At 63.6% G+C, this 56,095-nt stretch carries 57 protein-coding genes and 2 pseudogenes (2 of these 59 only partly in view); 30 read left to right on the top strand and 29 right to left on the bottom strand.

The window, feature by feature from the left end:
* Positions 1 to 457: the start of an RsmB/NOP family class I SAM-dependent RNA methyltransferase gene (locus AC56QP_RS09040; RefSeq protein WP_489860018.1), read on the bottom strand. 833 nt of this gene lie to the left of the window's left edge; 457 of the gene's 1,290 nt are visible here — the first part of the coding sequence; its start codon is at positions 455 to 457; the stop codon falls past the left edge of the window.
* Between the two features lie 316 nt (positions 458 to 773).
* On the opposite strand from AC56QP_RS09040, the gene AC56QP_RS09045 reads away from it, so the two are divergent.
* Entirely contained in the window at positions 774 to 1,451 is a 678-nt protein-coding gene (locus tag AC56QP_RS09045) for an MIP family channel protein (protein WP_489860017.1), read from the top strand.
* Between the two features lie 306 nt (positions 1,452 to 1,757).
* Positions 1,758 to 2,309, top strand: coding sequence for a sulfotransferase family protein (locus AC56QP_RS09050; RefSeq protein ID WP_497103978.1), 552 nt, complete (start codon positions 1,758 to 1,760; stop codon positions 2,307 to 2,309).
* 95 nt (positions 2,310 to 2,404) lie between these two features.
* On the opposite strand, the gene AC56QP_RS09055 is transcribed toward AC56QP_RS09050, so the two are convergent.
* The 4 genes from AC56QP_RS09055 to hisS all read right to left on the bottom strand — a co-directional run bounded on the left by AC56QP_RS09055 (position 2,405) and on the right by hisS (position 7,773).
* Positions 2,405 to 4,177 (bottom strand): AMP-binding protein, encoded by a 1,773-nt coding sequence (locus AC56QP_RS09055; protein ID WP_489860015.1) that lies wholly within the window; start codon positions 4,175 to 4,177, stop codon positions 2,405 to 2,407.
* 96 nt (positions 4,178 to 4,273) lie between these two features.
* Positions 4,274 to 4,972: an ATP phosphoribosyltransferase gene (gene hisG / locus AC56QP_RS09060; RefSeq protein ID WP_489860014.1), complete on the bottom strand. Its 699-nt coding sequence runs from the start codon at positions 4,970 to 4,972 to the stop codon at positions 4,274 to 4,276.
* The gene (locus AC56QP_RS09065; RefSeq protein ID WP_489860013.1) at positions 4,969 to 6,090 is read right to left on the bottom strand and encodes an ATP phosphoribosyltransferase regulatory subunit; all 1,122 of its coding nucleotides are present in this window, start codon (positions 6,088 to 6,090) and stop codon (positions 4,969 to 4,971) included. Before AC56QP_RS09065 ends, hisG begins: the two co-directional genes overlap by 4 nt.
* A gap of 177 nt (positions 6,091 to 6,267) precedes the next feature.
* On the bottom strand, positions 6,268 to 7,773 hold the full coding sequence (gene hisS / locus AC56QP_RS09070) for a histidine--tRNA ligase (protein WP_489860012.1): 1,506 nt from the start codon (positions 7,771 to 7,773) through the stop codon (positions 6,268 to 6,270).
* A gap of 249 nt (positions 7,774 to 8,022) precedes the next feature.
* Here hisS and AC56QP_RS09075 point away from each other — a divergent pair, with 249 nt between their 5' ends.
* Entirely contained in the window at positions 8,023 to 8,277 is a 255-nt protein-coding gene (locus tag AC56QP_RS09075) for a hypothetical protein (protein ID WP_489860011.1), read from the top strand.
* Between the two features lie 3 nt (positions 8,278 to 8,280).
* On the opposite strand, the gene AC56QP_RS09080 is transcribed toward AC56QP_RS09075, so the two are convergent.
* Complete coding sequence (locus AC56QP_RS09080; protein WP_489860010.1) at positions 8,281 to 8,919, bottom strand: DNA-3-methyladenine glycosylase I; 639 nt, start codon at positions 8,917 to 8,919, stop codon at positions 8,281 to 8,283.
* A gap of 215 nt (positions 8,920 to 9,134) precedes the next feature.
* Here AC56QP_RS09080 and AC56QP_RS09085 point away from each other — a divergent pair, with 215 nt between their 5' ends.
* Positions 9,135 to 9,872 carry a L,D-transpeptidase gene (locus AC56QP_RS09085; RefSeq protein ID WP_489860009.1) on the top strand — a complete coding sequence of 246 codons (738 nt, stop codon included), beginning with the start codon at positions 9,135 to 9,137 and terminating at the stop codon, positions 9,870 to 9,872.
* A 272-nt stretch (positions 9,873 to 10,144) separates the two neighbouring features.
* Positions 10,145 to 11,065: a bifunctional 5,10-methylenetetrahydrofolate dehydrogenase/5,10-methenyltetrahydrofolate cyclohydrolase gene (locus AC56QP_RS09090; RefSeq protein ID WP_489860008.1), complete on the top strand. Its 921-nt coding sequence runs from the start codon at positions 10,145 to 10,147 to the stop codon at positions 11,063 to 11,065.
* Positions 11,066 to 11,080: 15 nt separating this feature from the next.
* On the opposite strand, the gene glcF is transcribed toward AC56QP_RS09090, so the two are convergent.
* The 6 genes from glcF to AC56QP_RS09120 all read right to left on the bottom strand — a co-directional run bounded on the left by glcF (position 11,081) and on the right by AC56QP_RS09120 (position 17,904).
* Entirely contained in the window at positions 11,081 to 12,406 is a 1,326-nt protein-coding gene (glcF, locus tag AC56QP_RS09095; RefSeq protein WP_489860007.1) for a glycolate oxidase subunit GlcF, read from the bottom strand.
* 68 nt (positions 12,407 to 12,474) lie between these two features.
* Positions 12,475 to 12,870, bottom strand: coding sequence for a DUF4870 family protein (locus AC56QP_RS09100; protein WP_091585976.1), 396 nt, complete (start codon positions 12,868 to 12,870; stop codon positions 12,475 to 12,477).
* On the bottom strand, positions 12,867 to 14,123 hold the full coding sequence (locus AC56QP_RS09105) for an FAD-binding protein (protein ID WP_489860006.1): 1,257 nt from the start codon (positions 14,121 to 14,123) through the stop codon (positions 12,867 to 12,869). The genes AC56QP_RS09100 and AC56QP_RS09105 overlap by 4 nt, the downstream gene beginning before the upstream one ends.
* A 75-nt stretch (positions 14,124 to 14,198) precedes the next feature.
* Entirely contained in the window at positions 14,199 to 14,666 is a 468-nt protein-coding gene (locus AC56QP_RS09110; protein WP_489860005.1) for an endonuclease domain-containing protein, read from the bottom strand.
* Positions 14,667 to 14,718: 52 nt separating this feature from the next.
* Positions 14,719 to 16,215, bottom strand: a complete 1,497-nt coding sequence (locus tag AC56QP_RS09115; protein ID WP_489860004.1) for an FAD-linked oxidase C-terminal domain-containing protein — start codon at positions 16,213 to 16,215, stop codon at positions 14,719 to 14,721.
* A 366-nt stretch (positions 16,216 to 16,581) separates the two neighbouring features.
* Complete coding sequence (locus AC56QP_RS09120; RefSeq protein WP_489860003.1) at positions 16,582 to 17,904, bottom strand: DUF3422 family protein; 1,323 nt, start codon at positions 17,902 to 17,904, stop codon at positions 16,582 to 16,584.
* A gap of 209 nt (positions 17,905 to 18,113) precedes the next feature.
* Between AC56QP_RS09120 and AC56QP_RS09125 the strand changes: the two genes are divergently transcribed.
* The 3 genes from AC56QP_RS09125 to AC56QP_RS09135 are packed head-to-tail and all read left to right on the top strand — an operon-like array spanning position 18,114 to position 20,881.
* Positions 18,114 to 18,917: an FCD domain-containing protein gene (locus tag AC56QP_RS09125; protein WP_091585982.1), complete on the top strand. Its 804-nt coding sequence runs from the start codon at positions 18,114 to 18,116 to the stop codon at positions 18,915 to 18,917.
* Between the two features lie 18 nt (positions 18,918 to 18,935).
* Complete coding sequence (locus AC56QP_RS09130) at positions 18,936 to 20,072, top strand: alpha-hydroxy acid oxidase (RefSeq protein WP_489860002.1); 1,137 nt, start codon at positions 18,936 to 18,938, stop codon at positions 20,070 to 20,072.
* Between the two features lie 35 nt (positions 20,073 to 20,107).
* A complete protein-coding gene (locus AC56QP_RS09135) occupies positions 20,108 to 20,881 on the top strand; it encodes a metallophosphoesterase family protein (RefSeq protein ID WP_497100601.1) in 774 nt (257 codons plus the stop codon).
* Between the two features lie 34 nt (positions 20,882 to 20,915).
* On the opposite strand, the gene AC56QP_RS09140 is transcribed toward AC56QP_RS09135, so the two are convergent.
* A complete protein-coding gene (locus AC56QP_RS09140) occupies positions 20,916 to 21,047 on the bottom strand; it encodes a hypothetical protein (protein ID WP_256750304.1) in 132 nt (43 codons plus the stop codon).
* A 292-nt stretch (positions 21,048 to 21,339) separates the two neighbouring features.
* A complete protein-coding gene (locus tag AC56QP_RS09145; protein WP_489863646.1) occupies positions 21,340 to 22,038 on the bottom strand; it encodes a type 1 glutamine amidotransferase in 699 nt (232 codons plus the stop codon).
* An 88-nt stretch (positions 22,039 to 22,126) separates the two neighbouring features.
* Here AC56QP_RS09145 and AC56QP_RS09150 point away from each other — a divergent pair, with 88 nt between their 5' ends.
* The 4 genes and pseudogenes from AC56QP_RS09150 (at position 22,127) to AC56QP_RS09165 (ending at position 26,262) form a co-directional block, all read left to right on the top strand.
* A complete protein-coding gene (locus tag AC56QP_RS09150; RefSeq protein ID WP_489860001.1) occupies positions 22,127 to 22,789 on the top strand; it encodes a hypothetical protein in 663 nt (220 codons plus the stop codon).
* A gap of 31 nt (positions 22,790 to 22,820) precedes the next feature.
* Positions 22,821 to 23,548, top strand: a pseudogene (locus tag AC56QP_RS09155) (16S rRNA (uracil(1498)-N(3))-methyltransferase).
* Positions 23,549 to 23,793: 245 nt separating this feature from the next.
* Positions 23,794 to 25,167, top strand: coding sequence for a glutamate--cysteine ligase (locus AC56QP_RS09160; protein ID WP_489860000.1), 1,374 nt, complete (start codon positions 23,794 to 23,796; stop codon positions 25,165 to 25,167).
* A gap of 90 nt (positions 25,168 to 25,257) precedes the next feature.
* On the top strand, positions 25,258 to 26,262 hold the full coding sequence (locus AC56QP_RS09165; protein ID WP_489859999.1) for a DUF937 domain-containing protein: 1,005 nt from the start codon (positions 25,258 to 25,260) through the stop codon (positions 26,260 to 26,262).
* A gap of 172 nt (positions 26,263 to 26,434) precedes the next feature.
* Here AC56QP_RS09165 and AC56QP_RS09170 read toward each other — a convergent pair whose 3' ends face one another.
* A complete protein-coding gene (locus tag AC56QP_RS09170; RefSeq protein ID WP_091585998.1) occupies positions 26,435 to 26,725 on the bottom strand; it encodes a DUF1127 domain-containing protein in 291 nt (96 codons plus the stop codon).
* Positions 26,726 to 26,903: 178 nt separating this feature from the next.
* Here AC56QP_RS09170 and AC56QP_RS09175 point away from each other — a divergent pair, with 178 nt between their 5' ends.
* The 3 genes from AC56QP_RS09175 (at position 26,904) to AC56QP_RS09185 (ending at position 30,627) form a co-directional block, all read left to right on the top strand.
* Positions 26,904 to 27,860 carry a LysR substrate-binding domain-containing protein gene (locus tag AC56QP_RS09175; RefSeq protein WP_497100600.1) on the top strand — a complete coding sequence of 319 codons (957 nt, stop codon included), beginning with the start codon at positions 26,904 to 26,906 and terminating at the stop codon, positions 27,858 to 27,860.
* Between the two features lie 78 nt (positions 27,861 to 27,938).
* Positions 27,939 to 29,504 carry an exodeoxyribonuclease VII large subunit gene (xseA, locus tag AC56QP_RS09180; RefSeq protein ID WP_489859998.1) on the top strand — a complete coding sequence of 522 codons (1,566 nt, stop codon included), beginning with the start codon at positions 27,939 to 27,941 and terminating at the stop codon, positions 29,502 to 29,504.
* Between the two features lie 4 nt (positions 29,505 to 29,508).
* Positions 29,509 to 30,627, top strand: a complete 1,119-nt coding sequence (locus tag AC56QP_RS09185; protein WP_489859997.1) for a DmpA family aminopeptidase — start codon at positions 29,509 to 29,511, stop codon at positions 30,625 to 30,627.
* 157 nt (positions 30,628 to 30,784) lie between these two features.
* Here the strand turns inward: AC56QP_RS09185 and AC56QP_RS09190 are convergent, their stop codons facing one another.
* The 11 genes from AC56QP_RS09190 to ehuR form a co-directional block, all read right to left on the bottom strand.
* Positions 30,785 to 31,039: a DUF768 domain-containing protein gene (locus AC56QP_RS09190; protein ID WP_091586006.1), complete on the bottom strand. Its 255-nt coding sequence runs from the start codon at positions 31,037 to 31,039 to the stop codon at positions 30,785 to 30,787.
* 443 nt (positions 31,040 to 31,482) lie between these two features.
* Positions 31,483 to 32,481, bottom strand: a complete 999-nt coding sequence (doeB, locus tag AC56QP_RS09195) for a N(2)-acetyl-L-2,4-diaminobutanoate deacetylase DoeB (RefSeq protein WP_489859996.1) — start codon at positions 32,479 to 32,481, stop codon at positions 31,483 to 31,485.
* 5 nt (positions 32,482 to 32,486) lie between these two features.
* Positions 32,487 to 33,665, bottom strand: coding sequence for an ectoine hydrolase DoeA (gene doeA / locus AC56QP_RS09200; protein WP_489859995.1), 1,179 nt, complete (start codon positions 33,663 to 33,665; stop codon positions 32,487 to 32,489).
* A 136-nt stretch (positions 33,666 to 33,801) separates the two neighbouring features.
* The gene (eutC, locus tag AC56QP_RS09205; RefSeq protein WP_489859994.1) at positions 33,802 to 34,794 is read right to left on the bottom strand and encodes an ectoine utilization protein EutC; all 993 of its coding nucleotides are present in this window, start codon (positions 34,792 to 34,794) and stop codon (positions 33,802 to 33,804) included.
* On the bottom strand, positions 34,791 to 35,783 hold the full coding sequence (gene eutB, locus AC56QP_RS09210; protein ID WP_489859993.1) for a hydroxyectoine utilization dehydratase EutB: 993 nt from the start codon (positions 35,781 to 35,783) through the stop codon (positions 34,791 to 34,793). Before eutB ends, eutC begins: the two co-directional genes overlap by 4 nt.
* Positions 35,784 to 35,788: 5 nt before the next feature.
* Positions 35,789 to 36,568: an ectoine utilization protein EutA gene (gene eutA / locus AC56QP_RS09215; protein WP_489859992.1), complete on the bottom strand. Its 780-nt coding sequence runs from the start codon at positions 36,566 to 36,568 to the stop codon at positions 35,789 to 35,791.
* Between the two features lie 3 nt (positions 36,569 to 36,571).
* A complete protein-coding gene (gene ehuD / locus AC56QP_RS09220) occupies positions 36,572 to 37,231 on the bottom strand; it encodes an ectoine/hydroxyectoine ABC transporter permease subunit EhuD (protein ID WP_489859991.1) in 660 nt (219 codons plus the stop codon).
* A gap of 16 nt (positions 37,232 to 37,247) precedes the next feature.
* Positions 37,248 to 37,907: an ectoine/hydroxyectoine ABC transporter permease subunit EhuC gene (ehuC, locus tag AC56QP_RS09225; RefSeq protein WP_489859990.1), complete on the bottom strand. Its 660-nt coding sequence runs from the start codon at positions 37,905 to 37,907 to the stop codon at positions 37,248 to 37,250.
* A gap of 164 nt (positions 37,908 to 38,071) precedes the next feature.
* On the bottom strand, positions 38,072 to 38,923 hold the full coding sequence (gene ehuB / locus AC56QP_RS09230; protein WP_489859989.1) for an ectoine/hydroxyectoine ABC transporter substrate-binding protein EhuB: 852 nt from the start codon (positions 38,921 to 38,923) through the stop codon (positions 38,072 to 38,074).
* 89 nt (positions 38,924 to 39,012) lie between these two features.
* On the bottom strand, positions 39,013 to 39,804 hold the full coding sequence (ehuA, locus tag AC56QP_RS09235; RefSeq protein ID WP_489859988.1) for an ectoine/hydroxyectoine ABC transporter ATP-binding protein EhuA: 792 nt from the start codon (positions 39,802 to 39,804) through the stop codon (positions 39,013 to 39,015).
* A gap of 125 nt (positions 39,805 to 39,929) precedes the next feature.
* On the bottom strand, positions 39,930 to 41,315 hold the full coding sequence (gene ehuR / locus AC56QP_RS09240; protein WP_489859987.1) for a MocR-like ectoine utilization transcription factor EhuR: 1,386 nt from the start codon (positions 41,313 to 41,315) through the stop codon (positions 39,930 to 39,932).
* Positions 41,316 to 41,398: 83 nt separating this feature from the next.
* Here ehuR and AC56QP_RS09245 point away from each other — a divergent pair, with 83 nt between their 5' ends.
* From AC56QP_RS09245 to AC56QP_RS09300, 12 genes and pseudogenes are all read left to right on the top strand, one after another.
* On the top strand, positions 41,399 to 41,890 hold the full coding sequence (locus tag AC56QP_RS09245; RefSeq protein ID WP_091586046.1) for an Lrp/AsnC family transcriptional regulator: 492 nt from the start codon (positions 41,399 to 41,401) through the stop codon (positions 41,888 to 41,890).
* A 135-nt stretch (positions 41,891 to 42,025) separates the two neighbouring features.
* Complete coding sequence (locus tag AC56QP_RS09250) at positions 42,026 to 43,519, top strand: NAD-dependent succinate-semialdehyde dehydrogenase (RefSeq protein ID WP_489863645.1); 1,494 nt, start codon at positions 42,026 to 42,028, stop codon at positions 43,517 to 43,519.
* Positions 43,520 to 43,551: 32 nt separating this feature from the next.
* Positions 43,552 to 44,931, top strand: coding sequence for an aspartate aminotransferase family protein (locus AC56QP_RS09255; RefSeq protein WP_489859986.1), 1,380 nt, complete (start codon positions 43,552 to 43,554; stop codon positions 44,929 to 44,931).
* Between the two features lie 18 nt (positions 44,932 to 44,949).
* A complete protein-coding gene (locus AC56QP_RS09260; RefSeq protein WP_497100599.1) occupies positions 44,950 to 46,050 on the top strand; it encodes an alcohol dehydrogenase family protein in 1,101 nt (366 codons plus the stop codon).
* Between the two features lie 23 nt (positions 46,051 to 46,073).
* On the top strand, positions 46,074 to 46,256 hold the full coding sequence (locus tag AC56QP_RS09265) for a hypothetical protein (protein WP_489859985.1): 183 nt from the start codon (positions 46,074 to 46,076) through the stop codon (positions 46,254 to 46,256).
* A gap of 58 nt (positions 46,257 to 46,314) precedes the next feature.
* A pseudogene (gene tcuB, locus AC56QP_RS09270) lies at positions 46,315 to 46,433 on the top strand (tricarballylate utilization protein TcuB); the annotation flags it as partial.
* A gap of 29 nt (positions 46,434 to 46,462) precedes the next feature.
* Positions 46,463 to 46,615 carry a hypothetical protein gene (locus AC56QP_RS09275; protein ID WP_489859984.1) on the top strand — a complete coding sequence of 51 codons (153 nt, stop codon included), beginning with the start codon at positions 46,463 to 46,465 and terminating at the stop codon, positions 46,613 to 46,615.
* Positions 46,605 to 47,282, top strand: a complete 678-nt coding sequence (locus AC56QP_RS09280) for a YjbE family putative metal transport protein (RefSeq protein WP_489859983.1) — start codon at positions 46,605 to 46,607, stop codon at positions 47,280 to 47,282. Before AC56QP_RS09275 ends, AC56QP_RS09280 begins: the two co-directional genes overlap by 11 nt.
* Before the next feature lie 85 nt (positions 47,283 to 47,367).
* On the top strand, positions 47,368 to 47,589 hold the full coding sequence (locus AC56QP_RS09285) for a hypothetical protein (protein WP_489859982.1): 222 nt from the start codon (positions 47,368 to 47,370) through the stop codon (positions 47,587 to 47,589).
* 474 nt (positions 47,590 to 48,063) lie between these two features.
* Positions 48,064 to 48,621, top strand: a complete 558-nt coding sequence (locus AC56QP_RS09290) for a transglutaminase-like cysteine peptidase (protein ID WP_489859981.1) — start codon at positions 48,064 to 48,066, stop codon at positions 48,619 to 48,621.
* A gap of 767 nt (positions 48,622 to 49,388) precedes the next feature.
* Positions 49,389 to 50,414, top strand: a complete 1,026-nt coding sequence (locus tag AC56QP_RS09295) for a sulfate ABC transporter substrate-binding protein (protein ID WP_489859980.1) — start codon at positions 49,389 to 49,391, stop codon at positions 50,412 to 50,414.
* A gap of 184 nt (positions 50,415 to 50,598) precedes the next feature.
* Entirely contained in the window at positions 50,599 to 50,832 is a 234-nt protein-coding gene (locus AC56QP_RS09300; protein WP_489859979.1) for a hypothetical protein, read from the top strand.
* 24 nt (positions 50,833 to 50,856) lie between these two features.
* Here the strand turns inward: AC56QP_RS09300 and AC56QP_RS09305 are convergent, their stop codons facing one another.
* From AC56QP_RS09305 to cysT, 3 genes are all read right to left on the bottom strand, one after another.
* Entirely contained in the window at positions 50,857 to 51,996 is a 1,140-nt protein-coding gene (locus tag AC56QP_RS09305) for a sulfate/molybdate ABC transporter ATP-binding protein (protein WP_489859978.1), read from the bottom strand.
* A 69-nt stretch (positions 51,997 to 52,065) separates the two neighbouring features.
* On the bottom strand, positions 52,066 to 52,950 hold the full coding sequence (gene cysW / locus AC56QP_RS09310) for a sulfate ABC transporter permease subunit CysW (protein WP_489859977.1): 885 nt from the start codon (positions 52,948 to 52,950) through the stop codon (positions 52,066 to 52,068).
* Complete coding sequence (cysT, locus tag AC56QP_RS09315; RefSeq protein ID WP_489859976.1) at positions 52,943 to 53,809, bottom strand: sulfate ABC transporter permease subunit CysT; 867 nt, start codon at positions 53,807 to 53,809, stop codon at positions 52,943 to 52,945. The genes cysW and cysT overlap by 8 nt, the downstream gene beginning before the upstream one ends.
* Positions 53,810 to 54,337: 528 nt before the next feature.
* Here cysT and AC56QP_RS09320 point away from each other — a divergent pair.
* The 3 genes from AC56QP_RS09320 to AC56QP_RS09330 form a co-directional block, all read left to right on the top strand.
* Positions 54,338 to 55,015, top strand: a complete 678-nt coding sequence (locus tag AC56QP_RS09320) for a hypothetical protein (RefSeq protein WP_489859975.1) — start codon at positions 54,338 to 54,340, stop codon at positions 55,013 to 55,015.
* A 36-nt stretch (positions 55,016 to 55,051) separates the two neighbouring features.
* Complete coding sequence (locus AC56QP_RS09325) at positions 55,052 to 55,753, top strand: hypothetical protein (RefSeq protein ID WP_489859974.1); 702 nt, start codon at positions 55,052 to 55,054, stop codon at positions 55,751 to 55,753.
* A 258-nt stretch (positions 55,754 to 56,011) separates the two neighbouring features.
* A protein-coding gene (locus AC56QP_RS09330) for a UDP-glucose dehydrogenase family protein (protein WP_489863644.1) crosses the window boundary here: on the top strand, positions 56,012 to 56,095 show its beginning. 1,266 nt of this gene lie beyond the right edge of the window; the window shows 84 of its 1,350 coding nt (coding positions 1-84); the start codon lies at positions 56,012 to 56,014; the stop codon falls past the right edge of the window.

Below are 56,095 nucleotides of genomic sequence, written 5' to 3' on the forward strand. Positions count from 1 at the left end.
GGCGTGTCGCCAGCGCCGCGCCCTCGTCGACCCAGCTGGCGCCGAAGGCTTGCTCGAAAAGCGGCGCGCACCAGTCGGGAACATCCGCGCGCACCGCGTCCGGCGCATCGGCAAGCCGGCGCCCGGCGATTGCCTGAAGTTCAGCCGCGGTCAGAAGCGGCGGCGCGAACTTGTCGCCTTCAAGCGCATCGTTCAGGGACTGCGCCGTCTGGCCCCATTCGAGCAACAGCGCGCCGAAACCGATGGCGCGCGGCGTGTCCTCGCCCAGCAGCCAGCCGGCGGAACGCTTGTGGCGCAACGCGTCATAGACGATGTTGCCGATGGCCGCGCGATCACCGCCGCCGGCGAAGCGATGCGACAGGCCCCAGTCCTTCAGCGCGTCCGCCACCGGCCGGTGGCGCCGGCCAATGTCTTCAAGAACTTCGATGGCCGCAGCCAGCCGTCCGCCCAGTCGCATCCGTCATTCCATCAAATCGAGCACATATCTCTCGGCCTGCTCTTAGAGCCTTTCGCGCCTGGATTGAACCCCGCTTCCGTCCCACGACGGCAATCCTGACTGAGGCCAGCGAATCGACGCGACCAGTAAATATCCGTGGCTGGTAACAGCAGATCGATCAACAGATGACAGTTCTCTAATGTTCGCAACTGGCGACTGCAAGCACGGCTTATGGCGCAACCGCTCTGCTTTCCAAGATTTTCCGTTGGGAATACTCTTGCCGGCATGATTCGCGGCGCGAAAAAGCAGGCCAGCGGATCGATACGAGGAGAGGGCAATGAAGACTTATCTGGCGGAAGTTCTAGGCACATTTCTATTGGTGTTCATCGGTACGGCGTCGGTGGTGACAGGCGGCTTCGGCGGCGCGCTGCCGCTCGGCCAGGAAGGCATCGGTCTTGCGTTCGGCATCGGCCTTATTGCGGCGGCCTATGCGATCGGACCCATCTCGGGTGCACATCTTAATCCGGCGGTGACGCTCGGTGTCTTTCTTGCCGGCCGGCTGCCGGCCAAGGACGTCATTCCCTACTGGATCGCGCAGATCATCGGCGCCATCCTCGCCTCGCTGGCATTGTGGATCATCGTCTCCGGTCAGGCCGGGGGACACACCGGCGGCTTCGGCGCCAATGGCTGGGACGAGACGAAATGGGGTGTCAGCTCGGCGTTCCTGTGGGAACTGATCGGCACCTTCACCTTCGTCACCGTGATCCTCGGCGTCACGGCCGAAAAACACTCGACGGCGTTTGCCGGACTGGTCATCGGCCTGACGCTGGCGGGAATTCACTTCGCCATGATCCCGGTGACCGGCACATCGGTCAATCCGGCACGGTCGATCGGCCCGGCACTGTTTTCCGGAGGTGCCGCGATCGGCCAGCTCTGGCTGTTCATCGTTGCCCCGCTGATCGGCGGCGCCATTGCCGGCGTCGTCGCCAAGGCACGCATCTTCGAGAAGGACTGAGTTTTGGAAGACTGACCATGGAAAGGCGCGGGCCAAACCCGCGCCTTTTTATTTGGTGGATACGAGAATTGCCGGAGGGTCGCGGGTGCGCCCGCAACAGCCGACCGAACTATGCGCAAGACAGGCATATCTTTCGCAGCTAATATTCCAAAGCTTCCGACCCTTGCGGCAACGGCGGCGGTATTTGGCTTATCGCCAGGGACGATGCTCGCAAGCTACTGATGTTACGGCTGTGGGCCTGAATCAGGGGGGAGAATGGCGATAAGGGTAATCGGAACGGGCTTTGGCCGAACAGGAACGGATTCGATGCGCGAGGCGCTGACGATCCTGGGTTTCGGCCCCTGTCACCACATGTTCGAAGTCATGGCCAACGAAGACCAGAAGCGGCTTTGGCGTGCGCTGGCGAAGGGCGCGGCACCAGACTGGAACCAGCTGTTTGCGGGCTACGCGTCCTGCATCGACTGGCCTTCGGCGCATTATTGGCGTGACCTGATTGAGTTCTATCCGGACGCCCGGGTTATCCTGACATACCGATCGCCGGAAAGCTGGTGGGAAAGCTTCGAGAAGACGATCCTGCAGGGCATCAGCCAGAGCACGGATCAGGAATCGCTGGGTCTTGCCTTGATCTCCAGGCAAGTCTTCGACAGCCGGCCGCACGATCGCGCCAATGCCATGGCCGTATACGAAGCCAATGTAAGGGCCGTCATCGCGACAGTGCCGCCGGGCCGGCTGCTGGTCCACAATCTGGGCGACGGGTGGGAGCCGCTGTGCCTGCATCTTGGCGTGCCCGTACCGGACCAGCCGTATCCCAATCGCAACAATACCAAGGACTTTCAGTCGACTCTTGCACAGAACTAGTCTGGCTGTCTGCAGTGGGTCAGGTCACGGCGATATCCGCGACGACGCTCAGAGCCGCTCTTGGCGCAAAGCGAACAATCCGAACAACCTATCCCTCACGCCGTCTTCTGCGTCTCCAACCCCAACTCTTCCACCATCGCATTGCGCATCAAAAACTTCTGCGGCTTGCCGGTCACCGTCATCGGCAATTCGGTGCGGAAGCGGATGTAGCGTGGGACCTTATAGTGAGCGATCTGGCCGGCACAGAAGGCCTTTATCTCCTGCTCGGTGGCGATCTGGCCGGGCTTGAGCACGATCCAGGCGCAAAGCTCCTCGCCATACTTGTCGTCAGGAATGCCGAACACCTGCACTTCCTTGATCTTGGGATGGCGGTAAAGGAATTCCTCGACCTCGCGCGGATAGACGTTTTCGCCGCCGCGGATGACCATGTCCTTGACCCGGCCGACGATGTTGCAATAGCCCTCGGCATCGATGGTGGCGAGGTCACCGGTGTGCATCCAGCCGTCGGCGTCGATCGCCTCGCGCGTCTTGTCGTCGTCGTCCCAATAGCCCTTCATCACCGAATAGCCGCGCGTGCACAGTTCGCCCGGCGCGCCGACGGCGACGGTGGCGCCATCGGCATCGACCGCCTTGACCTCGACATGGGGGTGGATGCGCCCGACCGTCGAGACGCGTTTCTCCAGCGGGTCGTCGACGCTGCTCTGGAACGAGACCGGGCTGGTCTCGGTCATGCCATAGGCGATGGTCACCTCCTGCATGTGCATCAGCGAGATCACTTTCTTCATCACCTCGATCGGGCACGGCGAGCCGGCCATGATGCCGGTGCGCAGGCTGGAGAGATCAAAGGTCGCGAAATCCGGATGATCGAGCAGGGCGACAAACATGGTCGGTACGCCATAGAGCCCGGTACAGTGCTCCGCGGCCACCGCGTTCAGCGTGGCGCCGGGGTCGAACCCCTCGCCCGGGAAAACCATGGTCGCGCCTTTCGACACGCAGCCCATCGTGCCCATCGACATGCCGAAGCAGTGATAGAGCGGCACCGGAATGCAGAGCCGGTCGTCGACGGTGAGCCGGATCGCCGAGGTGACGAAATTGCCGTTGTTGACGATGTTGTGGTGGGTCAGCGTCGCGCCCTTGGGTGCCCCCGTCGTGCCCGACGTGAACTGGATGTTGATGGCGTCGCCGGGTTTCAGCCCCTCGGAAATGCGGTCGAGGCTGTCATGTTCGTCGCGTCCGGCCATGGCCAGCACATCGGCGAAATTGAACATGCCGGGCGAGTTGTCCTCGCCCATGCGGATGACGATCCTGAGCGCCGGCAATTTCGTTGCCTTGAGCTTGCCCGGTGTCGCCGTCGCGATCTCCGGCGCCAGCGTCTCGATCATGCCGAGATAGTCGGAGGTCTTGAATTTGGCTGCGGTGACCAGCGCCTTGCAGCCGACCTTGTTCAGCGCATATTCGAGCTCGGTCAGCCGGTAGGCTGGATTGATGTTGACCAGGATCAGGCCGATGCGGGCGGTGGCGAACTGCGTCACCAGCCATTCCCAACGGTTGGGCGACCAGATGCCGACGCGATCGCCCTTTCCGAGGCCAAGCGCCAGGAAGCCGGCTGCCAGCGCGTCCACGGTGTCCGACAGCTCACCCCAGGTGAAGCGCTTGTCCTGGCCGACGAAAACAGCGGCATCCTGCGTGGCGTATTTGCTGGCGGTATCGGAAAACAGCGCGGGGATAGTCTTGTCGAGCAGCGGCACGCTGCGCTCGCCCGAGACATGCGCCTTGCCGTCGACGGGTGCCAAGAAGGTGCTGCCACCGCGCGGTCCGCGTCCGCGCAGGTTGGTGGCGTTCTTCAGCTCGTCGAGATTGACCGGCATGGCTTTTGTCCTCCCAAGACAGGCCGGAGTCTATCAGCCCGGCGGGGCAGTGGAAATCCGTCGATGGTCGTGGAGGCAGGAAGGCCCCCTCCGCCGCTATCCGGCTACCGCAGCCATTTTCTTGGCGATGTCGCGCAACAGAGCCTCGTCGGCCGCCGCACGCGTCTTCTTCGACGCCACCAGGCAAGCCTGCGACTTCAACACCACACCATCGCCCAGCACCTTGAGATGATTGGCGCGCAAGGTCGAGCCGGTGGTGGTGATGTCGACGATGACATCGGCGAGCCCGGCTGCCGGTGCCCCTTCGGTGGCGCCGAGGCTTTCGACGATGCGGTAGACCTGGATGCCATGTTTCTGCGAGAAGAATTGCTGGGTCAGCCGCCAGTATTTGGTGGCGATGCGCAGCCGCCTGCCATGGCGCTGGCGGAAATCCGCGGCGACGTCGTCGAGATCGGCCATGGTGTCGACGTCAAGCCAGATGTCGGGCACCGCCACCACGACATCGGCGGTGCCGAAGCCGAGACGGGCGACGATTTCGGCGCGGGTCTCCCAGTCGGCGAGATTTTCGCGCACCAGATCCTCGCCGGTGATGCCGAGATCGACCGCCCCCTGGCCGATCTCGCCGGCAATCTCGGAAGCCGAGAGGAACGCCACCTCGATACTTTCCGCGCCCTCGATGCGGGCGCGATACTTGCGCTCGTCGCCGGGCAGGCTGACGGCGAGGCCGGCCTTGGCCAGCACGTCCAGCGCCTGCTCCTTGAGACGGCCTTTCGACGGAATCGCCAGCGTGATCATTGCCCCGCCTCCCGTAGCGCGTCGATGCGGTCGAGCCAGACGGAAAAGCCGACACCGGGGATCGGCGTCTTCGCGCCAAGCAAGGTCAGCAACCGGTCATAGCGACCGCCGCCGGCCAACGGCCGGTCGCCGCTTTGCGCCGCGATTTCGAAGACCAGGCCGGTGTAGTAATCGAGCGGACGGCCGAAGGCGGCATCATAGCGGATTTTCTGCGCCGGCAGGCCATGCGCTTCAATCGCCGTGGCGCGGGCCGCGAATTTCTCCAGTGCAGGGGCCAGCGAAAGCCCGGCACCCGTGGCGAAGAAATCCAATGCCTGGGGGGCGGCGTCAAGCGGCACGTCGATCGCCAGAAAACCCTTCAGCGCCGCGAATGCCTCGTCGGACAGCCGCACGCTGCGCAGTTCGGCTTTCTCGATCAACCGCCGCGCGATGTCGGCCGGCGAGCGTCCGGCGGATGCCGACAGGCCCGCCTCTTCCATGCCGCTGGCGATGTGCGCGGACAGACCTTCCAGATCGCCGTCGAGGACAAGGGCAGCGACCGGACCCGAGAGCTGGCCGTTGCGCGGCGGATTGGCGAGATCGGCGAGCGCGGCCTCCAGCATCGGCGCCGAGCCGAAGGCGCGGGCAAGACGCATGCGCCAACCGCGCGGTAGCCCAAGGGCGGCCAGCACGGCCTCGAAAATGGTCTGGTCACCGAGCGTTATCGCCAATGCCTTGCCCGGCAGCACCAGGGCAAGCAGCGCGTGCGCGTCGGCGATGGAGCGAGCATCGGCTTCAGCGGTATCGCGGTCGCCGAGATCCTCGATGCCGGCCTGGAAAAACTCGTTGCCGCCTTCGCGGCGCTGGCGAAACACCTCGCCGAGATAGGAATAGCGGCGCGGCGTGCCGGCCTGCGAACTTATGTGGTCAAGGCAGACCGGAATGGTGAATTCGGGGCGCAGGCACAACGTCTGCCCGGTCTCGCTTTCGGTGAGGAAAATACGGCGGCGCAGATCCTCGCCGGCCATGTCGAGGAACGGGTCGGCCGGCTGCAGCACGGCGACCTCGACCGCATGTGTGTCGCGCGCCGCGAAGAGGTTGGTGATGTCGGCTGATATGGCGGGATAGCGCGAGGTCATGGATCGGACGGGCGCGAGGCACCCCCTCTGGCCTGCCGGCCATCTCCCCCGCAAGGGGGGAGATCGGCAGCTTGAGGCTCAGCGCCTCTTCTTCAACGCTGGAGATTGGCGAAAGCCCACGCGACATCCAATCTCCCCCCTTGCGGGGGAGATGGCCGGCAGGCCAGAGGGGGGTGTTCAAGCGCCACCTTTCGCGCGATCAGCGGCCTGCGCCGCCAGGATCTTCTTCACCTCGGCGACCAGTTCGCTTTCCGCCACCGTCACCTGCGCCGGGCGCGCGGCGCGCCATTCGGCGTTGCCGGTGATCTCGGCCGACATGCGCGCGCCTTCGATCAGGTCCTTGATCTGCAGTTCGCCCTTGGCGCGCTCGTCACCGCCCTGGATGACGGCGACGGGGCAGCCGCGCCGGTCGGCATATTTGAGCTGCGCCTTCATGCCGGCGCCGCCAAGATACATTTCGGAGCGGATGCCGGCGGCACGCAGCTCCGCCACCATCTTCTGGTAACGGCCGAGGCTGTCGGTGTCCTTGTCCATCACCAGCACGACGACCGGTGCGATGACATCAGAGGTGTCGAGCTTGCCGAGGTTCTTCAGCGCGGTCATCAGCCGGGAAACGCCAATGGAGAAACCTGTCGCCGGGACAGGCTCGCCACGGAAGCGCGAGACGAGACCATCATAGCGGCCACCGCCGCCGACCGAGCCGAAGCGGACGATCTGGCCGTCCTCATTGGGGATTTCGGCCAGCAGCTCGGCCTCGAAGACGGGCCCGGTGTAGTATTCGAGGCCGCGCACGACAGAACGATCCATGGCAATACGGTCTTCGCCGTATCCCGCCGCCCTGACCAGGGCTCCGATCGTCGAGAGTTCGCCAACGCCTTCCTGGAAGACCGCGTTCGCAGTGACATTGGAATCCTGGCCGGCCTGTTCATTCCTTGCCGTCGCGAGAAGAACCGCCTCGGCCTGCGTGGCATTCAGCCCGGCGCCCTTGGCAAAGTCGCCTTCGCCTTCCTTGCCGCCATCCCAGCGCCCCGGTCCCAGCAGAAGTCTCACGCCTTCCGGGCCGAGCTTGTCCAGTTTGTCGATTGCCCGTAGCACCGTCAGCCGGCGGCCGGCATTTTCGTCACCGCCAAGGCCGATCGCTTCGAGCACGCCGTCGAGCACCTTGCGGTTGTTGACGCGGATGACGTAGTCGCCACGCTTGATGCCGAGCGCTTCCATCACGTCGGCCATCATCATCGCCATCTCCGCATCGGCCGCCACGCCCGGCGTGCCGATCGTGTCGGCATCGAACTGCATGAACTGGCGGAAGCGGCCGGGGCCGGGCTTCTCATTGCGGAACACCCAGCCGGAGCGATAGCTGCGATAGGGCTTGGGCAGGCGCTCGTAGTTCTCGGCGACGAAGCGCGCGGTCGGCGCGGTCAGGTCATAGCGCAGCGACAGCCACTGGTCGTCATCGTCCTGGAACGAGAACACGCCTTCGTTCGGCCGGTCCTGGTCAGGCAGGAACTTGCCCAGCGCGTCGGTGTATTCGATCAGCGGCTGGTCGGCCGGTTCGAAACCATAAAGCTCATAGACCGAGCGGATCGTCGCCATCATCTTCTCGACGGCGCGGATGTCCTCGGCGCTGCGGTCGGCAAAACCGCGCGGCAGTCGCGCTTTCGTCTTTTCCGATTTGTCGGCCATGAGTTGGGGTCTTTTTGTTGGGTAAATGCGGACATGTTTCGAGTGCGCGTGTCCTAACCGATGCGGCAGGGAGCGGCAAGGCCGGTGAGGCGCACCATGTCGGCCTTCGGCGACAGCGAGCATCCATCTTCGCTCAAACCTCATCTGAAACAAAAACGCACCGAAAATGAAACAATCCCGCCATGAGCCCGGCATTGTGCCGACACAATCGCCGCCGATAAAGCGCACCGAAGCGAAGGGGTTCGGGACATGACAACGGCTGTAAAATTTCATGCCATCGATGGCAGTGTCGGCGAACTGCCCGCACGTCTGCGCCCCGCCGACAGTCATGCGCCGAAAATGGTCAGCCAGGTCGCGGGTCCGTTCGAGATAACGGCCAAACACGGCAAGGGACCTACGATGCGCGACGCGTTGATGACCGGCCTGCTGGTGATCTATCCGGCGCTTGCCACGGTGGCGGCGATCGTCGCGGGGCTCTTCCTGGCCGGCGCCAACGGTACCTGAGCCCTACTTCGGCCGTTTGAAAGCCTTCCGTTCCTTCTCGACTTGCTTGCGGCAGGCGCAGCCCTCGAGATGATCGTTGACCAGGCCCATCGCCTGCATGAAGGCATAGACCGTGGTCGGGCCGACAAAGCTCCAGCCGCGCTTCTTCAGTTCCTTCGAAATCCGAACCGAGACCGCCGTGGTCGGGTTGGCGCGCAGATGGGCGAGGTCGACGATCTCGGGCCGTTCGTCCTTGCCGGGTTCGAACTTCCAGAACCAGGCGGCCAGCGAGCCGAATTCATCGGCCATCTCGCGGGCGCGCTTGGCGTTGTTGACGGTCGAGACGATCTTGCCGCGGTGGCGGATGATGCCGGCATTGCCGAGCAGGCGTTCGACATCCTTGTCGGTGAAGGCGGCGACCTTGTCGAATTCGAAATTGGCGAAGGCCTGGCGAAAATTCTCCCGCTTGCGCAGGATGGTCAGCCACGACAGGCCCGACTGAAAGCCTTCGAGGCAGATCTTCTCGAATAGCCGGCGGTCATCCGCCACCGGCCGGCCCCATTCATGGTCGTGGTAGTGCAGATAGTCGGGCAGGTTGCCGTGCCAGAAGCAGCGCACGATACCGTCGGGGCCGGCAAGCAGGCCGGTATTTTCTGTTTCCATGGCGACAAATCCGTTCGTTAACGCGCCTTTGCGCTGCATTTACCGCGGCTTTACCAGATTCCTGAACCCGGCGGTAACCACACCAAAAGGTTTACTGACAGTCCTGCATTTTACGCATTCCGATTCATGTTTCGGTTGCTGCTTCCACGCCAATGATCGCCGAACCGGGAGGACGTTTCCACCCGTTTGTGTTCGACGATCAAGGTGCGTTCCAGATGAAGAGAGTTCTGTTTCCCTTGCTCAGCGCCGTGGCTGTGTTTGCCGCTGGCGTCACACCCTCCTCCGCCGGCGACCGCTATGTCGACCGGCCGCCGGTGATGGTGAGCCCCGACCTTTCCGCGCCCTGGGTGCTGCAGCTTGGCCATGCGCCCGGCATCGTCCGGCAGAACCGCCAGTCCGTGCAGCAACAGCCGCGCCTGCGCTATGCGCAGCCCGATCGTGTGCAGACGGCGGCCGTGCAGGCGCCGGCCAAGCGCATGGTCATGCGTCCGCAGATCAATCCGATCTACCTGCCGCAGGAAGTCGCCTATGACGGTCCGCAGAAGCCAGGCACGATCGTCATCGATACCACGCAGAATTTCCTGTTCCTGATCGAGAAGAACGGCAAGGCACGGCGTTATGGGGTCGGCACCGGCAAACCGGGCTTTGAATGGTCGGGTACCCACAAGATCACCAACAAGCGCGTCTGGCCGGACTGGCGCCCGCCGGCGGAGATGATCAAGCGCGAGGCCGCCAAGGGCCGCTACCTGCCGACCTATCTTGCCGGCGGCATGGAGAACCCGCTCGGCGCACGCGCGCTTTATCTCGGTACCACGGAATACCGCATCCACGGCACCAACCAGCCGTGGACGATCGGCGGCGCGGTGTCGTCGGGTTGCATCCGCATGCGCAACGAGGACGTCGTCGACCTCTATGAACGGGTCAATGTCGGAACCACGGTCGAGGTGATATAGTTCCTGACGCGAATCACTTGGCCGGCAAAGCAACCAGCTTTTCCAGGCCAGTCCAGAGATAACGGGGGACGGGCCGTATGGGGATGCGGTCAGTCAGGAAGGGCAGCACGGGAAACCGCGCTGCCCTTTCCATTTTCGAGCAAGACGCGGCCTGGCATCGGGCCTAAATTTCGACCGCACGTCGCGCAACGGGCATAGCGGTTCGCTTTCGTGCTGCCCTTCACTGCATTCTTTTGCTATCTCGGCGCAAGTTCCATCGAGAGAGTTCATCCATGCCCTTGTCCGATGACAGCCGCTATCTCAGAGGCGGCCCGGTCGCCCAGCGCATCATTGCAGCCGTGCGCGAGGATGCGGCGATTGCCAAGGCCGAAGGCTTTCCGCCCAAGCTGATCTCGATCACCGTCGGCGACACCGATGCTGTGGACGTCTATGTGCGCAACCAGCGCGCCAAGGCCGAGCTCGCCGGCATCGATTTCGAGGAGCGGCGCTTTCCCGCCATCATCACGTCAGGCGAATTGGAAGCGGCGATCCACGGCCTGAATGCCGATCCGCGCGTCACCGGCATCATCATCCAGCGGCCAGTGCCGGCGCATATCCCGATCAGGACTCTGCAGGCGGCCGTGCACCCGCTCAAGGATGTCGAAGGCATGCATCCGGCTTCGATCGGCAACATCGTCTACAACCAGCTCGACCTCGCGCCATGCACGGCGGCCGCCTCGGTCGAACTGCTGAAGGAAACCGGCCTCGACCTCAAGGGGCTGGAAGTGGTCATCGTCGGCCATTCGGAAATCGTCGGCAAGCCGATCGCCTTCCTGTTGATGAGCGAAGGCGCGACAGTGACGGTCTGCCATCACATGACGCGATCGGTCGCCGCCCACGCGCGTCGCGCCGATGCGCTGTTCGTCGCGGTCGGCAGACCCCGGCTGATCAAGGCCGATATGGTGAAACCCGGTGCGGCCGTCATCGACATCGGCATCAATTCCGAGATCGGGCCTGATGGGGCGAGCCGCATCGTCGGCGACGTCGACACTGAAAGCGTGCGCGAGGTTGCCTCGTGGATCACGCCGGTACCGGGCGGTGTCGGCCCGATCACCGTCGCGATCCTGCTGCGCAACACGATGGTGGCGCTCAGCCGGCAGCGAGCCCTCTACGAGGCCACCTACGGCACAGCCGACAGGCTCGCGGCGGAGTAAGCGCCGCGACAGGCCCTACTCCGCGGCGACCAGGCTCTCGTCCACAACGCCTTCCGGCTTCGGCCCGCCATAGGCCCAGTCGAGCAGCTTTACCGTGTGCACCACCGGCATCCTGGCGGCGGAAGCGATCTGCGTGATGCAGCCGATATTGCCGGTGGCGGCGATTGCAGCGCCCGTTGCCTCGATATTTCGGACCTTGCGATCACGCAGCTTGGCTGAAATCTCGGATTGCAGGATGTTGTAAGTGCCGGCCGAACCGCAGCACAGATGGCCCTCGCGCGGCTCTCGCACGACGAAACCGGCTTTGGCCAGCAACTCCTTCGGCTGGCGAGTGATCTTCTGGCCGTGCTGCATCGAGCAGGCCGAGTGATAGGCGACCACCGTGCCCGGCTTGCGCACGGGTTCGGGCAGGTCGAGAGTTGCCAGATATTCGGTGATGTCCTTGGCCAGGGCCGAAACGCGCGCGGCCTTGTCAGCATAGGCCGGATCGAGGCGCAGCATGAAGCCATAGTCCTTGATCGTCGTGCCGCAGCCCGAGGCGGTTATGACGATGGCATCGAGCCCGCCTTGTTCGACGGCGCGCGTCCAGGCGTCGACATTTTGCCTGGCCGAAGCAAGGGCGGCCTCTTCGCGACCCATGTGGTGGACCAGCGCGCCGCAGCAGCCCTCGCCCGGCGGCACCACGACCTCGACGCCGAGCCGTGTCAGCAGCGAAATCGTCGTCTCGTTGATGGCGGGATCAAGCACCGATTGCGCACAGCCGGTGAGGATGGCGACGCGACCCTTCCTGGTCCCCTGCCCGGCATGGATACCCGGCGAGGCCATCGGCGAAGCGGCCGGGATCGATGCCGGCGCGAGCTTCAGCATTGCGCCGAGCGGCTTCAGCGCCGGGATCTTTTCGAACAGGCCAATGAACGGCTTGCCCAGCTTCGCCAGCCTGAGCGCGGCACGAAAGCGCTGGGGATAGGGCAGGACAAAGGCGAGCATGGCGCGGGTCAGGCGGTCAAGCAGCGGCCGTTTGTAGGTCTCCTGGATATGGGCGCGGGCATGGTCGACCAGATGCATGTAGTTGACGCCCGACGGGCAGGTGGTCATGCAGGCAAGGCACGACAGGCAGCGGTCGATATGGGTTACGATCTCCTTGTCGGCCGGACGGCCGTTTTCCAGCATGTCCTTGATCAGGTAGATGCGCCCGCGCGGTGAATCGAGCTCGTTGCCGAGCGTCACATAGGTCGGGCAGGTGGCAGTGCAGAAGCCGCAGTGCACGCATTTGCGCAGGATCTTTTCCGATTCCGCGACGTGCGGATCGGCAAGCTGGGCAAGCGAAAAATTGGTCTGCACTAGAAAATTCCTTACTGTCCGAGCATGAGCTTTTCCGAAAGCCGGTCCCCGCTTCTCGGGATCATGCTCTAAAGTCCGAGGAACCAGCTTTCCGGGTTCTTGACCGGCTCGCCGCGCTGCAGCGCCTGAAGGCCGAGGATGCAGCGGGCGATGAACCAGACGGCGACGGCGAACATCAGCAGGAAACCGATCACCACGAAGATCAGCACCGCCGAGATCAGCGCATAGAGCAGGCCGATCCAGAAGGTGCGGATCAGGAATGTGTAGTGGCTTTCGACGAAGCCGCCGGCCTTGCCACGGTTGACATAGGCGAGAACGATGCCGACAAGGCCGCTGATGCCGATGACGAGGCCGGCGAGATACAGGATGTAGATGACCAGCGCATTGGTCGGCCCCGGTTCCAGCCAGCGATCGGTCTGGCGCGGTGCGGGCTTGTCGTTCTGGCCGGAATTGATGTCGCTCATGGTGTCGCTCCCTGGGTTGCGATGCCGAGAGTAGCAGAGCCTGCGCCCAGCGCCATGCGGCCGGGGTTGAGGATGGCCTTGGGATCGAACTCGGCCTTGAGCCTGGCCGACAAGGCAGCCAGGTGCGGCGCCTGCGGCTCGAACACCGGCACGGCGGCGCGATGGGCAGGTGCGGCACGCACCAGCGTCGCGTGGCCGCCGCCATGTTTCCGCAACAGCCCGCGCAGCAGTGCGGCTTCGGGATCGCCCTCTTCCATGCGCAGCCACACCAGCCCGCCCTGCCAGTCATAGAAGGCGCTGACGGCAGCCTGCATGCGCAGGGTCAACACCATCTGGTGGCCCTGGGAAGGCGTCATCGACACCCGCCAGACCGGCTTCTCGCTGCCGTCGGCGAAAGGCCTGATATCGCGTACATCGCGCCAGATCACCCTTGAAGCCTCGCCGGAAATCTCCGCCAGGGGTCCGGCATTGCCGAGCAGCGTTTTCAGCGCGGCGATGCGGTAGGCGACGGACGGGCCAAAGCCTTCGACGCGCAGCAGCGTGGCGGCGTCGCTGCCGAGCGTGCCGCCGGCGACACGCGCGGCGATGCGCTCCGGCAGATGCGCGGCACTCGACACTTCTGCGCTGGAGCCGAGCGCCAGCGCCATGGCTGCGGCAGCCGCATCGTCGAGCAGGCCACGGATGGCGAGCGTGACTTCGGTCTCGGCGGCGGGCAACACCTTGAAGGTGACGTCAGTGAACACGGCCAGCGTGCCCCAGCTGTTGGCCATCAGCTTCGACATGTCATAGCCGGTGACGTTCTTGACCACCCGGCCGCCGGACTTGAAAGCCTCGCCACGCCCGGACACCACATTGATGCCCAGAATGTGGTCGCGCGCAGCACCCGCCTTCAGCCGGCGCGGACCGGAAAGGTTCGCGGCAAGCACGCCGCCGATCGTGCCTTTTCCAGGTTCGCCTCCGAGCAGCGGGCCGTAGTCCATCGGTTCGAAGGCCAGTTGCTGGCCGTTCTCCGCCAGCAGCTTTTCGATGTCGGCCAGTGGTGTGCCGGCCTTCGCCGACAGCACCAGTTCTTCGGGTTCATAGAGCGTGACGCCGGTGAGTTTCGACAGGTCGAGCGTGTGTTCGGTCTGCAGCGGCCGACCGATGCCGCGCTTGGAGCCGTGGCCGAGGATTTCCAGCGGCGATTCTTGCGCCACGGCCCAGGCGACGGTGGACAGGACTTCGGATGGGGTGGTTGGGGTGAAGGTGGTCATGGCTGTCTCTGGTTCCTCGCCCCCGCGAAGCGGGGAGAGGTGGCTCGGGCGAAGCCCGAGACGGAGAGGGGGCTATCATGGGGCGTCGCCTCCAACCTTCTTGGCCGCAAAAACCAACCTTAGATCTGAGGCGATCACGTCTTCGGCTAATCGCCCCTCCAGTGCCGCAAGGATGGTCTCGCAAACACTTGCCCGGTTCTTGAGTACGTCGACGTTCCAGAACCGAACTACAGAAAACCCTTCGCCACGCATGAATTCGTCGCGCCGTCTGTCGTACGAACTTTCGGCATGCTGACTTCCGTCTAGCTCAACGACCAGTTTTTCGCTGCGGCAGGCAAAATCCGCAAAATATGGCCCGATTGGCATCTGCCGGACAAATTTGTAGCCGCCGAGCTTTCTGGCTTTCAGCTCATTCCAAAGGTTTGCTTCCGCCGGATTGTCACCGTGGCGAAGCACACGGGCGCGGGCGATCTTCTCGGGCGAGCGGCGACTTGGCAGGTCGGTCGCAGACCCCCTCTCCGTCTCGGGCTTTGCCCGAGCCACCTCTCCCCCGCTTTGCGGGGGCGAGGAATCCTGCCTCCGAGACATCATCATCTCAAAACCTCGGAATGTCCGCAAACGGCAGCTTGCCGCCGGAAATGTGCATGCGGCCGAGTTCGGCGCAGCGGCGAAGCTGCGGGAACACCTTGCCCGGGTTGAGCAGATGGTTGGGATCGAAGGCGCATTTGACCCGCATCTGCTGGTCGAGGTCGATCTGGTTGAACATCTCCGGCATCAGGTCGCGCTTCTCGACGCCCACCCCATGTTCACCGGTGAGCACACCGCCGACCTTGACGCAGAGGCGCAGGATATCGGCGCCGAAGCTTTCGGCCTTGTCGAGTTCGCCCGGCACATTGGCGTCGTAGAGGATCAGCGGGTGCAGATTGCCGTCGCCAGCGTGAAAGACATTGGCGACGCCGAGGCCATATTTCTCCGACAGTTCGCGCATGCCGGCGAGCACGCGCGGCAGTTCCTTGCGTGGAATGGTGCCGTCCATGCAGTAATAGTCGGGCGATATGCGACCGACGGCAGGGAAAGCCGCCTTGCGACCGGCCCAGAAGCTCAGCCGCTCCTGTTCGGACTGCGAGATCCGGCAGGTGGTCGAGCCGTTGCGGATGGCTATCGCCTCGACGGCGGTGATGAGATGATCGACCTCGACCCCCGGCCCGTCGAGCTCGACGATCAGCAGCGCCTCGACATCGAGCGGATAGCCGGCATGGACGAAATCTTCCGCCGCGTGGATCGCCGGCCGGTCCATCATTTCCATGCCGCCCGGGATGATGCCGGCGCCGATGATGTCGGCGACGCACTGGCCGCCCTGCTCGCTGGTTGGAAAGCCGATCAGCAGGGCACGCGCCGTCTCCGGCTTCTTGAGGATGCGCACGGTGACCTCGGTGACGACGCCGAGCAGGCCTTCGGAGCCGGTCATGACGCCGAGCAGGTCGTAGCCTTCGGCGTCGAGGTGACCGCCACCGAGCCGCACCACCTCGCCGTTCATCAGCACCATCTCGATGCCGAGCACATTGTTGGCGGTGAGGCCATACTTCAGGCAGTGCACACCGCCGGAATTCTCCGCCACGTTGCCGCCGATCGAGCAGGCGATCTGGGAGGATGGATCGGGGGCGTAATAAAAGCCCTCCTGCTCGACGGCGATGGTGATGCCGAGATTGGTTACGCCTGGCTGGGCTATGACGATGCGGTTGGGGAAATCGATCTCGAGGATACGATTGAAGCGGCTCATGACCAGCAGCACCGCGTCCTCGAGCGGCAACGCGCCACCCGACAGCGAGGTGCCGGAGCCGCGCGGCACGACACGGATGTTGCGGTCGTTGCAGTATTTCAGCACACGGGAAACCTGCGCCACCGTTTCGGGCAAGACCACGACCAGCGGCAATTGCCGGTAGGCGGTGAGCCCGTCGCTCTCGAAGGCACGCATTTGATTGGTCGCGTCGACGACGCCCTCACCCGGAACGATGATGCGCATGTCGGCGACGATCTCGTCGCGCCGGCGCATTGTGGAGTCGTCTGGTTTCGGCATGGCCAGGCCGGACATCAGCAGCCTCGTTTCGAACAACTGGTCAAAATCTTTTACCAGTGAAGCGCGTTCGTTGCAAATCCTGCTTTGGTGGAGACTCCAACGTCATGGCCGGGACAAGCTTCCGCAGCGTCAATCTGCCGCTATTCACCCTCCGCCTTGTGGGGGTGAGCCGCCGGTTCGCGCAGCGGATTCATCGTGCCGGCGGCACGATGAAAGGTCGGTGAACGCCGGGACGCTGCGTAGCAGCGGGGACCCGGCAGAGCAGATGTCATCGCCGGCCCTTCGCAGGCTCAGGGCGTTCGAAGCTCGGAAAGCCAAGCAATTGGCTTTTCGTCCGCTACGCGGACCGCTTCCCACCCCCACAGGGGGTAAAAGAGGTGGCTATTCGCCCGCCAGTTTGCCGGGCTCGGAATGCATCCGGCGTACGCGGCGCACGCCCCACCAGACCAGCAGGATGGCGACCGGCACCGAAGCGGCGGTGACGACCTCGGGCGCGAAGGCGTGCCCGAAGATCGAGGCGCCCTTGGCGATATAGCCGATGAGGCCAACCACATAATAGGAGACGGCGGCGACCGAGAGGCCTTCGACGGTTTGCTGCAGGCGCAGTTGCAGGCGCGCGCGGTTATTCATCGAGGCGAGCAGGTCGCGGTTCTGCTTCTCGACCTCGACATCGACCCAGGTGCGCAGCAGCGTGGTGGCGCGGGTCAGCTTGCGCGACAGGTTGGCCTGCCGCTCCTCGACCGATCGGCAGGTGCGCATCGCTGGTGCTACGCGGCGCTGCAGGAACCCACCCCAGGTGTCGTAGCCAGGCACGGCTTCTTCCTCGAGCGCCTCCAGCCGCTCGCCGACGATGCCGTCATAGGCGCGGCTGGCGCCGAAACGGTAGAGGCTCGACGCCGCGTCGGCTTCCAGCTCCGCCGCAAGCTCAGTGAGATCAGCCAGCAAGGTCTGGCTGTCGCGGGTTTCGGCGACCTTCATCTCAAGCGTGGTCTGGGCCAGCCTGTCCTCGATGCGGCGGGCACGGCCGGACAGGGTCAGCGCCAGCGGCAGGCCGAGCATGGCCAGCGTCCGGTAGGTCTCGATGTCGATCAGCCGTTGCGACAGTGCCCCGGTCCGCGCCGGCGTCAGGCCGCGATCAAGCACCAGCATGCGCGTCATGCCGTCGCCGTCCTGGCGAAAGTCGGTGACGATGGCGGCATTGCCGCGCTCGACCAGCGAATAGCACAGGCTGGTCGGGTCGAAGCCGGCGATCAATCGCTCACTCGCCTGCGTCCATTTGCGGATTTCGAGCCTGATGCCCGAAATGACGGTTCCGGGCGGGGAAAACCCGTTGCCGAAAGGCGAGTCCTCCTGCATCCGACCGCTTTCGGAGAGCGGCCCTTCCCAAAGATAGGTCGAGAACTCCGTATGCCGCTCCCAGCGCAGCGAACCCTTGCCCCACTTCATGGCGTGGTGGCGGGCCTGGCGGTCCGGCGCGGCGATGCCGAGGCGTCGCGACAGTTCGGAAAGCACCGCGTGATCGACGCCGGAGCCGCCTTCGGTCATGAAGGCGAGTTGCACAAGGACGCGCGGCTTTTCGATCAGCGGATGCGGCCGGGCATGGACCTCGCCGAGCGCCCCGGGCCGTCCCTCATGCGCGGGAAAGCCCATGACGCTGCCCTTGGCGCGCGGCTGGAACTCGAGATTGGACGGGTCGTCTGACACGGCTTGTCCCCCGGGTTTCTGTGAACCCTCTTGCAATCGCGTCCCTCTAGAGCCAATCACCAGATGACGCAAACAGCAAAGTTTAGCCGAAGATGATAAGGCGCCGGGCGGCAAAACCGACCCGCTGCGATCAATTGGATAAATAATTTGACCAGTTGGCGACGCAGGCTTTATCCTGCGCGACACCGGTTCACCTTCCAGGCACCCTGTTGAGCGACATTTTTTCCAGGATCGAGCATTCGCGCACCGCCGACGAGGTGGTGCAGCAGATCGAGAGCCTGATCCTCGAAGGCGTCCTGCGCACCGGCGACCGGTTGCCGGGCGAACGCGAGCTTGCGCGCCAGTTCGACGTGTCGCGACCAATCCTGCGCGATGCGCTAAAGGCGCTCGAAGGGCGCGGCCTTTTGACGACCAAGGCCGGCGGCGGCACGCATGTCGCCGACATCATCGGCCAGCTGTTCAGCAAACCGGTGGCGGACCTGATCTCGACGCACCGCAAGGCGGTGACCGATTATCTGGAATACCGCCGCGAGATCGAGGGCATCGCGGCCGAATACGCGGCGCGGCGTGCCACCCCGGACGATCTGGCGCTGCTCGATCGCATCATGGCGCGCATGGACGAGGCGCATCGCACCGGCGATTTCGACGACGAAGCTGAAATCGACGTCGAGTTCCATCACGCGATCTGCGAGTGCGCGCACAATATCCTGCTCCTGCACACGCTGCGCTCCTGCTATCGGCTGTTGTCGGAAGGCGTGTTCCAGAACCGGCTTTTGGTGTTCACCGTGCCCGGCGCGCGCGAGGCCCTGCTTGCGCAGCACAGGGCGATCCATGCGGCGGTCAAGGCCGGCGACCCGGCTGCCGCCCGGCAAGCGGCGATGGACCACATGATCTATGTCGAGCGGTCGATGGCCGAGGCCGAGCGCAGCGGCGATTGGCAGCGCGTGTCACGGCTCAGGCTGAAGCAGCGCGTCGACGCCACCGATACTGAACCTGCACGTAAACGCTCCTAGTATCGAAACGGAAAGCCCATGAGCCAAATCCTGACCATCGCCGACCTCAAGGACCTCGCGCGCCGCCGGGTGCCAAAGATGTTCTTCGACTATGCCGATTCAGGCGCGTGGACCGAGAGCACCTATCGGGCAAACGAGGAGGACTTCCAGAAGATCAAGTTCCGCCAGCGCGTCCTGGTCGACATGGACAACCGTTCGCTGGCTTCGACGATGATCGGCGAGAAGGTTTCGATGCCGGTGGCTCTGGCGCCAACCGGCATGACCGGCATGCAGCATGCCGATGGCGAGATGCTGGCGGCGCAGGCGGCGCAGGAATTCGGCGTGCCGTTCACGCTGTCGACGATGAGCATCTGCTCGATCGAGGACGTCGCCTCCGTGACCACCAAGCCGTTCTGGTTCCAGCTCTACGTGCTGCGCGACAAGGATTTCGTGTTCAACCTGATCGACAGGGCGAAGGCAGCGAAATGCTCGGCGCTGGTGCTGACGCTCGACCTGCAGATTCTCGGCCAGCGCCACAAGGATATCCGCAACGGGCTTTCGGCGCCGCCCAGGCTGACATTGAAGAACATCGTTGACATGGCCATCCGCCCGCGCTGGTGCGCAGCGATGGCCGGCACAAAGCGGCGGACCTTCCGCAACATCGTCGGCCACGCCAAGGGCGTCGGCGACATGGCCTCGCTGGCATCGTGGACGTCGGAGCAGTTCGATCCGCATCTGTCATGGAACGATGTCGCCTGGATCAAGGAGCGCTGGGGCGGCAAGCTGATCCTGAAGGGCATACTCGACAAGGAGGATGCGCTGATGGCGGTGAAGACCGGCGCCGATGCGATCATCGTTTCCAACCACGGCGGGCGCCAGCTCGACGGCGCGTCGTCGTCGATCATGGCGCTGGAAGAGATCGCCGATGCGGTCGGCGACACGATCGAAGTGCATATGGATGGCGGCATCCGCTCCGGACAGGACGTGCTGAAGGCGCTCTGCCTTGGCGCCAAGGGCACCTATATCGGCCGGCCATTTCTTTACGGCCTGGGCGCGCTTGGCAAGGAAGGGGTTACCAAGGCGTTGGAAATCATCCGCAAGGAGATGGACATCACGCTGGCACTGTGCGGAAAGCGTCTGGTCACCGACATGGGCAAGGACCAGCTCCGGCGCTAAGTCCGTGACGGCCTGACCACGGAGACAACGAGACGTTGGCAGAACCCGGCATTCATTTTCTCGACGCGCGTGGGCCGGAAGGCGTGCGTCTTTACGCGATTGGCGACGTGCATGGCCGGCTCGACCTGCTGGCCGCCATGCATCAACGCATCAAGGCCGAGATCGAGCAGGAGGCACCTGCCGACTGGCGCGTCATTCATCTTGGCGACTACGTCGACCGCGGACCAGACTCCAAGGGCGTGATCGACTTCCTGATCGAAGCGCAAGAGCGCGATCCGCGCCATTTGATGTTGGCCGGCAATCACGACATCGGTTTTCTCGATTTTCTCAAAACCCCCGAGCCGGAAGGCCTCTTCATCCGCTTTGGCGGCATCCAGACGGCGCAGTCCTATGGCGTGGCGATTGTCGAGGGCACCAGCGCGTGGTTCGGCAAGGCCGAGGCAGCCATGCGCAAGGGACATCAAGCCCTGGTCGAGGCCGTGCCGCAAAGCCATATCGACTTCCTGCGGTCGCTGCCGTTCTCAGTGACTTTCGGCGACTTCTTCTTCTGCCATGCCGGCATCAGGCCAGGCGTCCCCCTCGAGAACCAAAACCCGCAGGATCTGGTCTGGATCCGCGATGTCTTCCACAACCATTCCGGTCTCTATCCGAAAATCGTGGTGCACGGCCACACGCCGGTACCGGAGGCCGAGGTGATGGCCAACCGCGTCAATGTCGACACGCTTGCCTGGCAGTCTGGCATGCTGAGCGCGCTCGTCGTCGACGGCGCGGACAAACGCATCCTGGAAATGGCGATAAAGGAAGCATGAGCGACCGCGTCGAGGACGCGAAGACGCTCCAGCTTTAGCGCAGTGAGGCGGTGACGCCGTAACCGTCGACGGCGTTGTGGTTGCTGGCTGCGTCGGCGGCATAGATACCCAGACCGCAAAGCACAATGGCGGACAGCATGGCAAAGGACAGAAGCGCTGCTTTCACGGAAGTCATCTCTTGTTGAGCTTTCTGCATCTGTGCACGAGGCGGTTACCAATGCGTTGAAACGGAGAATTCGCTTCAAAGTTTCGACGATTTCGCGCTTCTAGGTGTGTTCTGTATCGGCGGTGTGTCGCACGGGTCACACAAAAGGTTCATCCGGTTGCACTGCCGATGCAGAGCGCGCGCCTTCTAGGATGGCGGGCGGACACAAGCCAAGGATGAAAAGCGTTTTCCCCAGGCGGATTCACCGCTGCGTGCCAATTATGTCACGCGGCGGGTGCGGCGGGGCGACCGCTCAGATCGTCGCCACCCAGGCGCGGGCAATGGCGAGGCCGGCGGCGTCCGCGTCAGGCCCGTTGCGGGCCATTTCGCCATCGAGCTTGCCGGCCCAGTCGGGGTAGCGCGCGGCGATGGTCGGCGCGAAGGATGAACTCCAGTCCTGCACCATCGGCCGATCGGCCTCGAAATGGAACTGGAAGCCGTAGACGGCGCGGCCGACGCGAAACGCCTGGTTCTCCGCAACATCATTGCCGGCAAGTCGCACGGCGTTTTCAGGCAGCACGAAGGTGTCGTCGTGCCACTGGAAGATCGGGAATTCTTCCGGCAGCTCAGCCAGCACCGGATCGGCCTTGGCATCCGGCGTCAGCGCCACACCGCGCCAGCCGAATTCATTGGCGCCGCCGATGCGGTTTTCGCCGCCGAAGGCGCGGGCAACGAGCTGGCTGCCGAGGCAGATGCCGAGCACGGCGCGATCCTTGTCGGCGAAATCGCGGGTCAGCTCGAGCAGCGCCGGGAAATAGGGGTATTCCTCGTCGGCCAATGCATTCTGGCCGCCGCCGAGCACCACCAAGGCGTCATGTTCGGCCGCGTCATCCGGCAGGGGATCGCCTCTGTAAGGGAGGCGCAGATCAAGGTCGGCGCCGGCTTCCGCAAGAGCGTCGCCGAGCTGACCGAGGCCGGTATTGTCGTAATTCTGGACCACCAGCACCCGCATCGCAAAACCCTGCTGACATGAAAACGATGCGGCGAGCGATATCATGCCGCCAGCCTGGCAGCCAAGATGCGCATTTGGGGAGAAAGCTATGCCACTGCAAAACCGGGTCGACCCGTTCGGCGCTCTGCACGCCGTGCCCGAGCGCGGCCTGTTCATGGGCAACCGCGGTATCATCCATGATCCCGATACCAAGACGCTGTTGAAAAAGCGCTGGGCGCTTCACGCCTGGATCATCTGCGTCTGCCAATTGCGCGATGTGCGGCGCGAGCCGATGGGCCGCAACCGGAAGAGCGACGACCATTTGGGCGCCAAGGCTGGCTGGACGGAACTGTTCTTCCTCGACGAGGTGACGGCGCTGGCGGCCGGGCATCGCCCCTGCTTCTACTGCCGGCGCGAACGGGCCAAGGATTTTGTCCAGCGTTTCGGCGAAGCCTTCGGTATCGCCGCGCCGCGCGCGCCGCAGGTCGACAAGCGGCTGCACAAGGAGCGGTTGGCGGCGGGTGGCAGATTGCCGATGGTGGCCATTGAAGAGCTTCCGGACCTGCCGGACGGCGCGATGATCGCGGATGGCGTTAACGCTCATGCCCTGCGCGGCGGCAAGGTCCTTTGCTGGTCGTTTGCCGGATATGGTCCCCCCGCTGATCTCGGCCTGCTCCAAGGCAGGACGCTTTCGCTGCTGACGCCGGCCACGACGCTCGCCGTCCTGCGGCATGGCTTTCGGCCCGTGTGGCATCCGTCCGCCGAGGCTTGACGCCGGCGGCCCGCTCGCCCATTCCTCGGCGATGCGCGCCAATTACAAGATGCATCGTCTGTTCGTGCCCGACGATCTCGGACCAAATGTCGAGTTCGAGGCCGGGCAGCAGCAAAGCCACTACCTGATGCATGTGCTGCGGCTCATCGAGGGCGCCGAAATCCTTGTGTTCAATGGTCGTGACGGCGAGTGGTCGGCGGCCATATCAGCGAAAACAAAAAGGGCGGTGCGCCTGAAGGTGCTGGCGCTGCAACGACCGCAGCCGCCGCTGCCCGATCTCATCTATTGTTTCGCGCCGCTGAAGCAGGGCAGGCTGGACTATCTCGTGCAGAAGGCGGTCGAGATGGGCGCCGGCATCCTGCAGCCGGTCGTCACCCAGCACACGCAAGTGGCGAAACCTTCCATCGATCGCCTGCGCGCCAATGTCGTCGAAGCCGCCGAGCAATGCGGCATCCTGGCGGTTCCGGACGTGCGCGACGCGGAAAAATTCGATCGCCTGCTGACCGGCTGGGACAGAGAGCGGCGGCTGATCTTCAGGACGCCGCGACCAACAATCCGCTACCCGCCTTGCAGGCGATGAAGGAGAAGAAGCTTGGCCTGCTGGTCGGGCCGGAGGGCGGCTTCTCCGACGACGAGCGCAAAATGCTGCGTGCCTTGCCCTTCGTGACAGCCATTCCGCTCGGGCCGCGCATCCTGCGCGCCGATACGGCGGCTGTGGCCGCACTGGCTGTGATTCAGGCAACGATCGGAGACTGGTGAGACTTCATCTCTTGCAAAGGACAGAGCGGGCCGTGGCGTTCAATTCCTGTTGACCTGTGGCTCAGGATTTTTCGCTTGATCGTCTGCTGACATTTCGTCCATCTAGCGCCGGCGGTCGTCCGGCCGCCCTGCAGCACCGCGCCACCTTTCGGACGCGCAAGGAACGCTGTAGCACTTTGATTGGGCACATGATCCCTTCCGAAATCGAAAGCCGATTTTCGGGGTCATGTGCGGAGGGCTTGATCATGGCGCGCGACACAACCGATTTCCGGCCCATCGAAGGCATCGACGAACTCGTCGAGCACCTGGCCGAAGGCAACAAGCCGCGCGACAAGTGGCGCATCGGCACCGAGCACGAGAAATTCCCGTTCTATGTCGACGGCAACGCGCCTGTGCCCTATGGCGGCGAGCGCGGCATCCGCGCCATCCTCGAAGGCATGCAGGAAAAGCTCGGCTGGGATCCCATCATCGATGACGGCCGCATCATCGGCCTGGTCGAGCCAACCGGCCAGGGTGCGATTTCGCTGGAGCCCGGCGGCCAGTTCGAATTGTCCGGCGCGCCGCTGGAGACGATCCACCAGACCTGTCGCGAGGGCAATGCCCATCTGGCGCAAGTGCGCGAGATCGCCGAACCGATGGGCATCCGCTTTCTTGGCCTTGGCGGCAGCCCGAAATGGTCGCTGGCCGAGACCCCGAAAATGCCGAAGTCGCGCTACCAGATCATGACGCGCTACATGCCCAAGGTCGGCAGCAAGGGCCTGGACATGATGTACCGCACCTGCACGATCCAGGTGAATCTCGACTTCGAGAGCGAGGCCGACATGCGGCGCAAGATGCAGGTGTCGCTGAAGCTGCAGCCGCTGTCGACGGCACTTTTCGCCAATTCGCCTTTCACCGAGAGCCACCCGAACGGATTGCTAAGCTGGCGCGGCGACATCTGGCGCGACACCGACAACCAGCGCTCGGGCCTGCTCGAATTCTGCTTCTCACCCGATTTCGGCTTCGCCGACTATGTCGAATGGGCGCTCGACGTGCCTATGTATTTCGTCATTCGCGACGGCCACTATCACGACATGACACACGTCACCTTCCGTCAGTTCATGGCCGGTGCCGCGCGCAACGAAGTGCCGGACGGGCTGCCGACGATGGGTGACTGGGCGAACCATCTGTCGACGCTGTTTCCGGACGTGCGGCTGAAGCGCTTCCTCGAAATGCGTGGCGCCGATGGCGGGCCGTGGCGGCGCATCTGCGCGCTGCCGGCCTTCTGGGTCGGGCTGCTCTATGACGAGGCAGCGCTCGACGCTGCCGAGGCGTTGACCTCGAGCTGGGCCTATGACGAGGTGTTGGCAATGCGCAATGCAGTGCCGGAACAGGGCATTTCCGCGCCTTTCCGCAACACCACATTGCGCGAGATCGCGCGTGACGTGCTGGTCATCTCGCGCATGGGCCTGAAGAACCGGGGCAAGAAGAACCGCGACGGCTACGACGAAACCTCGTTCCTCAACACTTTAGACGAAGTGGTCGCGCGCGGCACCACCAGCGCCGAGGAACTGCTCTCTGCCTATCACACGCGCTGGGGCGGCTCGATCGAGCCGGTGTTCATGGAATACGCCTATTGACCTTGCGCTATAAGGAGCGGCAAAAGTCGCTTCAATCGGGCATTGAAACGAATTAGGCTCTCCGCCGAGGATTTCCCGGAGGAGAAGCCGATGCCTACCTTGTTCGACATGTTGGCGCAGGCCCAGAACGGCAACGGCATGCAGGCGCTTGCCCAGCAATACGGGCTTTCGATGCAGCAGACGCAGGCCGCGGTTGCCGCACTGCTGCCGGCTTTCTCGCAGGGGCTGCAACGCAACACCGCGGATCCCTATGGGCTCGGCGCCTTCATGACGGCGATGGCGAGCGGCCAGCACGCCAAGTATTTCGAGGACGCGACGCGAGCCTTCTCGCCGCAAGGCGTCGACGAGGGCAACGGCATATTAGGGCATCTGTTCGGCTCGAAGGACCTGTCGCGGGCCGTGGCCAGCCAGGCGGCGCAGGCGAGCGGCGTCAGCCAGCAGATCCTGCAGCAAATGCTGCCGGCGATCGCCTCCATGGTCATGGGGGGACTGTTCAAGCAGACGACAAGCCAGATGCAGGCGGCTGGCGGTTTCGGTGGCGGCAGCAATCCGCTCGGCGAGATCATCGAACAGATGATGCGGCAAGGTGGCGGCATGCAGGCCCCGGCCCCGCAGCCTCAGAATCCGATGGACAACCCGTTCGGCAAGGTTTTGCAGGATATGTTCGGTGGCGCAGCACAGCAGCCGCAAAGCCAGCCGCAGCCGGCACCCAATCCCTATGGCGACAATCCGCTCGGCAAGGTGCTGCAGGACATGTTCGGCGGCGGCGCGCCACAGCCGCAGGGCCGGGCGCAACCGCAACAGACGCAGAGCCCCTACGGCGACAACCCGCTGGGGAAGATCTTCGAGGAGATGCTGCGGCAGGGTGGTGGCGGCGGCTTCGGCATGCCCGGCGGACAGCCGGCGCCGCAGCCTCAGGCACCACAGCAGCGTCAGGCACCGCAGCCACAGACCAATCCAAGCGGCCGGCCAAGGAACCCGTTCGACGATCTGTTCGGCAAGATGTTCGAGACCGGCGCCCAGCAGCGCGACGAGTATCAGAAGAGCGTGGAGACGATCTTCGATCAGTTCAAGCGGGACATGGACCGGCGCTAGCCAGCAGGCCAACGGCCGATCTTCGGCAACGCAGACAAAGAAAAGCCCGGTCCTTGGGAGGACCGGGCAACGTGCAGGCAGGCCGGCGGGGAACCGGCAGGGAGTGGGGAGCCTGCAGAACCTTGGTCGCGCTGAACCCCGAAAAGGTTCAACAGGACCGAAACTCGGCCGGTCAGGCCACCTTGCGGGCGATATCCTCGATCGTCTCGACGCGATCACTTGCGATTTCGCGCAGGATCGCCGTCGGGTCGCGGCCAAATGGCACGTCGATGGCGACATGAAGGTCGGCGCGCGTCAGGCCGATATCGGCGAGTTCGGCGTCCGACATTTCGCCGAGGCGATAGAAGGCGCGGCGGTTTTTCCAGGCGCGGTAGGCGTTGGAGACGGTGTTTGCCACGCGCGTCGCAACGGCCGGACGCGAGGTGATGCGCGAGGTCTCGGTGGCGAAATCGAACGTGGTCATTGTCGGTCTCCTTCAGACTCGAACGAACGAAACCAGGCGATCGGCGCTGACTACAGCGGCCGCTCCGGTCCCAATTCACATGCCTTCATGTGGACATCGGCAATTTGCCATCGCCCGATTGATTAATCCAACGAATGTTTCTAATCTTTAGCATCAACACTAGTGATGGATTGGACCGATGAAAGCGCCGCTCGATCTTGATCAGTTGCAGACCTTCATCTCGATTGCCGACACAGGCAGCTTTACCCGGGCGGCCGAAGAGGTACACCGGACCCAGTCGGCGGTATCCATGCAGATGCGCCGGCTGGAGGAGCGGATCGGCAAGCCGCTGTTCGAGAAGGATGGGCGCACCAACAGGCTGACCGAGGAAGGCGACAAACTGCTCTCCTACGCGCGGCGGCTACTCTATCTCAACCGCGAAACGCTGGCGGCCTTCGACGACCAGCGGCTCGAAGGCACGATCCGCATCGGCACGCCCGACGACTATGCCGACCGTTTCCTGCCCGAGATCATGGCACGATTCACGCGCTCCAATCCGCGCGTCGAACTGACCGTCATCTGCGAACCGACGCCGGGGCTGGTCGAACATATCAAGCGCGGCAATCTCGATCTGGCGCTGGTGACGCACAACGACACGCGCGGCCAGTCGGAAGTGGTGCGGCGCGAGCCGCTGCTGTGGGTCACCTCGGCCAACCATGCAACGCACGAACAACAGACGTTGCCGATGGCCTTTGGCCGGCCGAACTGCATCTGGCGGCGCGCCGCTGTCGATGTGCTCGACAGGCAGAACCGCGACTATCGCATCCTGTTCACCAGTTTCTCGGCAACCGTCATCACCGCAGCGGTGCTTTCGGGCCTGGCGATCTCGGTGCTGCCGGAATGCGCGCTCAGGCCCGGCATGAGGGTGCTGGGCGAAGCCGACGGCTTCGGCGCCCTGCCCGATTGCCGCATCGGCATCATGCGCGGCCAGACATCTCGGCCGGAGATCGTCGACGCGCTCGCCCGCCATATTTCGGAAAGCCTGGACAACATCTCCGTGCCCCTAGGCGAAGAGACCGGCACATTCGACTTCGCGGCACTCGCCTTCGCCAAGATGAAGCGGACCAAGCCGAACCAGATCCTGCCGGGCTGGTAGGCAGGATCACCAGTCTATAAAAGCCTGACCTGACACGGGCGCCTTGACGTGGAGGGCTAACCATCGCCCAATCGGGCGATGAGCGAGGCAGCATCCGAATCACGCACCAACGCCACCGAATACACGGTGAGCGAGATTTCCGGCGCGCTGAAGCGCACGGTCGAGGACGTCTTCGGCAATGTGCGGGTGCGCGGCGAAATATCCGGCTATCGCGGGCCGCATTCGTCCGGCCATGCCTATTTCGCGCTGAAGGACGACCGCGCCCGGCTCGACGCCGTGGTGTGGAAGGGCACGATGAGCCGGCTGAAATTCCGCCCCGAGGAGGGGATGGAGGTGATCGCCACCGGCAAGCTCACCACCTATCCCGGCAAGTCCAACTACCAGATCGTCATCGACAATCTGGAGCCCGCCGGGGCCGGAGCGCTGATGGCGCTGCTGGAAGAACGCAAGCGCCGGCTGCAGGCCGAGGGCCTGTTCGACACCGGTCGCAAGCGGTTGCTGCCATTCATGCCGCGCGTCATCGGCGTCGTCACCTCGCCGACGGGGTCCGTCATCCGCGATATCATCCACAGGATCAAGGACCGCTTCCCGCTGCATATCCTGGTCTGGCCGGTGCGCGTGCAGGGCGAGACGTCAGGCGCGGAAGTGGCCGCAGCCGTCACCGGCTTCAACGCGCTGGCCTGGGATGGCACCATTCAGCGCCCGGACCTGCTGATCGTGGCGCGCGGCGGCGGCAGCCTCGAAGACCTCTGGGGCTTCAACGACGAAGCGCTCGCCCGCGCCGTCGCCGCCTCCGGCATTCCGGTGATCTCGGCCGTGGGCCATGAGACCGACTGGACGCTGATCGACCTCGTCGCCGATGTGCGAGCGCCGACACCGACGGGTGCGGCCGAAATTGCCGTACCGGTGAAGGCCGACCTCGAAGCGACGCTTGCCAGTCTTGGCGCACGGCTCAAGGCGGCGGTGTTGCGCAATTTCGAACGCAAGCGGCAGGCAGCCCGTGCCGCCGCCCGCGCGCTGCCCTCGCCCGATCAATTGCTGGCGCTGCCGCGCCGACGCCTCGACGAAGCGACATCTAGGCTCGGCCGGGCCCTGTCCGTCAGCGTCGACCGCAAGCGGGCACGGCTTCAAGGCCAAAGGCTGACGCCAGCCACGCTGTCGCGGCGCATCAACGAAGCCCGCACGCTGACCGGCCGCGACCTCGCCCGCGCGCAGGCGGCGTTCTTCGCCATCATACGCGAACGTCGCGCGCGATTTTCGCGCACCGCGACGCGGCTGTCGCCGGCACCGATCGCACGGCGCCAGAAACTGCAAGGGGACGCGCTGGCGGCACTCGCACGCCGGCAGGATCGGGTGATCTCGGTGCGGCTCGAGCGCCTGCGCGGACAACTGAGCCAGGCCGATCGCCTGCTGACCACGTTGTCGCACAAGGCCGTGCTGGCGCGCGGCTTCGCCCTGGTGAAGGACGCCGACGGCGCCGTGATCAAGCAGGCGGCCGACGTGGTATCGGGAATGGCGCTTTCGCTGGAGTTCGCCGACGGGACGGCCGATGCGGTGGCAACCAGCGGCGCGGCAAAACCGAAAGCGGTGGCCAAGCCAGCGGCCAAGGCCAAGGAGCCCGGCAATCAGGGATCGCTGTTCTGAGGCCATGACCGACAATCCGCACCATCTGGCAACACCTTCGGGCAAGCCGCGCGCACGAAGCTTCGGCATCGGCTTCGACGGGACGCCCGGGCCGTTCAATGCGATCACCGATGTGCCCGGCGTCGCGGTCGGTTATTCCACGCTTGTTTCTGGCGATGGCGCGCTCGTCGTCGGCAAGGGACCGGTACGCACCGGCGTGACCGCGATCCTGCCCAGGCCGCGCGCCGATCTTGCCACGCCGGTCTTTGCCGGCATCTTCAGCCAGAACGGCAATGGCGAGCTGACCGGCTCGCACATCGTCGAGGAAACCGGCGCTTTCAACTTCCCGGTCACCATCACCAACACGCATTCCTGCGGTGTCTCGCGCGACGGGACGCTGCACTGGATGAACCAAGTGCTGCCGGCCGCACTCGACAGCGCCTGGGGCCTGCCGGTAGCGGCGGAGACCTATGACGGCTTCCTCAACGATATCAACGGCCACCATCTGACGTTCGAACACGTTGTCCAGGCGCTTGACGGCGCCGCCAGCGGCCCGATCGAGGAAGGCAGTGTCGGCGGCGGCACGGGCATGATCACCTTTGGCTTCAAGGCCGGTTCCGGCACCGCATCGCGCGTCGTCGAATGGCACGGCCGCGCCTATACGGTCGGCGCCTTCGTGCAGTCGAATTTCGGCAAACGGCACAATTTCACGGTTCGCGGCCTGCGCGCCGGGCCCGAGCTCGCCGAACCGGCGATCCGCGAAGGCACGCCGCGCGCCGAAAAGGGCTCGATCATCGCCGTCATTGCCACCGATGCGCCGTTCCTGCCGCATCAGATGAAGCGGCTGGCACGCCGCGTGCCGCTCGGCGTCGCCATGACCGGCGGCTTCGGCTATCACAGTTCAGGCGACATTTTTCTCGCCTTCTCGACCGCCAATGCGAGCGCGGCACTGGCACGGTCGGGCCGGATCGCCAGCGCTGACTTTGTTCCGGACACCGACATCGATCCGTTTTTCGATGCGGTGATCCAGAGCATTGAGGAAGCGATCCTCAACGCATTGGTCGCCAACGACGACATGACCGGGCGCGACGGTAATTTCGTCCCGGCGCTGCCGAAGACGTGGCTGAAAGAGAAGTTCGGCTGAACGGAACAGCCGAGACAAAGACGCGGGCCGAACAGACCCGCGTTTCAAGACAGGGTCGCTTTAGACTCTTTGTTTTGACGCAACTCCCAAGGGAAAGCGCTGTGCGCTTTTCCCGGGAAAAACCGTTTCACACTTTTCCTGGAATTGCTCTAAGCGGTCATTCCGCGGCTTTGCTGGACGCCTGCTGGTTTTCGTCGGCCTCGGCCGCTTCCTCGAGCCGGGACGCTATCAGTTCCTGAATGTCGCCGACTTCCTCCTGGATGTCCTCCAGGGGGATGCCGACTTCCGCCGCCTTGGCAGCGCATTCCTTGGCCAGTGTCTCGGCCTGCTTCTCGATCCTGGCCTGGGACGGCTGGCACTGGACCTTTTCGCCGATCCATCCCCGCAAGAACTCGATCGCGTGTTCACTCATGCTGCTGTTCCCTGGCGGCAAAGCCGGTTGGTAATCATAAACGTCGGCATCCGGCAAAGGATGCATGTCCCCATTCCAGCCGAGTCGTCACCAACCGGCAAGCCGATCTCATCCAAGGTCCACAGAGCCAAAGGAAATCGAGGGTTCAAGAGCATTTTCTGATTCTGGAGGGTTGATACCGTTGGCTGGGCCACACCCAGCTTTGCGCCACTGTTTCTATTTGCTTTTTTCCGGTTTCCGAGCCGATTTCGTCACAATAGATGGCGCAATGCGTAACACATTTACAGGTGCTTCGGGGGTGCTGCCGTGAGGCGCGCGGGTCGAAGCCGCCGCTATATAGTGACATCCTCATGCAATGTCGACTCTGCTCGTTATCCTGCTTCTTTCCGCCGCGTCAGAGGCTCCGCGAGGGATGCAAGGCAAGGGATCCCCCGCGGAATCGTTCAGACTTCCACAGCCACCACGGCCGCGCAGTCGCCGGCCTTTACCAGGCCGGGAAAATGCCGCGCAGCCAGCAGGCCCGACATCTTTGCCCGGATCTCCTGGGGCACAATACCGGTACGGCCGACGGAATGGATCCGCGCCAGCACCGTATCTTGTTCGACGGGTTCGCCAAGATCGACCATAGTCTCGATCATGCCGTCATCCTCGGCGAACGAGAAACAGTCACCCGACGGCATGTCGAGCCATTGCGTCGGGCTCGTCTCGACCGCGCCGGCAACGATGCCGGCATGGCGCAGCACGTTGAGCACGCCGCGCCGCGCGATCCGCACGGTTTGCGCGCGTGAGGTGCCGCCGCCGCCCAGTTCTGTGGTGATGAACAGTTTCCCCATCTCCTCGGCGGCAGTGTCGAACATGCCGACCGCATCGATCTCCAGCATCTTCATCGACCAGGGTGCGGAAAACGCTTCGACAGCCGCGAACCCCTGCGCCTCCAGCGCCTTGTCCGGCCGGATATGGGCCGCGCAGAAGGGCACGAAGTCGAGTGTCCTGCCGCCGGAATGGAAATCGAGCGCGATGTCGGAGCGCGGCAGCAATTCGCGCTGGAAATAGTCAGCGATCTTCTCGGTCACCGTGCCGTCCGGTCGGCCGGGAAAGCTGCGGTTCATGTTGCCCTTGTCGATCGGCGAGGTGCGTGTGCCGGCGCGAAAGGCCGGATAGTTCATCGCCGGCACGATGATCACCGTGCCGCCGACATCCTTTGGGTCTAGCGTGCGGGCGAGATCGTAGAGCGCCAACGGCCCCTCATACTCGTCGCCATGGTTGCCGCCGGTCAGCAGCGCTGTTGGCCCCTTGCCGTTGCGGATGATGCAGATCGGGATCATCACCGAACCCCAGGCCGAATCGTCGCGGCTGTAGGGAAGGCGCAGGAAGCCGTGCTGGACACCGTCGCGGTCGAAATCGACGGTCGGCGCTATCGGCGACGGGCGGAGACTGGACATCGGTTTCAATCCTTCACCACCAGCTTGCGCGGCACGTTGGCGAGGCACTCTACACCGGTTTCGGTGATCAGGATCGACTCGGTGATCTCCAGTCCCATCGTCTCCAGCCACAGGCCTGTCATGAAATGGAAGGTCATGCCGGGCTTGAGCTCGGTACGATCGCCGGGGCGCAGGCTCATCGTGCGTTCGCCCCAATCCGGCGGATAGGACAGGCCGATCGGATAGCCAGTGCGGTTGTCCTTGACGATGCCATATTTCTTCAGCACCGCGAAGAAGGCATTGGCGATGTCCTCACAGGTGTTGCCGGGTTTGGCTGCCGCCAAGCCCGCATCCATGCCTTCCAGCGTCGCCTTCTCGGCATCGAGGAACTCCTGCGTCGGCTTGCCGAGGAACACGGTGCGCGACAGCGGGCAGTGATAACGGTGATAGCAGCCGGCGATCTCGAAGAAAGTGCCCTCGCCCCGCTTCATCGGCTTGTCGTCCCATGTCAGATGCGGCGCCGAGGCGTCGGCGCCGGACGGCAGCAGCGGCACGATCGCCGGATAATCGCCGCCGATGCCGTCGACGCCGCGCGTGCCGGCGTCATAGATCTCGGCGACCAGATCGCATTTGCGCATGCCGACCTCGATCTTGTCGAAAATGCGCTGGTGCATGGCCTCGACGATGCGGGCGGCGTTGCGCATATAGCCGATTTCGGTCGGGCTCTTCACCGCGCGCTGCCAGTTCGCCAGAGCGGTGGCATCGACGAAGCGGGCATTGGGCAGATGCTTTTGCAGCGATGCGAAGGCAGCGGCGGAGAACCAGTAATTGTCCATCTCGACACCGATGGCGAGCTTGCCCCAGCCGCGATCGGCAAGCACGCTGGACAGATAATCCATCGGGTGGCGCTCGGTCGACTGTACATAGTTGTCGGCGTAGCCGACGATATTGTCGTGCGCGAGATAGGCGGTGCGCTTGGCGCCGTTGGCATCCTGGCCACGGCCATACCAGACCGGCTCGCCCGATGGTGGCACGATGACCGCCTGGTGCACATAGAACGACCAGCCGTCATAGCCGGTCAGCCAGGCCATGTTGGACGGGTCGCTGACAATCAGGAGATCGACACCCTTGGCCTCCATGGCTTGCCGTGTCTTGGCGAGGCGATCCGCATATTCGCCGCGCGAGAATTTCAGGTTCGGCATCATTCTTTTGCTTCCTCGTTTGTTGGGCCTGGGGCCTTTTTCAACTTCGTTGAATCCGGCTCCAGGTAATTTTGCTTGAGCATGATCTTCTCGGAAAACCGGTTTCCACTTTTCCGGATCATGCTCCTGCGGGCCAGCATCAGCTTTCGAAAATCGTTCCAGAATTGGCCGCGCGCGCCCGGTCGCGAGCGAGCGTGGCAATCGCGGTGTCCTGCACGCCGGTGCCGGTCAGGTCGGCGATGGTGATGTCGCTGGCCGAACGCCGGCCGTGTCGTTCGCCGGCGATGATCTGGCCGAGTTCGGTCACCTGTTCGTCGGCGGCCATGACGCCCGCCGCGATGGCGTGATGCAGCTCACCCAGCCGTCTTGTCTGGGCGGCGCTGTCGGCGACATAGAGATCGGCCATGCGCAGGATGGCCGGTGCGATCTCGTTCTTGTGCTCGGCGTCCGAGCCCATCGCGGTGATGTGCTGCCCTGCGGAGACGAAGCCGGCCTTGATCACCGGCTTAGTCGAAGGCGTGGTGGTGACGACGATGTCGGCGCCGGCAACCGCTTCCGCCGCATCGGGTTCGGCACGCACGACGATGCCGAGCTTTTCGCGCAAGGCGCCGGCCGCGGCTTCAGCCTTGACGGCATCGCGCGCCCAGATACGCGCCTCGGCGATCGGCCGCACCAGCATGAGTGCTTCCAGCTGCAATCCGGCCTGCACGCCGGCGCCGAAGATGGCGGCGACAGCCGAATCCGGCCGCGACAGATGCTTGGCCGCGACCGCTCCAGCTGCGGCCGTGCGGACATCGGTGAGATAGCCATTGTCGAGCAGCAGCGCTTCGACCAACCCTGTCTTGGCGGACAGCAGCACCATCATGCCGTTGACGCTGGGCAGGCCGAGCTTCGGATTGTCGAAGAAGCCGGGGCTGATCTTGATGGCAAAGCCGTCGATGCCGGGCACGTAGGCGGTCTTCACGTCGACCTCGCCGCGATACTCGGGGATGTCGAGGCGCAGGATCGGCGGCATCGCCACCGGCAAGGTGGCAAGCGCGCGGAAGGCGTTTTCGACGCAAGCGACGGTGTCAAGATCGAGCGTCACGATCTTGCGCAATTCGGCTTCGGTGAGGATGGTCATCCGGCTCATGCGGCGCGCTCCGAAGTTGCCACCATCTCGCCGCAGACGATTGTCCGGTGCAGACCCATATCGATGTTGCGGCCCGAGAGCAGCACGACGACCGGCCCGTTTGCTTTGACCTTGCCAGCGAGCAGTGCCGCGATGCCGACCGCGCCGGCGCCCTCGACGATCTCGCGCTCCTGCGCATAGGCGTGGCGTATGCCGGCGGCGATTTCATCTTCGCCAAGCAGGATGACATCATCGAGCAGGTCGCGGCACATGGCGAAGGTCAGCTGGTTGTCGAGGCCGATGCCACCGCCGAGCGAATCCGCCAGCGTCAGCAACTCTTCCACCAGTATCGGCCGGCCGGCATCGAGGCTGGCCTTCATCGCCGCGCCACGCGCCATCGAGACGCCGATGACCTTTGTCCTGGGGCTGACGCCCTTGACGGCAGCGGCAATGCCCGCGGCCAGGCCGCCGCCGGACAGTGGCACCAGCACAAGGGCGGCGTCCGGGACCTGCTCGAGCATCTCCAAGCCGAGCGTGCCTTGCCCGGCAATGATCGCCGGATGGTCGAAGGGCGGCAGCATGACCTGCCCCTCTTGCGCCACCAGCCGCTCCACCTCCTGCTGGGCATCGTCCTGGCTGTTGCCCACGATACGAATTTCGGCACCAAGGCGGCGGATTTCGTCGAGCTTGTTGCCCGGCACCAGCCGCGACATGCAGATCACCGCGCGCATGCCTCCAAGCTTCGCCGCATGCGCCAGCGCCCGACCGTGATTGCCGGTCGAGGCCGCAACCACGCCGCGCGCCTTCTGCTCCGCGTTCAGCGAAGCGACGGCATTCGAGGCGCCGCGCAATTTGAAGCTGCCGGTGATCTGGCGGTGTTCGAGCTTGAGATGGACCGGGACGCCAAGACGATCGGAAAGACTCTGGGATATCACGGTCGGCGTGCGCTCGATCTTGCCGGCAATGCGTTCACGCGCGGCGTCGATGTCGTTGGGAGTAACCTGTGCCATGATCGTCAATCGCGCGGCAGCGGCAGCGTCATCAGACGACCGAACTCGGGATGGGCTGTCTTGTCGCCGCAAAGACGCAGGCAGTTCCAGGCGGTCGCTTGATTGCTGGTGACCACCGGGCGGTCGATCGCCTGTTCCATCCCGGTGACCGCGAGCGCGGCCCGCAGCGCCGTGCAGGACATGAACAATGCGTCAGCCCGCGCGTGTGTCGCCTGACGCGCGAGATCGACAAGCGCAGACGGTGCGATGCGCGCCATCTCGCGGTCGTCCTCGAAACCGAGACAGGTGAAGCTGGCGATCTCGAACCCTTTCGCCGCGAAGTAGGCCGCCATCGGCCTGCTGGTCTCGACGGTGTAAGGCGTGAGGATGCTGATCCTGCGCACACCGAATGCATTCAGCCCACGCACGCCAGCCATTGGCGGCGTGACGACGGCCACGCCGGGCTTGGCGGCCTGGATCGCCGCCTCGATCTCGGTATCGCCGATCACCACCGAGGCCGAAGTGCAGGAATAGCAGACGGCGTCGAGCTTCTCGTCGGGCAGGATCAGCGCCGCGCCGGCCGTCAGCGCCGGCTGCATCTTGCGCAGGTTTTGTGGCGTCGTCGGATTGGCGTAGGGGATGCGCGCGACATAGACGCCGATCCGCTCGCTCGCCACCATGCGGCGAAAGTCCGGTTCGGTCGTGTGGTCGGTGGCAAGGATGATCAGGCCGACGCGCCGCTCCAGCGGACGATCATCGAGCACGGGCCGTTCCGGAGGGATCTTTATCTCAGGCAAGGGTTTCACGGATTACCTCTCGATCTTGCCGTAGCGGCGTTCCAGCCAGCGCAGCAGCACGACCGAGCAAAGACTGATGGCGAGGAAGAAAGCGCCGACCAGCGTGATCGGCTCGATATAGCGGTAATAAGTATTGGCGACGCTTTTCGCCTGGTTCATTAGCTCCAGCACGGTGATCGCCGACAGCAGCGGCGTTTCCTTGAACATGGCTATGAAATAATTGGCCAGCGCCGGGATCATCGGCGGGATGGCCTGCGGAATGACGATGTGGATCCAGGTTTGCCTGGCGTTGAGATTACACGCCTTGGCGGCCTCCCACTGGCCACGCGGCACATTGTCGATGCCGGCGCGATAAACCTCGGCGGTGTAGGTGCCGTAGTGCAGCCCGAGACCGATGACGCCGGCGACGAGCGGCGGCAGCAGAATGCCGATGTCGGGCAGCACGTAGAAAATGAAATAGAGCTGCACCAGAAGCGGTGTGCCGCGGATGAATTCGGCCGCCCAACCGACCGTACGTGACAAGGCCTTGTTGGGCGAGCGGCGCGCCAGTGCGATGCCCAGCCCGACGATCGCCGCCAGAACTGAGCCGAGCAGCGTCGCCAGGATGGTGATCTTCACCCCCTGGATCAGGGTCGGCATGATTTCCCAAACAAAATTCCAATCCCATTCCATCAGCAGGCTCCGGCCATCAGACGCGCACCCCGTCGAGGCCGCGCGCCAAGCGGCGTTCCAGCGAGCGGACGCCCCACGAAATGAGCAGCGCAAGGATGAAATAGATGATCAGGATGGTGGTGAACGGCACCATGGTGTTGCCGGTCTGGGCGCGCACCACCTGTGCCTGGAAGGTGAGGTCGGCGAGCGAGATCAGCGAGACGACGGCGGTCGCCTTGAGCAGTTCGATGGCGTTGTTGCCGAAGGTCGGCAGCATCACCAGAAACGCCTGTGGCAGGATGACGTGGCGCATGCCTTGCCAGCGGCCGAGATTGAGCGCGATGCAAGCCTCGTGCTGTTCGCGGCCGATCGACTGCACAGCGCCGCGCACCACTTCGGCGGCATAGGCGCCGACATTGAGCCCCAGTGCCAGCACGCCGGCTTGCAACGGGGTCAGTTCGACGCCCGCCAGCGGCAACACGAAATAGGCAAAGAACAACTGCACGAAGATCGAGGTGCCGCGGAAGAACTCGATATAGGCTGTGGCCAGCGCGCGCAGCACGAAGAAACGCGACAGCCGCCCCATCCCGGCAACAAAGGCCATGATCAAGGCAAGCACCGACCCCATCAGCGTCAGCTCGATGGTGACAAGCGCTCCCTGCAATATCAGGCCGAGATAGCCGGACCACTGGGTCATTCGGTTTCCATCGTTCGCTCTTGGGTCCCTTCTCCCCGTTCACGGGGAGAAGATGCCGGCAGGCAGATGAGCGGCGGAGCTAGCCTGACAAAACTTGGCGCCGCCCCTCATCCGTCACTTCGTGACACCTTTTCCCCGTAAACGGGGAGAAGGGAAAAGCGCGCCTACTTGGCCGCGCAGAGCTTGTCGCGCGTCGTCGACATCGCAGCCGCCGCCGAGAAGCCATAGGGCTCGATGATCTTGGCGAACTCGCCGGACTTCTTCATCTTGGCCAGTTCGACATCGTAGGCGTCGCGCAACGCCTCGTCGCCATTCTTGAAGGCGGCGCCGTCGCAATAGACCGGCGCGCCCTGCACCGGTGCGATCACCTCGAGGTTCGGATCAGCGGCCTTCTTGACCAGGTCGTTGATCGACAGGACGGGAAGCGAATAAGCGTCGATGCGGCCGTCCTGCAGCATCTTCACGCCGCTCTGCCCATCCGGCACGACGATGACACGTTCGCGTGGCACGCCGGCGTTGAGCGCCAGCTTCTCCTCGGTGCCGCCGCCCGGCGCACCAATCGTGGCAGTCGCGTCCTTGGCGACATCCTCATAGCTCTTGAAGCCTTTCGGATTGCCTTTCTTCACCAGCATCGCCTCGGCATCGCACAGCACCGGCTCGGAATAGGCGACCGCCGCGCAGCGTTCCGGCTTCATGAACAGGCCGGCGGTGACGACGTCGAAGCGCCCGGCCTTCAGGCCCGGGATCATCGCGCCATATTCGGAGATCGAGGCGACGATGTCGTTGACGCCAAGACGCTTGAAGATCTCACGCGCCACATCGGGTGCGGCACCCGAAACCTTGCCGTCGGCGGCGACCGCCGTATAGGGCGGCTCGTTGGCGATGGCGACGCGGGCGAAACCTTGCGCCTTCAACTGTTCGAGCTTGCTGTCGTCGGCCGAACCGGCGGTCGAGGCGGCCAGCACCGCCGTCAGTGCAAGGCCGGCGACGCCGGCCAGAATGCCAAGTTTCTTCATTGTTCCCAACTCCTTGTTTCTTGTCTTGGTTTTGTTACGGGACGGCCTCGCCGCCCTTGCGGACGGCGTTGCCTCCTCGGGCATGGCGGTCAGACGCGATGTCCAGCCGCGATGATCTTCTTCAGGAAGCCTTGCGTGCGCTCCTGCTTGGGATGACGGAAAATCTCGTCGGGCTTGCCCTCCTCAACGATCTTTCCCCGATCGAAGAACAGAACCCGGTCGGCGAAGTCGTGGGCGAAACCCATCTCGTGGGTGACCAGCAGCATTGTCATGTCGGTCTCGGCGCAGAGCCGCCACAACACGTTGAGCACCTCTTCGACCAGTTCCGGGTCGAGCGCCGACGTCACCTCGTCGAACAGCATGATTTTCGGCTGCAAAGCGAGCGCCCGGGCGATCGCCACGCGCTGCTTCTGGCCGCCGGACAGCTGCGCCGGCATCGCTTTGGCCTTGTCGGCCATGCCGACCATCTCGAGCAGTTCCATCGCCCGCTTTTCAGCGGCGGCGCGCGGCATGCCCTTGGTCAGCATCGGCGCCAGCGTGACATTGTCGATGACGCTCTTGTGTGGAAACAGGTTGAACAGCTGGAAGACCATGCCGATCTTCTGGCGCATCTTGGCCAGATGGCGCTCGTCGGCAGGCAGCAACTGGCCATTGCGCTCCATGTGATAGAGGTGCTCGCCGTCGACCTGGATGTGGCCGCCATCGATGCGCTCCAGTGTCATCAGGATGCGCAGGATCGTCGTCTTGCCCGAGCCGGACGGGCCGATCAGCGCCAGCTTCTCGCGTGGCATGATCCGCATCGACAGGCCGTCCAGCACCTTGAAGCTGCCGAAGCTCTTCGAGATGCCGTCGATCTTGATGATGGGCGCGGTTGCGGACAAATGAATTTCCCCGTGCTGGAGAAGCCTGTGCCCTTAACGATGCGGAACACGCCAAATCATGTCAATTGGGAAAATAATATCATGACAATTATTCTGATTCCGCACAATTTCGGAACATCGCCTGCCTAAATTGCGAGCAACAGGTGCTCCGGATCGCCAAGCAACAGCTTGGTGACAACGCCGAGGCCGGCACGCAGTTCCCCCTCGGTCGTCGAACCCAGCGAGATGCGCACCGCCGGATGCCATGGCGCGTCCGAAATGCGGAAGGAGGTGCCGGGCGCGATCGCCACGCCCCGCAGCCGTGCCTGGGCGACAAAGCTCTCCTCGGTGCGATCGGCGGGCAGTTGCAGCCAGATATGCAGCCCGTCGCGGCGGGCGCGATAGTCGACCCCGGCCAGCACCTCGGCGGCGATGTCCTGCCGCCGCCGCAGCGCCGTGCGTTGCCAGCGGACAAGTTCCATCGCGGTGCCGTCGGTCACCCATTTGGTGGCGATCTCGGCCACCAGCGGAGTCGCCATCCAGTTGGAAACCAGATGCCGGTTGGCGACGGCCGCGACATAGCGGTCGGGAGCGGCGAGATAGCCGATGCGCAGGCCAGGCACGGTGATCTTGGTGAACGAGGTAACGTAGAGCGTACGCTCCGGCGCAAAGGCAGCAACCGGCGGCGGCCGGTCCTCGACCAGGGGACCCAGCACATCGTTCTCGATGATGGCGATGTCGTGCTTGCGCGCGACGGCTGCGATCTGCTCGCGCCGCGAGGCATCCATCAGCGTCGCCGTCGGGTTGATCACCGACGGCTGCACGAACACCGCGCGGATGTCGGAAAGCCGGCAGGCCTCGTCCAGCGCCTCGGGGATCAGGCCATTGCCGTCGATCGGCAGGCCTTCGAGGTTGAAGCCGAGATAGCGCGCCAGTGGCACCAGCGTGTGGTGACCAATCGCCTCGGTGGCGACGGTCGAGCCCGGCGGCGCGACGCTCATCAGCGCCACCGTCATGCCGGCGGTGGCGCCATTGGTCAGGCTGATGTTCTGCGCGGAAATGTCGAGGCCGCACAGCTTCAGCCATTCGACCGCCACCGCGCGGTGGCGCGGAAACACCGTGTTGGGCCGGAACGAGAGCGCCGAACTCGACGGCAGGTTTTCGGCCAGCCAGCCCAGCGCCTGCTTCAGCCGCTCCAGATGCATCGGCTCGCAGACCGGCTTCAGGATCGAGAGATCAATAACCTCGCCCAGCCGCTCGGGCAGATAGGGTGGCTCCGGCTCGCGGCGCTGTGTCTGGACGAAGCTGCCGCGACCGATCTCACCCGAAATCAGGCCCCGCCGGATCAGTTCCTCATAGGCGCGGCTGACCGTCTGCACCGACAGTTTCAAATCGTCGGCCAGCCGGCGATGGGTCGGCAGCCGTGCACCATTGGCAAGGCGCCCGTCATGGATGGCGCGCGCGAACTGGTCGGCCAGCGATTGATAGGCTGGCCGCCGGATGAGCGCGGGATCGGGTTGCCACAATGTCATGACTTATTAGAGATCGAAATCAGTGCAATTGACAATCGAAATAATGCGCCGTCATGGTGCGGTGGACGAAAAAGTGGACGCCGATGACATCAGCGAAACTCGACCCGATCGACCTGAAAATCCTCGAAGCCATCCAGCGTGACGGACGCATCACCAAGCTGGCGCTGGCCGAGCAGGTCGGGCTGTCGCCGACGCCTTGCTGGATGCGGCTGCGCAAGCTGGAGAAGGCCGGCATCGTCTCGGGCTATCACGCCCGGATCGCCATGCGCGTCGTGGCACCCGTTGCCACCGTGCTGATGGAGGTGACGCTGGCCAACCACCGCCAGGCCGATTTCGACCGCTTCGAGCGCGTCATCCGCGACATCCCCGAGATCGTCGCCTGCTGGTCGGTGGGCGGCGGCGTCGACTATGTGCTGAAGGTGATGGCGCGCGACATCGACGCCTATCAACGGCTGGTCGACGGCTTGCTCGAGCGCGAAATCGGCATCGACCGCTACTTCACCTACATCGTCATCAAGACGGTGAAGGACGAGACCGTTCTGCCGGTGGCCGATCTGTTGCCGGTACAGATGTAGCAACATCCGAGAGAGATCATCTGCATGGGCCACGCAATAGAGATAATCTCTCTACGCACCGGCGCTTAAACAGCCTCTTTCCTTCGCGGGACAGACCTACTCTTGCGGCATCACCCCAACCGGGAGCAGCCGATGATGTCCGCGCATTTTGCCCGTTCGCACCGCCACGAGGCGCTCGACCGCCTCGCCGACCGCCGGCTGCTGCGTGAGCTTGCCTATGTCGACGGCCACTGGACGGCGAGCGAGGCGGCCGAGAGCTTCGAGGTCACCGATCCGGCGACCGGCACCACCGTCGCCTTCGTCGCCGCGCTGGATGCGCGGCAAACGACAAAAGCGATCGACGCCGCCGCGCGGGCCTTCCCGCCCTGGCGGTCGCTGTTGCCGCAGGAGCGTTCAAGGATTCTGCGAAAATGGTTCGAGCTGATCACCGCCGCGAAGGATGATCTGGCCCTGCTGATGACGCTGGAACAGGGCAAGCCGCTGCAGGAATCGCTGGGCGAGATCGACTATGCCGCCTCCTTCGTCGAATGGTATGCGGAGGAAGCCAAGCGCCTGAACGCCGAGAGCGTCACCAGCCATCTGCCAAACGCCGAAATGATGGTGCGGCGTGAACCGCTCGGTGTCGTCGGTGTCGTCACGCCGTGGAACTTCCCGTCGGCGATGCTGACCCGCAAGGCGGCCGCAGCACTTGCCGCCGGCTGCACCATCGTCGCGCATCCGTCCTCGGAAACGCCTCTCTCGGCACTGGCGCTGGCCGAACTCGGCGAGCGCGCCGGCCTGCCGGCGGGCGTATTCAACATCGTCACCGGCAAGGCCTCGACGATCGTCGGCCGGATGTGCGAGGACCCGCGTGTTCGCGCCATGAGCTTCACCGGCTCGACCGAGATCGGCCGGCTGATCGCCGCGCAAAGTGCCGCCACGATGAAGCGGCTGGTGATGGAGCTTGGCGGCCACGCGCCGCTGATCGTCTTTGCCGACTCCGATCTCGACAAGGCTGTGAGCATCGCCATCGACGCCAAATTCGCCACGTCGGGACAGGACTGCCTCGCCGCCAACCGCATCTATGTGCAGCGTCCGATCTATGATCGCTTCTGCGCCGCCTTCGCCGCGCGCATCGAGAAATTGCGGACAGGCAACGGCCTTGCGCACGAAATCGAGATCGGGCCGCTGATGCACGAGCGCGCCGTCCAGAAGGTCGAGGAACAGGTCGCCGATGCGCTGACCCGCGGCGCGCGCTGTCTCACCGGCGGTGCGCGGCACCAGGCCGGGCCACTGTTCTACCAGCCGACGCTGCTGGTAAATGTCGCCGACGAGGCGCTGATCATGCGCGAGGAGACCTTTGGCCCCGTCGCCGCCGTCACTCCGTTCGACAGCGAGGACGAGGTGATCGCCCGCGCCAACGCCACCGAATATGGCCTGGTCGCCTATGTCGTGACCGAGAACGGCGCCCGCCAGCAACGCATGGGCCGCGCGCTCGACTACGGCATGGTCGCCATCAACCGCGTCAAGATCACCGGCGCGCCGATCCCGTTCGGCGGCGTCAAGCAGTCCGGCATTGGCCGCGAGGGCTCGCGCCACGGGCTCGAAGCCTTCACCGATCTCAAATATCTCTGTCTGGATGTGGCCTAGACCCCACCCGGACCTTTCAAGGAGTCAAAAAGATGCTGGACCAGTCCAACGAACTCGCCGCCTGGGATCGCGACCACTTCTTCCACCCCTCGACGCATATGGGCACGCATGCGCGCGGCGAGAGCCCGACCCGCATCATGGCCGGCGGCGAAGGCGTCACCGTCTGGGACAACAATGGCAGGAAGAGCCTCGATGCCTTTGCCGGCCTCTATTGTGTCAATGTCGGCTATGGCCGCCAGAAGATTGCTGATGCGATCGCCGCCCAGGCCAAGAACCTCGCCTACTACCACGCCTATGTCGGTCACGGCACCGAGGCCTCGATTACGCTTGCCAAGATGATCATCGACCGCGCGCCGAAAGGTATGTCGCGGGTCTATTTCGGCCTCTCGGGTTCCGATGCCAACGAAACCAACATCAAGCTGATCTGGTACTACAACAATGTGCTCGGTCGGCCGGAGAAGAAGAAGATCATCTCGCGCTGGCGCGGCTATCATGGCTCCGGCGTGATGACGGGTTCGCTGACCGGGCTCGACCTGTTCCACAACGCGTTCGACCTGCCGCGCGCGCCGATCCTGCACACCGAGGCGCCTTATTATTTCCGCCGCGCCGACCGCTCGATGAGCGAGGAGCAGTTCTCGCAGCATTGCGCCGACAAGCTTGAGGAGATGATCCTGACAGAGGGCCCGGAAACCGTCGCCGCTTTCATCGGCGAGCCGATCCTCGGCACCGGCGGCATCGTGCCGCCGCCGGCCGGCTACTGGGAGAAAATCCAGACCGTACTGAAGAAGTACGATGTGCTGCTGGTCGCCGACGAGGTGGTGACGGGCTTCGGCCGGCTGGGCACCATGTTCGGCTCCGACCATTACGGCATCAAGCCCGACCTGATCACCATCGCCAAGGGCCTGACCTCGGCCTATGCGCCGCTGTCGGGCGTCATTGTCGCCGACAAGATGTGGCAGGTGCTGGTCGATGGCTCCGACAAGCTCGGTTCGCTCGGCCATGGATGGACCTATTCGGCGCATCCAATCTGCGTTGCCGCCGGCGTCGCCAATCTCGAACTGATCGACGAAATGGACCTAGTGACCAATGCCCGCGAGACCGGCGCCTATTTCCGCGCGGAGCTCGCCAAGGCCGTCGGCGGCCATAAAAACGTCGGCGACGTGCGCGGCGACGGCATGCTGGCGGCGGTCGAGTTCGTCGCCGACCGGGACGACCGGGTGTTCTTCGACGCCTCGCAGAAGATCGGTCCGCAGGTGGCGACAGCGCTTGCGGCAAGCGGCGTCATTGGCCGTGCCATGCCGCAGGGCGATATCCTCGGTTTTGCGCCGCCACTCTGCCTGACGCGTGAAGAGGCCGACATCGTGGTGGCCAAGACCGCCGACGCGGTGAAGAGCGTGTTTGCCAATCTCTGAAATCGACCTGTGAATGCCATGACCAAACCCCTCCCCGCCACCATGGCCGCCGTGCAGCTCACCGGGCACGGCGGACCAGAAAAACTCGTCTACCGCACCGATGTCAAAGTGCCAGTGCCGGCTCCCGGCGAAGCGCTGGTCAAAGTCACCGCTTGCGGCATGAACAACACCGATGTCTGGGTGCGCCAGGGCGCCTATGGCACGGAAGAGGACGCGGCAGCGGTGTCGACCTGGCGGCGCCAAGGCAACACGCTGACGTTCCCGCGCATCCAGGGCACCGACACGGTCGGTACCATCGTTGCCGTCGGCACGGGCGTTTCGCCTGATCGCATCGGCGAACGGGTGATGGTCGATTTTTCCATCTACAACCGCGACGACGATTCGCTGGCCGACATCGACTATATGGGCCATGGCCGCGACGGCGGTTACGCCGAGTATCAGGCCGTGCCGGCCGAGAACGCCCATGTGGTCGACACGAACTTGAGCGACGTAGAGCTCGCCACCTTCTGCTGCGCCTACCTCACCGGCGAACAGATGCTGGAACGCGCCGGCCTGAAGGCCGGAGAGCGTGTGCTGGTCACCGGCGCCTCGGGCGGCGTCGGTTCCGGCATCGTGCAACTGGCGCGGGCGCGCGGCGCCATTCCCTATGCCGTCGTCGGCAAGGGCAAGGAACAGGCGGTGCTCGACATCGGCGCCGAGGCGGTGATCGCCCGTGGCATCGCCGACCTGCCGCAAGCCGTGAACGAGGCGACGGGCGGCCGGCCTATCGACGTCGTGGCTGACCTCGTCGGTGGCGCCATCTTCAACGACCTGCTGCGCATCCTTCGGCCCGAGGGCCGCTACACCACCGCCGGCGCGATTGCCGGGCCGGTCGTGCAGCTCGATCTCAGGACCATGTATCTGAAGCAGTTGCAGCTGCATGGTTCGAGTCAGGGCACGCGCGCCGATTTTCGCCGCATCGTTGGATACATCGAGGCGAAGAAAATCCGGCCGCTGGTCGGCGGCGTCTACAAGCTCTCCGATTTCCACCACGCGCAGGCGGATTTCATCGCCAAGGATTTCGTCGGCAAGCTGGTGGTGGTGCCGGACGCCGTCTGGGAAAGCGTATCTGATTTCTGAGCCAAACGGACGTCGCGGCCAACGTGCCCTATGTGATCAGCCGCGACGCCGACTACGCCGTCCCCATCCATGGCGACGATCGCGGCATCCCCGCCGTCCTCGTCGAAATCCGGCAGGACCTTTTATCGACAAGGTCGGGCATCGAGGAGTGGGCGAGCCGCCTGGCGGCGGCACTGCCCACACAGCAAACGCAGACGGTCCCCTGAGCAATCTCAGCCTGCGCGAGGTGACGCGAACGTCGCTTCATGATGTGGTGAAGCGCTGCCGACCGATCGGCGGCGGCTTTTCCATCGCTTGACGTCCACGGCATCCTGCTTTGCGTCGCACCCACTTCGGTGGTCACGGCCTCCCCCTATCTTCTCGGACGCGAAGCACCATATCCATCATATCCATATGGTACGATCCAGCCATCTTGCTGGACGTCGTCGGGGCGGGGGATGTCACATTGCCGGTGTTTTGTTTGATGAGCCTGACCGGCATGCTGCTATTTTTTCGGGCAATGCTGGCGGTGGGCCTGCTGCTTGCCAGCGGATTCCCCCAGCGGAGCTTGCCTGATGCCGTTTGAGATCGACCAGGCGACGATCGCAGCCTATCTGGAAGTCATCACCATCAATCTCGTTCTCTCGGGCGACAATGTCGTGGTGATCGGCATGGCGCCGGCCGGCCTGGCAAGAGACCTGCGCCAGAAGGCGATCGTGGCCGGCATTGCCGCGGCGGCGGTGATCCGTATCGTCTTTGCCGTGGTGGCGGTGCAATTGCTGGAAATCCCGGGCATCATGCTTGTCGGCGGCCTGCTGCTGTTCTGGGTCTGCTGGAACATGTTCGAGGAATTGCGGTCCGCCGGCGATGCCGATGACGGAAACGGCACAAACGTCGATCCCTACACCGCCAGCCTTGTGGCAAAACGACCAGCCAAGGCACTCCGCACCGCGATCATTCAGATCATTGTCGCCGACGTTTCGATGTCGCTGGACAATGTGCTCGCCGTGGCCGGGGCGGCAAGCGACGACATGGATGCGCTGATCTTCGGTCTCATCCTGTCGGTGGTCTTGATGGCGGTCGCATCGACGCTGGTGGCGGCGCTGCTGGCCAGATACCGCTGGATCGGCTGGCTCGGCCTTGCGGTCATTGTCTATGTCGCGGGCAGCATGGTGCTGGATGGCGTCGGGCAACTGAAAGCGCTCGACTACGGAACGCTTTTTTCCAAGGCCTCATCGGCCCAGACTTATTAGACTTCCGGGGCCATCGAAGGCCCCGGATCTTCAACCGGCAGTATTGGAGCACAGCCTCGCCGTACGGGGGGCTGGGCGTGAAGTGATGCCCCCGACAGCCGCTTCGGCAACACCCGGAACCCTAGTTGCCGGAACCACTGCCGGAATCGCCGCCCTTACCGCCGGAATCGCCACCCTTGCCACCGGAATCACCGCCCTTACCACCGGAATCGCCGCCCTTGCCGCCGGAATCACCACCCTTGCCACCGGTATCACCGCCCTTGCCACCGGTATCACCGCTCTTGCCGCCGGTGTCACCGGCACTTGAATCATCTACACCGCCGGGAACGTTGCTGTCGCCGAGACGTGCAAGCGTTGCCGCGATCAACGAGGTTGTGAGGGGTGGGCATTGCTCGATTTGGTCCGACGAAAGGATGCTCCTGCGATTGATCGCGATACAACACTGCGCATAGTTGGCGTCGGTAAGTGGTTGGCATTGGGCGGCTGTCAGCCGCGGCCGAATATTGTCCTGTGCTGCTGTGGAACTCGCCCAACTCGCGGCCAGAAGAGCAGATGAAATGAGCAAGGTCGAATGAGTCCTTCCCCCCAAACCAGGTATCGCGACATTTCTTCCTCCAACGGAAAGCGCACATGGCCCCAAACCAGGGCGCTATCAACCAATTTCTACAATTCGGTAACATATTGTTATTTATATTGAGCCGAAAATACCTTTTTAAGGATTGATTAACCATATTCTGCGAGGCTTGTTCGTTAAGTTGACAACTAAAGGAGACGGTACGTGATGCGTTTCGCTACGCTTGTTGCCGTAGCCATGGTGGCAACTGGTTGCAGTGAAACCATGCAGACAACCAATGCGATGATGGTCACAAAGGGGTATGCATTCCCACCGCCGGCCGCTCGTGTTTTCTGCACCAGCCATCCAAGACTCTGCAGCACTGGCGGGCAGGTCAAGCTGGTGACGCTGACGCCGGCACGCAAAGCCGAACTCGAAGCCGTGAACACCTCCGTCAATCGCCGGATCGAGGAGCGCAGTGACCTCGTCACGGCGGGCAGCGTCGACGATTGGCGCGTGCCGACCAAACAGGGCGACTGCGAGGATATCGCGATCCTGAAAAAGAGCGAGCTCTTGAAGCGTGGATGGCCGGCTTCCGCCTTGCTCCTGACGGTCGCGACGCTCGGCGGCGAAGGTCACACGGTGCTCACCGTGCGAACCGACAAGGGAGACTTGATTCTGGATAACCGCGGCAGCGTGATCAGGGACTGGTCACGCACTTCGTACCATTATTTTGCCCGCCAATCCCAGTCCGCCAACGGGAAGTGGGTGCGGATCAGCTCTTAACGGCTCTCGAGTTACTTGCATCCGACTTCCCTGCTCAGCGTCAGGGCAAGAGTTCCGAACTGGCGCCGACCAATTTTCGTCCAACGAGGACGGACGGCTCTATATTCTCGTGCCTCTATACCGGGCGGCTTCTACCCAGAATGCGAGAGCAATTGCTGGAGACCGTCCTTTCACTTCAAAATCCCGCCCCCGATGGCTTCCCGCCGCAATCCACACTGTCTTTGAACGTTGATAGATCGTGATGCCACGTGCACTCGCCCGAGCGCATAGCTCTGCGTCATTTCGAGACATTTCTTCCAGCCCCATTGCCCATCAAACCTGCAGAAACGATTGTGACGGGGACATTCTTCCCGCAAAAAAGACCTGGTTGCAGCGCGACCGGCCTTGGTCACGGCGGGCAGGTATTCCAGGTCTCAGCACGGAGCAGCTTCCATCCAGAACGCCCGCGCAATTGCTGGCGACCGTCCTTTCATCTCAAATCCCGCTGGTAACCTCCTGCCGCCATCCACACAGTTTTTGAACGGTGATGGATCGTAGCGCCAATGCGCTGGCACGCTGCACGCTGGTAGTTTCGCATCAAATCGATGCACTGGTTGGCTGTTGCGGTAGCAATAAACAGATCAGAATTGCTTGCGGCCGCATTTTGGCGGGTACCCGGCCAGGACTCCACTTTTGGATTAGCTGGTCCGGCATATTTGCCCATTAGGATGAATGTATCTTATTTCTATCAATTCGGTAGATTTGGCGCGGGTTCAACGGAGGCAGAAATGACCAAACCTCATTTCCGGAAACTGCTCGGCGCGCTGGTCGCCACGTCTGTCCAGTTCGGCACGCTCGGTTTCGCGTTCGCCGACACCACCATCCTCAACGTGTCCTACGATCCGACACGCGAGCTCTACAAGGCCTATGACGAGGCCTTCGCCGCGCACTGGAAGGCCGAGACCGGCGAGACGGTCACCATCCAGCAATCGCATGGCGGATCGGGCGCCCAGGCCCGCGCCGTGATCGACGGCCTCGACGCCGACGTGGTGACGCTGGCGCTCGAAGGCGACATCAACGCCATCGTCGCCAAGTCGAAGAAGATCAATGCGGACTGGCGCGGCAAATTCGACAACAACTCGGCGCCCTACACCTCGACCATCATCTTCCTTGTCCGCAAGGGCAATCCCAAGGCCATCCACGACTGGAACGACCTGGTCAAGGACGGCGTCCAGGTGATCACCCCCAACCCCAAGACCTCCGGCGGCGCGCGCTGGAACTATCTTGCCGCCTGGGCCTACGCCAACGCCAATGATGGCGGCGACGAAGCCAAGACCAAGGAATTCGTCGGCAAGCTCTATGCCAATGTTCCGGTGCTCGACACCGGCGCGCGCGGCTCGACCGTGACCTTCGCGCAAAAAGGCCTCGGCGACGTGCTGATCGCCTGGGAGAACGAGGCCTATCTGGCGCTCGACGAGTTCGGCGCCGACAATTTCGACATCGTCTACCCGCCGACCTCGATCCTGGCCGAGCCGCCGGTGGCGGTGGTCGACGCCAATGTCGACGCCAAGGGCACGCGCAAGGTCGCCGAAGCCTATCTGGGCTGGCTCTATTCCAAGGAAGCGCAGACGATCATCGCCAGGAACCACTATCGTCCGTCCAAGCCAGACCTGGTGCCGGCCGAGGACCTCGCCAAGCTGCCGCCAATCAAGCTGATCACCATCGACGATCCGCTTTTCGGCGGCTGGAAGAAGGCCCAGCCTTATCATTTCGGCGACGGTGGTATATTCGACCAGATCTACAAGCCCCAATAAGGCCCGCTAACGGGAACAGGAGAAGCTTACAAACGAGCTTCTCCGCCCCCAATGCCCGTGCTGTCGGTTGAATCAACATAATGGTGACCCGATTGTACCGTGGTATTGGCCTCGGTCCGGGAGCGAGGCAGTGCTTGCATCTGCACAGAACCTCCGTAATTCTCGGCCTTCCCGGAGGAACTGTATGGCTGGAGAACAACACCCGAACGACAAGCTTACTCGTCTTCTTGCCTCAGGCTGGTCCATCGCAGGCTATTCGACGACAATGATGGCCACCGGGACAATGACCCATTCCGTCTTGCTGCAAAAAGAACATGTCCTGATCTCCGCAACCATCGTGGCTGAGGGCGATCACGAGATTGGACGCGCATTCACGATGCTGGCGCCGGCGCCGGAGACCAAGAAGCGTCGATTTTGAAGCCGACGCGATGAGCGGTTCAATTCAGGCGGCGCGCGTGGTGGACTTTAGCCGCTCGGGCGTTCTTTCCGAAAACCGTTTCTTGGAGCTCGCCAGCGCCAGCTTGCGACTCTGGATCGTAGTCGACGACGCCGGGAAGAGGGTCCATCGACCGGGCCGGAAGGCGACGCGGCTTTTCTGCGCGGCGGGATGGTCGACGGGCAGTTCGATCTCGACCCGCTGGCGGTCGCCGCCGATTTCGAGCTCGACGCGCCTGGTACCGGCGACGCGGCGGCTGGCGGCCACCGTGCCGACGATGCAGCCGCTGCAGCCATCCAGCAGTTCGACATCGTGCGGGCGGAAGTACAGCGTCGCCTCGCCCGGGGGCTGGTTGGGCGCGGCAAGCCCGATCGGCCGGTCGGCGATCCAGACCTCGCCATTGTCGATCTTGACGGGAAGCGAGCTCGATTCGCCGATGAAGCCGTAGACGAACGGCGAGTTCGGCGTGTCGTAGATGTCGTCGGCGGTGCCGACCTGCTCGATGCGGCCCTGGCTCATCACCACGACACGGTCGGCAAGCTCGAGCGCCTCTTCCTGGTCGTGGGTGACGAAGACGGTGGTGTGGCCGGTGGCGTCATGGATCTCGCGCAGCCAGCGGCGCAGTTCCCGGCGCACCTGCGCGTCGAGCGCGCCGAACGGCTCGTCGAGCAGCAGCACCTTGGGTTCGATCGCCATGGCGCGCGCCAGCGCCACGCGCTGGCGCTGGCCGCCGGAGAGCTGCGCCGGATAGCGCTTCTCCAGCCCCGAAAGCTGCACCAGATCGAGAAGCTCGGAGGCACGGCGGCGGATCTCCTGCGCCGGCGGGCGCGACGGTCCGTGCCGGACCTTCAGGCCGAAGCCGATATTGTCGGCCACCGTCATGTGCCGGAACAGCGCATAGTGCTGGAAGACGAAGCCGACATTGCGCTCCTGGATCGACCGGTGCGAGGCGTCCTCGTCGCCGAAGAAGATCTTTCCCCGCGTCGGCCGCTCCAGCCCGGCGATCAGCCTGAGCAGCGTCGTCTTGCCGGAACCGGATGGCCCCAGCAGCGCGATCAGCTCGCCCGACTTGATGTCGAGCGAGACGTCGTGGAGCGCCGGAAACCGCTCGAACTCCTTGCGCACGTTGGCAACGCGAACTTCCATCTACAGTCCCTCAGCAGGCGATGCCTGTCATTGTCCCAAAACCGCTACACACTCTTGGGCGACAGGCATCTAGTGTCCGCGCGCCGCGGCGATCTCGGCGCCGTAGCGCATCTCCAGAAGTGTTTTCAAGACCAGCGTGACGAGCGCCAGGCCGGCAAGCAAGGACGCGACGGCAAAGGCGCCGACGGCGTTGTACTCGTTGTAGAGGATCTCGACATGCAGCGGCATGGTGTTGGTCAGGCCGCGGATGTGGCCCGACACCACCGAGACCGCGCCGAACTCGCCCATGGCGCGGGCGTTGCACAGTAGCACGCCGTAGAGCAGCCCCCATTTGACGTTGGGCAGCGTCACATACCAGAAGGCCTGCCAGCCATTGGCGCCAAGCGAGAGGGCCGCCTCCTCGTCGCCACTGCCCTGTTCCTGCATCAGCGGGATCAGCTCGCGGGCGACGAAGGGGAAGGTGACGAAGATGGTGGCCAGCACGATGCCCGGCACGGCGAACAGGATGACGATGCCATGCGCCTTCAGCCAGCCGCCGAGCAGCCCCTGGGCGCCGAACAGAAGCACATAGACCAGGCCCGATATGACCGGCGAAACCGAGAAGGGCAGGTCGATCAGCGTGGTCAGGAAGGCCTTGCCCTTGAACTCGAACTTGGCGATCGCCCAGGCGGCGGAGAGGCCGAAGACGATGTTGAGCGGCACCGCGATCGCCGCCACCAGCAGCGTCAGCCGGATCGCCGAGCGGGTGTCGGGATTGCCAAGCGCCTCGCTATAGGCGCCGATGCCCTTGGCCAGCGCCTCGTTGAAGACGACGATCAGCGGCAGCAGCAGGAAGATGCCGAGGAAGGCGAAGGCGATGGCCATCAGCACGGCCTGCGCCGGGCGGCTTTCGGTCACCGCCGCCGACTGGCTCTCATGGTGCGGTTCGTAGGATTTGATCTCGGGATCAGCCATAGCGCTTGCGGCTCCATGACTGCGCCAGATTGACGACCAGGAGCATGATGAACGACAGGGCCAGCATGAGCGCGGCGATCGCGGTCGCCGCCGGGTAATTGTATTCCTCCAGCCGGATGACGATCAGAAGCGGCGCGATCTCGGATTTGTAGGGCAGATTGCCGGCGATGAAGATGACCGAGCCGTATTCGCCGACGCCGCGGGCGAAAGCCAGCGCGAAGCCGGTGACGATGGCCGGCGCCAGGCCCGGAAACAGGATGCGGGTGATGATCTGGAAGCGGCTGGCGCCAAGCGTGGCGGCGGCTTCCTCCACCTCCTTGTCGATCTCCTCCATGATCGGCTGCACGGTGCGCACGACGAAGGGCAGGCCGATGAAGACCAGCGCAATGACGATGCCGAGCGGCGTGTAGGCGACCTTGATGCCGAGCGGCATCAGCAGTTTGCCGATCCAGCCGTTCGGCGCGTAGAGCGTGGTCAGCGCGATGCCAGCCACCGCCGTCGGCAGCGCGAAGGGCAGGTCGACCATGGCATCGACGATGCGGCGGCCGGGAAAGCGGTAGCGCACCAGAACCCAGGCGACGAGCGTGCCGAAGACGACGTTGACGGCCGCCGCGATGAAGGCGGTGCCGAAGCTGATCTCCAGCGCGTTGACGGTGCGCCGGTCGGCGGCGATGGCCCAGAACTCGGTCCAGCCAAGCGCCGCCGAGCGCCAGACCAGCCCCGACAAGGGGATGAGAATGATCAGCGTCAGGTAGGCAAGCGAGAAGCCGAGCGTCAATCCGAAACCCGGAATGACACTCGGCTGTCTGAACCGCCACCCCGCAGGAGCGGGTGCTATGGTTACGAATGCTGCGGTCATCGAGTTCAGGGAAGTCCCTCTCACTCAACCAAGATTGCATCCGCTATGGCTCGAAGCGGTTTGTATGCGCAAGCTGTTTGAACGATCCCTGCCACTACGTCTATTCGCCCAGTGGCATTTCATCCTTCATCGCCATTCGGAATTCCTGAGGTCGTGCGACTACCACTTAGTGCGCGGATATTTAGGTCAGGTCGGGTAGGCCCCCTCCCCGAAATGATAAGGTCGGCCTCATTTCAATCGCTCATACTCTACCACCGGGAACAAGCGCCTGCATAAATATGAGGCACGACATCCCAAGCAACGGCTTGCCGCGTCAGCACTTACCATGCCCGACATGCGGAGTTCATCAGTAGAAGGTCGGCACGAAGGTCAACAGGCAGCTACAGCCAAAAGTGGAGCCATGCCCGACAGAATAGGTTGGTTGAGCCTCGATAGCATCTCGCACAGTACCCTTGGACGAGTTCTACGCAACGCCAAACCAACGTAATAATAAGGTGCAGGCTGGATATCGATCGGGAGAGGGAGGAAATGAAGAACATTTCAAAGGAACTGATGGAGCTAGCCGAACACATTCGCCCGGCGCGGGAAGCGTTCGCGGAAGCGGACAAAAGAAGGATCGAATCCGCCTTGGAGGCAGGGCGACTTCTTTGCCAGGCCAAGGATGACTGCCCGCACCAGCAATGGCTGGCTTTCCTGACATTGGCCGGTATCTACGAGCAACAGGCCAGAGAGCTGATGCAATTGGCCCGCGCGGGATTGACGGCACACGTCGTTTCGGAAATCGGAGGCATCGATGCGGCACTGGCCTATCTGGTGAAGGCAAGATTGCCCGAGCCAGGCGAATGCCTGACCGTGGGACGGATAGGCTGGCCTGAAAAGAACACGCCCTTCGCCATCATCAAGCCGAACGCCGTCCATCCTGGTTACTACGACGTGGCGATTGCCGACATGTGGGCCAATCCCGCAACGGTTTTCTCGTCCACGAAGCCGCTGAAGGGGGGAAGTTTGCGGCTCGCCGACGGGTCGTTCTTCGACAACCTCTGGCATATCGTCGACAGGGAATTGGATGTCCCGCATTCGCAGCGCGAATTCCAGATGATGCCGGCGGATCTGGTCTCCAGGGATGGGGCTTTCCTCTTCGCAAAACCAATCGCCGCCGCAGGTGATGGTTCGAAGACAAACCGTGCGGCCAACTACGCACTTTGATTGTCCGGCATTTCCGCCGCAATGGAGCCTCGCTCGATGGCGGGTTCCATTGCGGCCGCTGGCAATGAGGGCACAGCTGCAACCGATATAGCCAGAGCGGAGAGAGAGATGGAAAGTCGCCGTGCGAGCGTCGCCGCGTTCTGCCTAGCGCTGCTGGTGATGTCGGAGCGCTCCGTTGCGCAGTCCCAGCTGAACCAGACAGAGGTCTATCAAGCCCAGGCGAAGCTATTCGAGGGTAATTTCCTGTCTCGCATTCCGGACGGCAAGATTGATCAGCGAACTCTGGACGCTTTAAGGGCATGGCAAAAGCAAACGAAGCGGCCGCAGACCAGCGTTTTGACGAAGAAAGAGTTCGATCAGTTGATGCGGTTTGATCCTGGCAAACACGCCTGGGAAGCGATATCCGGATCAATAGACGGGAGTTGGACCGCAGTTTGGGGACACCGCTCCGGCGTAGAGGCAGCCCAAAAAGCCCTGGCAGGATGCCAGAAGAAATCGTCTCGGCCCAACGATTGTTCGTACGTGTCCAATTCGGTTGATCGGAGCGGCCCGGGTTGGTCAGCTGCCGTCTTTTGCGAGCAACGAGGTCTGTTTCGAAAAAAAGGGCAAATGTTCCTGCATAATGGCCTGAGCCGGAAATCGGCCGTAGATCAAGCGTTTGCTGCCGCAAGCGCAGCGAAATTTCCCGCGTCTCAATGCAGCCTCGTAAAGGCGCTGGACGGCAACGGAGCCCAGTGAGCACCTTCCTTCAGCGCTTGCCGACAAGTGCTGAAGGTATCCGAGCACATGTCCTTCGTTGACGTTTTGGCGGGAAGGTGTCGCGCGGGCCTAACCCCTTTGGAAGGCTATCCGCATTTAGCGCAATCAAATGGCGCCTACCAGGGTTTTCAGATCGCGGCGGTCTCGGAAGAGGTAATGCCATATCCGATTTCGCGCTCCATTTTCTTGATCGCTGCTGGCTTAATCGAAGAAGGATGTCATCATCAGAGTGAGCTCATGCGCATTGCAATCGTTGGTTCAGGTTACGTCGGTCTTGTGTCTGGGGCATGCTTGGCTGACTTTGGTCACAAAGTCGTCTGC

The sequence above is a fragment of the Mesorhizobium sp. RCAM 05104 genome (assembly GCF_059683645.1).

Coding starts and splice junctions, on each gene's coding strand:
- AC56QP_RS09305 (WP_489859978.1), bottom strand. CDS start 51,996: ATGGAAGTTCGCGTTGCCAACGTGCGCAAGGAGTTCGAGCGGTTTCCG.
- AC56QP_RS09300 (WP_489859979.1), top strand. CDS start 50,599: ATGGCTGGAGAACAACACCCGAACGACAAGCTTACTCGTCTTCTTGCC.
- AC56QP_RS09165 (WP_489859999.1), top strand. CDS start 25,258: ATGCCTACCTTGTTCGACATGTTGGCGCAGGCCCAGAACGGCAACGGC.
- AC56QP_RS09105 (WP_489860006.1), bottom strand. CDS start 14,123: ATGACCACCTTCACCCCAACCACCCCATCCGAAGTCCTGTCCACCGTC.
- AC56QP_RS09075 (WP_489860011.1), top strand. CDS start 8,023: ATGACAACGGCTGTAAAATTTCATGCCATCGATGGCAGTGTCGGCGAA.
- AC56QP_RS09320 (WP_489859975.1), top strand. CDS start 54,338: ATGAAGAACATTTCAAAGGAACTGATGGAGCTAGCCGAACACATTCGC.
- eutB (WP_489859993.1), bottom strand. CDS start 35,783: ATGGCACAGGTTACTCCCAACGACATCGACGCCGCGCGTGAACGCATT.
- AC56QP_RS09250 (WP_489863645.1), top strand. CDS start 42,026: ATGTCCGCGCATTTTGCCCGTTCGCACCGCCACGAGGCGCTCGACCGC.
- AC56QP_RS09080 (WP_489860010.1), bottom strand. CDS start 8,919: ATGGAAACAGAAAATACCGGCCTGCTTGCCGGCCCCGACGGTATCGTG.
- doeA (WP_489859995.1), bottom strand. CDS start 33,665: ATGATGCCGAACCTGAAATTCTCGCGCGGCGAATATGCGGATCGCCTC.
- AC56QP_RS09290 (WP_489859981.1), top strand. CDS start 48,064: ATGCGTTTCGCTACGCTTGTTGCCGTAGCCATGGTGGCAACTGGTTGC.
- AC56QP_RS09100 (WP_091585976.1), bottom strand. CDS start 12,870: ATGAGCGACATCAATTCCGGCCAGAACGACAAGCCCGCACCGCGCCAG.
- doeB (WP_489859996.1), bottom strand. CDS start 32,481: ATGTCCAGTCTCCGCCCGTCGCCGATAGCGCCGACCGTCGATTTCGAC.
- AC56QP_RS09185 (WP_489859997.1), top strand. CDS start 29,509: ATGACCGACAATCCGCACCATCTGGCAACACCTTCGGGCAAGCCGCGC.
- cysT (WP_489859976.1), bottom strand. CDS start 53,809: ATGACCGCAGCATTCGTAACCATAGCACCCGCTCCTGCGGGGTGGCGG.
- AC56QP_RS09175 (WP_497100600.1), top strand. CDS start 26,904: ATGAAAGCGCCGCTCGATCTTGATCAGTTGCAGACCTTCATCTCGATT.
- ehuR (WP_489859987.1), bottom strand. CDS start 41,315: ATGACATTGTGGCAACCCGATCCCGCGCTCATCCGGCGGCCAGCCTAT.
- AC56QP_RS09285 (WP_489859982.1), top strand. CDS start 47,368: ATGCCCCCGACAGCCGCTTCGGCAACACCCGGAACCCTAGTTGCCGGA.
- hisS (WP_489860012.1), bottom strand. CDS start 7,773: ATGGCCGACAAATCGGAAAAGACGAAAGCGCGACTGCCGCGCGGTTTT.
- AC56QP_RS09260 (WP_497100599.1), top strand. CDS start 44,950: ATGACCAAACCCCTCCCCGCCACCATGGCCGCCGTGCAGCTCACCGGG.
- eutC (WP_489859994.1), bottom strand. CDS start 34,794: ATGAGCCGGATGACCATCCTCACCGAAGCCGAATTGCGCAAGATCGTG.
- ehuB (WP_489859989.1), bottom strand. CDS start 38,923: ATGAAGAAACTTGGCATTCTGGCCGGCGTCGCCGGCCTTGCACTGACG.
- AC56QP_RS09190 (WP_091586006.1), bottom strand. CDS start 31,039: ATGAGTGAACACGCGATCGAGTTCTTGCGGGGATGGATCGGCGAAAAG.
- AC56QP_RS09280 (WP_489859983.1), top strand. CDS start 46,605: ATGCCGTTTGAGATCGACCAGGCGACGATCGCAGCCTATCTGGAAGTC.
- AC56QP_RS09160 (WP_489860000.1), top strand. CDS start 23,794: ATGGCGCGCGACACAACCGATTTCCGGCCCATCGAAGGCATCGACGAA.
- cysW (WP_489859977.1), bottom strand. CDS start 52,950: ATGGCTGATCCCGAGATCAAATCCTACGAACCGCACCATGAGAGCCAG.
- ehuC (WP_489859990.1), bottom strand. CDS start 37,907: ATGACCCAGTGGTCCGGCTATCTCGGCCTGATATTGCAGGGAGCGCTT.
- xseA (WP_489859998.1), top strand. CDS start 27,939: ATGAGCGAGGCAGCATCCGAATCACGCACCAACGCCACCGAATACACG.
- AC56QP_RS09145 (WP_489863646.1), bottom strand. CDS start 22,038: ATGCGGGTGCTGGTGGTCCAGAATTACGACAATACCGGCCTCGGTCAG.
- AC56QP_RS09170 (WP_091585998.1), bottom strand. CDS start 26,725: ATGACCACGTTCGATTTCGCCACCGAGACCTCGCGCATCACCTCGCGT.
- ehuD (WP_489859991.1), bottom strand. CDS start 37,231: ATGGAATGGGATTGGAATTTTGTTTGGGAAATCATGCCGACCCTGATC.
- hisG (WP_489860014.1), bottom strand. CDS start 4,972: ATGATCACGCTGGCGATTCCGTCGAAAGGCCGTCTCAAGGAGCAGGCG.
- AC56QP_RS09090 (WP_489860008.1), top strand. CDS start 10,145: ATGCCCTTGTCCGATGACAGCCGCTATCTCAGAGGCGGCCCGGTCGCC.
- AC56QP_RS09055 (WP_489860015.1), bottom strand. CDS start 4,177: ATGCCGGTCAATCTCGACGAGCTGAAGAACGCCACCAACCTGCGCGGA.
- AC56QP_RS09325 (WP_489859974.1), top strand. CDS start 55,052: ATGGCGGGTTCCATTGCGGCCGCTGGCAATGAGGGCACAGCTGCAACC.
- AC56QP_RS09115 (WP_489860004.1), bottom strand. CDS start 16,215: ATGTCCGGCCTGGCCATGCCGAAACCAGACGACTCCACAATGCGCCGG.
- AC56QP_RS09085 (WP_489860009.1), top strand. CDS start 9,135: ATGAAGAGAGTTCTGTTTCCCTTGCTCAGCGCCGTGGCTGTGTTTGCC.
- AC56QP_RS09065 (WP_489860013.1), bottom strand. CDS start 6,090: ATGACCTCGCGCTATCCCGCCATATCAGCCGACATCACCAACCTCTTC.
- AC56QP_RS09245 (WP_091586046.1), top strand. CDS start 41,399: ATGACATCAGCGAAACTCGACCCGATCGACCTGAAAATCCTCGAAGCC.
- AC56QP_RS09050 (WP_497103978.1), top strand. CDS start 1,758: ATGCGCGAGGCGCTGACGATCCTGGGTTTCGGCCCCTGTCACCACATG.
- AC56QP_RS09255 (WP_489859986.1), top strand. CDS start 43,552: ATGCTGGACCAGTCCAACGAACTCGCCGCCTGGGATCGCGACCACTTC.
- AC56QP_RS09045 (WP_489860017.1), top strand. CDS start 774: ATGAAGACTTATCTGGCGGAAGTTCTAGGCACATTTCTATTGGTGTTC.
- AC56QP_RS09150 (WP_489860001.1), top strand. CDS start 22,127: ATGCCACTGCAAAACCGGGTCGACCCGTTCGGCGCTCTGCACGCCGTG.
- AC56QP_RS09130 (WP_489860002.1), top strand. CDS start 18,936: ATGAGCCAAATCCTGACCATCGCCGACCTCAAGGACCTCGCGCGCCGC.
- AC56QP_RS09295 (WP_489859980.1), top strand. CDS start 49,389: ATGACCAAACCTCATTTCCGGAAACTGCTCGGCGCGCTGGTCGCCACG.